At 71.8% G+C, this 55,646-nt stretch carries 48 protein-coding genes, 1 tRNA gene and 3 pseudogenes (1 of these 52 only partly in view); 19 read left to right on the forward strand and 33 right to left on the reverse strand.

All coding sequences use genetic code 11. From position 1 onward, the window contains the following. A pseudogene (locus tag ABZ635_RS13755) lies at positions 1 to 349 on the reverse strand (ABC transporter family substrate-binding protein) (it extends 1,363 nt beyond the left edge of the window). A gap of 664 nt (positions 350 to 1,013) precedes the next feature. Between ABZ635_RS13755 and ABZ635_RS13760 the strand changes: the two are divergent. Both ABZ635_RS13760 and ABZ635_RS13765 read left to right on the forward strand, forming a co-directional pair. After that, positions 1,014 to 1,487: a hypothetical protein gene (locus ABZ635_RS13760; protein WP_357763869.1), complete on the forward strand. Its 474-nt coding sequence runs from the start codon at positions 1,014 to 1,016 to the stop codon at positions 1,485 to 1,487. A gap of 127 nt (positions 1,488 to 1,614) precedes the next feature. Then, positions 1,615 to 2,229 (forward strand): rhomboid family intramembrane serine protease, encoded by a 615-nt coding sequence (locus ABZ635_RS13765; RefSeq protein WP_357763871.1) that lies wholly within the window; start codon positions 1,615 to 1,617, stop codon positions 2,227 to 2,229. Positions 2,230 to 2,303: 74 nt separating this feature from the next. Here the strand turns inward: ABZ635_RS13765 and ABZ635_RS13770 are convergent, their stop codons facing one another. The 5 genes from ABZ635_RS13770 to dcd all read right to left on the reverse strand — a co-directional run bounded on the left by ABZ635_RS13770 (position 2,304) and on the right by dcd (position 7,656). Next, entirely contained in the window at positions 2,304 to 3,230 is a 927-nt protein-coding gene (locus ABZ635_RS13770; protein ID WP_357763874.1) for a glycine betaine ABC transporter substrate-binding protein, read from the reverse strand. Between the two features lie 194 nt (positions 3,231 to 3,424). Further along, positions 3,425 to 4,372, reverse strand: coding sequence for a glycine betaine ABC transporter substrate-binding protein (locus ABZ635_RS13775; protein ID WP_357763876.1), 948 nt, complete (start codon positions 4,370 to 4,372; stop codon positions 3,425 to 3,427). A gap of 40 nt (positions 4,373 to 4,412) precedes the next feature. Further along, positions 4,413 to 5,639 (reverse strand): ABC transporter permease subunit, encoded by a 1,227-nt coding sequence (locus ABZ635_RS13780; RefSeq protein ID WP_357763879.1) that lies wholly within the window; start codon positions 5,637 to 5,639, stop codon positions 4,413 to 4,415. After that, positions 5,636 to 6,661, reverse strand: a complete 1,026-nt coding sequence (locus ABZ635_RS13785; RefSeq protein ID WP_357763882.1) for a glycine betaine/L-proline ABC transporter ATP-binding protein — start codon at positions 6,659 to 6,661, stop codon at positions 5,636 to 5,638. The genes ABZ635_RS13780 and ABZ635_RS13785 overlap by 4 nt, the downstream gene beginning before the upstream one ends. A 410-nt stretch (positions 6,662 to 7,071) precedes the next feature. After that, positions 7,072 to 7,656 carry a dCTP deaminase gene (gene dcd, locus ABZ635_RS13790; protein ID WP_357763884.1) on the reverse strand — a complete coding sequence of 195 codons (585 nt, stop codon included), beginning with the start codon at positions 7,654 to 7,656 and terminating at the stop codon, positions 7,072 to 7,074. Positions 7,657 to 7,779: 123 nt separating this feature from the next. Between dcd and ABZ635_RS13795 the strand changes: the two genes are divergently transcribed. After that, positions 7,780 to 7,850 (forward strand) — tRNA-Gly (locus ABZ635_RS13795). Positions 7,851 to 8,644: 794 nt separating this feature from the next. Beyond that, the gene (locus tag ABZ635_RS13800) at positions 8,645 to 9,202 is read left to right on the forward strand and encodes a hypothetical protein (RefSeq protein WP_357763887.1); all 558 of its coding nucleotides are present in this window, start codon (positions 8,645 to 8,647) and stop codon (positions 9,200 to 9,202) included. A gap of 231 nt (positions 9,203 to 9,433) precedes the next feature. Here ABZ635_RS13800 and ABZ635_RS13805 read toward each other — a convergent pair. After that, positions 9,434 to 9,592, reverse strand: a pseudogene (locus ABZ635_RS13805) (NUDIX hydrolase); the annotation flags it as partial. Between the two features lie 176 nt (positions 9,593 to 9,768). Here ABZ635_RS13805 and ABZ635_RS13810 point away from each other — a divergent pair. After that, positions 9,769 to 10,338, forward strand: a complete 570-nt coding sequence (locus ABZ635_RS13810; protein ID WP_357763890.1) for a hypothetical protein — start codon at positions 9,769 to 9,771, stop codon at positions 10,336 to 10,338. Between the two features lie 76 nt (positions 10,339 to 10,414). On the opposite strand, the gene ABZ635_RS13815 is transcribed toward ABZ635_RS13810, so the two are convergent. Beyond that, on the reverse strand, positions 10,415 to 10,978 hold the full coding sequence (locus ABZ635_RS13815; RefSeq protein ID WP_357763892.1) for a hypothetical protein: 564 nt from the start codon (positions 10,976 to 10,978) through the stop codon (positions 10,415 to 10,417). Between the two features lie 154 nt (positions 10,979 to 11,132). After that, positions 11,133 to 12,239 carry a hypothetical protein gene (locus ABZ635_RS13820; RefSeq protein WP_357763895.1) on the reverse strand — a complete coding sequence of 369 codons (1,107 nt, stop codon included), beginning with the start codon at positions 12,237 to 12,239 and terminating at the stop codon, positions 11,133 to 11,135. 206 nt (positions 12,240 to 12,445) lie between these two features. Here ABZ635_RS13820 and ABZ635_RS13825 point away from each other — a divergent pair, with 206 nt between their 5' ends. From ABZ635_RS13825 to ABZ635_RS13870, 10 genes and pseudogenes are all read left to right on the forward strand, one after another. Next, positions 12,446 to 12,748 carry a hypothetical protein gene (locus ABZ635_RS13825; RefSeq protein ID WP_357763898.1) on the forward strand — a complete coding sequence of 101 codons (303 nt, stop codon included), beginning with the start codon at positions 12,446 to 12,448 and terminating at the stop codon, positions 12,746 to 12,748. Positions 12,749 to 12,984: 236 nt separating this feature from the next. Then, positions 12,985 to 13,779: a serine protease gene (locus tag ABZ635_RS13830; RefSeq protein WP_357763993.1), complete on the forward strand. Its 795-nt coding sequence runs from the start codon at positions 12,985 to 12,987 to the stop codon at positions 13,777 to 13,779. Positions 13,780 to 13,790: 11 nt separating this feature from the next. Then, a pseudogene (locus tag ABZ635_RS13835) lies at positions 13,791 to 13,922 on the forward strand (SAM-dependent methyltransferase); the annotation flags it as partial. A 389-nt stretch (positions 13,923 to 14,311) separates the two neighbouring features. Next, a complete protein-coding gene (locus tag ABZ635_RS13840) occupies positions 14,312 to 14,605 on the forward strand; it encodes a lactococcin 972 family bacteriocin (RefSeq protein WP_357763900.1) in 294 nt (97 codons plus the stop codon). An 11-nt stretch (positions 14,606 to 14,616) separates the two neighbouring features. Then, positions 14,617 to 14,919: a lactococcin 972 family bacteriocin gene (locus tag ABZ635_RS13845; RefSeq protein WP_357763903.1), complete on the forward strand. Its 303-nt coding sequence runs from the start codon at positions 14,617 to 14,619 to the stop codon at positions 14,917 to 14,919. 106 nt (positions 14,920 to 15,025) lie between these two features. Further along, a complete protein-coding gene (locus ABZ635_RS13850; protein ID WP_357763906.1) occupies positions 15,026 to 15,319 on the forward strand; it encodes a lactococcin 972 family bacteriocin in 294 nt (97 codons plus the stop codon). Between the two features lie 78 nt (positions 15,320 to 15,397). Then, positions 15,398 to 17,503 (forward strand): hypothetical protein, encoded by a 2,106-nt coding sequence (locus ABZ635_RS13855; RefSeq protein ID WP_357763909.1) that lies wholly within the window; start codon positions 15,398 to 15,400, stop codon positions 17,501 to 17,503. A gap of 88 nt (positions 17,504 to 17,591) precedes the next feature. Continuing rightward, positions 17,592 to 18,758, forward strand: coding sequence for an amidase (locus ABZ635_RS13860; protein WP_357763912.1), 1,167 nt, complete (start codon positions 17,592 to 17,594; stop codon positions 18,756 to 18,758). A 148-nt stretch (positions 18,759 to 18,906) separates the two neighbouring features. Next, entirely contained in the window at positions 18,907 to 19,377 is a 471-nt protein-coding gene (locus ABZ635_RS13865; RefSeq protein ID WP_357763915.1) for a hypothetical protein, read from the forward strand. A 158-nt stretch (positions 19,378 to 19,535) separates the two neighbouring features. Then, positions 19,536 to 20,282, forward strand: coding sequence for a hypothetical protein (locus ABZ635_RS13870; protein WP_357763917.1), 747 nt, complete (start codon positions 19,536 to 19,538; stop codon positions 20,280 to 20,282). A gap of 14 nt (positions 20,283 to 20,296) precedes the next feature. Here ABZ635_RS13870 and ABZ635_RS13875 read toward each other — a convergent pair whose 3' ends face one another. From ABZ635_RS13875 to ABZ635_RS13890, 4 genes are all read right to left on the reverse strand, one after another. Continuing rightward, positions 20,297 to 21,430, reverse strand: a complete 1,134-nt coding sequence (locus tag ABZ635_RS13875) for a PQQ-dependent sugar dehydrogenase (protein ID WP_357763920.1) — start codon at positions 21,428 to 21,430, stop codon at positions 20,297 to 20,299. A 96-nt stretch (positions 21,431 to 21,526) separates the two neighbouring features. Then, positions 21,527 to 22,666, reverse strand: coding sequence for an aromatic acid exporter family protein (locus ABZ635_RS13880; protein ID WP_357763923.1), 1,140 nt, complete (start codon positions 22,664 to 22,666; stop codon positions 21,527 to 21,529). A gap of 316 nt (positions 22,667 to 22,982) precedes the next feature. After that, entirely contained in the window at positions 22,983 to 23,690 is a 708-nt protein-coding gene (locus ABZ635_RS13885; protein WP_357763926.1) for a Crp/Fnr family transcriptional regulator, read from the reverse strand. A 201-nt stretch (positions 23,691 to 23,891) separates the two neighbouring features. Next, the gene (locus ABZ635_RS13890) at positions 23,892 to 25,244 is read right to left on the reverse strand and encodes an MFS transporter (protein ID WP_357763996.1); all 1,353 of its coding nucleotides are present in this window, start codon (positions 25,242 to 25,244) and stop codon (positions 23,892 to 23,894) included. A 320-nt stretch (positions 25,245 to 25,564) separates the two neighbouring features. Here ABZ635_RS13890 and ABZ635_RS13895 point away from each other — a divergent pair, with 320 nt between their 5' ends. Then, positions 25,565 to 25,999 (forward strand): VOC family protein, encoded by a 435-nt coding sequence (locus ABZ635_RS13895; RefSeq protein ID WP_357763929.1) that lies wholly within the window; start codon positions 25,565 to 25,567, stop codon positions 25,997 to 25,999. A 46-nt stretch (positions 26,000 to 26,045) separates the two neighbouring features. Here ABZ635_RS13895 and ABZ635_RS13900 read toward each other — a convergent pair whose 3' ends face one another. The 5 genes from ABZ635_RS13900 to ABZ635_RS13920 are packed head-to-tail and all read right to left on the reverse strand — an operon-like array spanning position 26,046 to position 33,566. After that, positions 26,046 to 27,209: a VWA domain-containing protein gene (locus ABZ635_RS13900; RefSeq protein WP_357763932.1), complete on the reverse strand. Its 1,164-nt coding sequence runs from the start codon at positions 27,207 to 27,209 to the stop codon at positions 26,046 to 26,048. Next, positions 27,206 to 29,596: a DUF5682 family protein gene (locus tag ABZ635_RS13905; RefSeq protein WP_357763935.1), complete on the reverse strand. Its 2,391-nt coding sequence runs from the start codon at positions 29,594 to 29,596 to the stop codon at positions 27,206 to 27,208. The genes ABZ635_RS13900 and ABZ635_RS13905 overlap by 4 nt, the downstream gene beginning before the upstream one ends. Beyond that, the gene (locus tag ABZ635_RS13910; RefSeq protein ID WP_357763938.1) at positions 29,596 to 30,717 is read right to left on the reverse strand and encodes an AAA family ATPase; all 1,122 of its coding nucleotides are present in this window, start codon (positions 30,715 to 30,717) and stop codon (positions 29,596 to 29,598) included. Before ABZ635_RS13910 ends, ABZ635_RS13905 begins: the two co-directional genes overlap by 1 nt. Continuing rightward, entirely contained in the window at positions 30,718 to 32,322 is a 1,605-nt protein-coding gene (locus tag ABZ635_RS13915) for a DUF5691 domain-containing protein (protein ID WP_357763941.1), read from the reverse strand. It abuts the gene before it with no gap. Further along, complete coding sequence (locus ABZ635_RS13920) at positions 32,319 to 33,566, reverse strand: SWIM zinc finger family protein (protein ID WP_357763998.1); 1,248 nt, start codon at positions 33,564 to 33,566, stop codon at positions 32,319 to 32,321. Before ABZ635_RS13920 ends, ABZ635_RS13915 begins: the two co-directional genes overlap by 4 nt. A gap of 383 nt (positions 33,567 to 33,949) precedes the next feature. On the opposite strand from ABZ635_RS13920, the gene ABZ635_RS13925 reads away from it, so the two are divergent. Further along, a complete protein-coding gene (locus tag ABZ635_RS13925; protein WP_357763944.1) occupies positions 33,950 to 35,374 on the forward strand; it encodes a cytochrome P450 in 1,425 nt (474 codons plus the stop codon). 316 nt (positions 35,375 to 35,690) lie between these two features. Further along, the gene (locus ABZ635_RS13930; protein WP_357764001.1) at positions 35,691 to 36,557 is read left to right on the forward strand and encodes an alpha/beta hydrolase; all 867 of its coding nucleotides are present in this window, start codon (positions 35,691 to 35,693) and stop codon (positions 36,555 to 36,557) included. A 130-nt stretch (positions 36,558 to 36,687) separates the two neighbouring features. Here ABZ635_RS13930 and ABZ635_RS13935 read toward each other — a convergent pair whose 3' ends face one another. The 6 genes from ABZ635_RS13935 to ABZ635_RS13960 all read right to left on the reverse strand — a co-directional run bounded on the left by ABZ635_RS13935 (position 36,688) and on the right by ABZ635_RS13960 (position 44,353). Next, a complete protein-coding gene (locus ABZ635_RS13935; RefSeq protein WP_357763947.1) occupies positions 36,688 to 38,010 on the reverse strand; it encodes an ABC transporter substrate-binding protein in 1,323 nt (440 codons plus the stop codon). A gap of 25 nt (positions 38,011 to 38,035) precedes the next feature. Further along, positions 38,036 to 39,037 carry a branched-chain amino acid ABC transporter permease gene (locus tag ABZ635_RS13940; RefSeq protein WP_357763949.1) on the reverse strand — a complete coding sequence of 334 codons (1,002 nt, stop codon included), beginning with the start codon at positions 39,035 to 39,037 and terminating at the stop codon, positions 38,036 to 38,038. Positions 39,038 to 39,043: 6 nt separating this feature from the next. Continuing rightward, positions 39,044 to 39,895, reverse strand: coding sequence for a branched-chain amino acid ABC transporter permease (locus ABZ635_RS13945; RefSeq protein ID WP_357763951.1), 852 nt, complete (start codon positions 39,893 to 39,895; stop codon positions 39,044 to 39,046). 11 nt (positions 39,896 to 39,906) lie between these two features. Further along, positions 39,907 to 40,626 carry an ABC transporter ATP-binding protein gene (locus ABZ635_RS13950; protein WP_357763954.1) on the reverse strand — a complete coding sequence of 240 codons (720 nt, stop codon included), beginning with the start codon at positions 40,624 to 40,626 and terminating at the stop codon, positions 39,907 to 39,909. Further along, positions 40,623 to 41,441, reverse strand: coding sequence for an ABC transporter ATP-binding protein (locus ABZ635_RS13955; protein WP_357763956.1), 819 nt, complete (start codon positions 41,439 to 41,441; stop codon positions 40,623 to 40,625). Before ABZ635_RS13955 ends, ABZ635_RS13950 begins: the two co-directional genes overlap by 4 nt. 104 nt (positions 41,442 to 41,545) lie before the next feature. Beyond that, a complete protein-coding gene (locus ABZ635_RS13960) occupies positions 41,546 to 44,353 on the reverse strand; it encodes a LuxR C-terminal-related transcriptional regulator (protein WP_357763958.1) in 2,808 nt (935 codons plus the stop codon). A 409-nt stretch (positions 44,354 to 44,762) separates the two neighbouring features. On the opposite strand from ABZ635_RS13960, the gene ABZ635_RS13965 reads away from it, so the two are divergent. After that, entirely contained in the window at positions 44,763 to 45,947 is a 1,185-nt protein-coding gene (locus ABZ635_RS13965; protein WP_357763961.1) for a glutamate--cysteine ligase, read from the forward strand. Between the two features lie 104 nt (positions 45,948 to 46,051). Here the strand turns inward: ABZ635_RS13965 and ABZ635_RS13970 are convergent, their stop codons facing one another. The 9 genes from ABZ635_RS13970 to ABZ635_RS14010 all read right to left on the reverse strand — a co-directional run. Further along, a complete protein-coding gene (locus ABZ635_RS13970) occupies positions 46,052 to 47,074 on the reverse strand; it encodes a carbohydrate kinase (protein WP_357763964.1) in 1,023 nt (340 codons plus the stop codon). Then, complete coding sequence (locus ABZ635_RS13975) at positions 47,071 to 48,336, reverse strand: AGE family epimerase/isomerase (RefSeq protein WP_357763966.1); 1,266 nt, start codon at positions 48,334 to 48,336, stop codon at positions 47,071 to 47,073. The genes ABZ635_RS13970 and ABZ635_RS13975 overlap by 4 nt, the downstream gene beginning before the upstream one ends. A gap of 37 nt (positions 48,337 to 48,373) precedes the next feature. Then, on the reverse strand, positions 48,374 to 49,210 hold the full coding sequence (locus tag ABZ635_RS13980; protein ID WP_357763969.1) for an alpha/beta hydrolase: 837 nt from the start codon (positions 49,208 to 49,210) through the stop codon (positions 48,374 to 48,376). A gap of 9 nt (positions 49,211 to 49,219) precedes the next feature. After that, the gene (locus ABZ635_RS13985) at positions 49,220 to 50,620 is read right to left on the reverse strand and encodes an acyltransferase (RefSeq protein ID WP_357763972.1); all 1,401 of its coding nucleotides are present in this window, start codon (positions 50,618 to 50,620) and stop codon (positions 49,220 to 49,222) included. Between the two features lie 363 nt (positions 50,621 to 50,983). After that, positions 50,984 to 51,814, reverse strand: a complete 831-nt coding sequence (gene nadE / locus ABZ635_RS13990; RefSeq protein ID WP_357763975.1) for an ammonia-dependent NAD(+) synthetase — start codon at positions 51,812 to 51,814, stop codon at positions 50,984 to 50,986. A 75-nt stretch (positions 51,815 to 51,889) separates the two neighbouring features. Further along, a complete protein-coding gene (locus tag ABZ635_RS13995; RefSeq protein ID WP_357763978.1) occupies positions 51,890 to 52,468 on the reverse strand; it encodes a putative glycolipid-binding domain-containing protein in 579 nt (192 codons plus the stop codon). A gap of 139 nt (positions 52,469 to 52,607) precedes the next feature. Then, positions 52,608 to 54,257, reverse strand: coding sequence for a sodium/proline symporter PutP (gene putP / locus ABZ635_RS14000; RefSeq protein WP_357763981.1), 1,650 nt, complete (start codon positions 54,255 to 54,257; stop codon positions 52,608 to 52,610). Between the two features lie 294 nt (positions 54,258 to 54,551). Next, positions 54,552 to 55,280 (reverse strand): FCD domain-containing protein, encoded by a 729-nt coding sequence (locus tag ABZ635_RS14005; RefSeq protein ID WP_357763984.1) that lies wholly within the window; start codon positions 55,278 to 55,280, stop codon positions 54,552 to 54,554. A gap of 21 nt (positions 55,281 to 55,301) precedes the next feature. Continuing rightward, positions 55,302 to 55,646: transposase (locus ABZ635_RS14010; RefSeq protein WP_357763987.1), on the reverse strand; the 345-nt coding region annotated here is incomplete at its 5' end.

Raw genomic sequence — 55,646 nt, forward strand, 5'->3', positions numbered from 1 at the left:
TCCAGACGGCGTCGTCGGCGAGCGTGATGGTCCACTCGAACGGCCCCTCGTCGGGGTCGTCGTTGATGAGCTGGGGCTCCTCGGCGAGGACGTCCATGTTGTACTCGTACGTCGCGTCCGGCTGCCACTGGCCGGTGTAGGGGAGCACACCGGAGAGCATCTGGATGACGTACACGCTGCCACCGGCGACGCTGGTGGCCTGCCAGGCGCCGGGGAGGCTGTTGATCACCCAGGTGACCTCCTTGGTGCCACCGCCGCCGTCACCCCCTCCGCCACCGCAACCACTGGCCACCATGACCGCTGACGTCGCCGCGGCGGCGAGCGCCAGCGTCTTTCGGCGCTTGAACATAGTCACACCCTTGATCATTCATGCGTACAGGCCATGGGTCGGCGCCCCGCGGGACACAACCCACCAAAACTAGGCGATTAGTCGATTAGAAGACCATTAAGCGAAATGTCTGTATAGCCCCAATGCCGGTTTCGTGACCCATCCGCAACCAGTTCGCACCCGCGCCCACCCACCTTGGGACACGCACTCCGAATACCCGGGCAACAACCAGGACATCTCCACATCATGCCAGGTCAAGCAGACACCAAGGACGCGACCTCGGGGCAGCGGGATTCGGACAGACCCGAAAAGCACAGCGGGCCAATCACGACCGGAGGCGACAAAAAGACAAACGTAAACGTCGTTTAACTACGACTCCGGTGCGAACAACTACCGAGAGAGAACAGGACAAACGACCCAAAGTTCGCACAAGGCACGAAACAAGCACCGGAGGGCCACATCCTCCGCCCGCGAACCCACCGAACACACCAGCGCGAAATTCATGGGATAACCCGATCACCACTCGATCAAAAGCGACACGAAGGAGGAAACCCCCTTGCCCCTGTCCGGAACCCCACGCACGAGCTGACCGAAACAGCGATGGCCGCACCCACGAAGCGGATAGGGTTCCCAGTGACGGCCTCCGTCATCCTCAGCGCCCCGCCCAGCGAGAGAGGCATCCGCCGTGTCCGAACCGGTCCGCCTGGTCTGCCCCGTAGGCCGCAAGTACGTGGAGCTGTGGGGTGGTTACGCCCTGGTCGCCCTGGGCGCCGTGGTCGTGGCCGTCGACCCCGCCCACTGGGCCAACATCGTGCTCGGCGTCCTCCTCGCCCTCCTCGGCGGAGCCGCGGCCTTCGACGGACACCGGATCAAGGCACCGGTCCTGGAGGTCTCCGAGGACGAGTTCCGCTACGAGAGAGGCGACTACGTCGTCCGGGTGCCCTTCGTCGACATCGGCTCGTACTACGTGCTGCCCGGCCGTATCCGCTCCCTGGGCCTGTGCGACCACACCGGTCGGCCCAAGCGCTTCCCCTCGCTCAAGAGCCGCCGCACCTCTCGCACCTACCTGCCGCTCACCGGGATGACCAACCCGGCCAAGGTGGAGGCGTTCATGGCCGTGTCCGGAATCCCGCCGCGCAAGCGCTCCCTGACCTCCTGACAGCCCGGTACGGCCACCCCGGGGACGGGCGCGACACAGCAGTCATCTGTGAACACAACAGATCATTTCGCCCACACGCGCCCCGGGAACATACCGACCCAAGGCAGCTTCATCTAGTCTCGATGGGGTGAAGCAGTCCAGAATCACCGCCATCCTGACCGTCGCGGGGATGCTCGCGGCCATGTGGGTCCTCGAGATCCTCGACACCCCGCTCGGGGGACACCTCGACCGGCAGTTCGGCATCCAGGCCCGCAACACCGACGCGCCCTGGACCGTCCTGACCGCGCCCTTCATGCACGGCAACTTCGCCCACCTGATCGGCAACTCGCTGCCGTTCCTGGTGCTGGGAGCCCTCGTCGCCTTCAGCGGCCTGGGCCGGTTCCTGCTCACCACACTCATCGTCGCCGTCGTCAGCGGCGTCGGCGTGTGGCTGTTCACCCCCGCGCACGTCGTGACGGTGGGTGCCAGCGGGCTGGTCTTCGGCTACTTCGGCTACACGGTGCTACGCGGCATCATCGAACGCAGGACCGTCGACATCGTCATCATGATCTGCGTGGTCATCTTCTACGGAACGATGATCTGGGGGGTCCTGCCCCAACACCCCGGCGTCTCCTGGCAGGCGCACCTGTTCGGCTTCCTGGGCGGACTCCTGGCCGCCTACGCGCTGCCCAGGCGCGAGAGGCCGGGCGCGGCCAACCAACGCAGCGTCGGCGGAGCCCAGGGCGGCTACTACGCCCCCTGACCCCGGCCCCAACGGAAGGGTCCGCCTCCCCGAGGGGAGGCGGACCCTTCCGCCGTCTCCGGTGGACCGGCCGGTCAGAACTCCAGCCCCTCGGCCGCGTCCATCAGCGTGCGCTCCAGGAACAGCGGGTTCTGGGAGAGCCACTCGCGCGCCCCGGCCGCGGGGTCGTCGACCCCGGGGCCGACCGTGAGCGCCTCCAGGGACGCCAGCTCGTCGTCGTCCATCGTCCAGTCGCGCAGCCACCCGGCCAGCTCGGGGTAGTCCTCGCCGAACCCCGCGCGCCCGATCGAGTGCAGCCCCTCGGTGCCGCCCATACCGCCCTGCGGGTCCTCCAGGTCACGCAGGTCGTACTGCGCGTACGCGGGGTGCGGGCGCCACAGCGTCACGACGACGGGCCGCTCCTCGGCGATCGCGCCGTCCAGCCGCTCCATCATCCCCGCGCCCGACGACGTCTCCAACTCGAAGCCCTCGTCCAACCCGTACAGGGGCATGGCCTGGTCACGGGTGACCTGGGTCAGACCGGCGTCCGGTTCGATGCCCACGATCGAGCCGCCCAGCGCGTCCGCGTGCGCGGGGAGGTCGTCGATCGACCGCACGTCCTCCACGTACTCCGGTACCGCGAGGGTGAGGACGGCGTTGTCGTACCAGGAGCCCAGGCTCTCGATACTGTCCCGGTGCCGCTCCATGTACTCGTGGTGCGTGACCGGAAGCCACATGTCCAGGTACAGGTCGAGTTCGCCGTCGGCCACCCCCTGGAAGGCCGGGGCCACGTCGACCTCGGTGACCGTCACGTCGTAGCCCTTCTCCTCCAGGATGGCCTCCCACATGTGGGTGACCGCCACGGCCTCCTCCCAGGCGATCAACGCGATGTTGACCTCCCGCAGGTCCTCGCCCGCCTCGGAGCCGCCTCCGGCCGGGCCCCCCGAACAGGCGGAGAGCAGGAGCGCACCGCCCAGCCCTGCAGACGCCAGCGCCGTCCCTCGTCCACGACCGACCCTCATGTCCTCGTTCCCCCCGTACGCACACACGCGGAACCGGCCGACGTGAGGGGCACCCCATGGGGCCGTCGGCGCTGTTCCGGAACCTCGCCCAGACGAAGGCCGCCCCCACACGCGGTGAAGGCGGCCGTCATCGTATGTCTACCCGACAGAACGGGCATTCGGTACACCCCGTGACAGGGGACACACCGTGAGTCCTAGAACTCGAGGCCCTGGGCGTCGTCGCCGAGGGTGCGCTCCAGGAACTCGGGGTTCTCGGAGAGCCACTCGCGCGCCCCGGCCTCGGGGTCGTCAGCGTCTTCGCCGACGGTCAGCGCCTCCAGGGAGGCGAGCTCGTCGTCGCTCATGCTCCAGTCCTCCAGCCAGGCGGAGAGCTGCGGGTAGTCCGAACCGAAACCGTCACGGCCGACCGCGTGGATCGTCTCGGCACCACCCATGAGGCCCTCGGGGTCCTCGAGGTCCTTGAGGTCGTGCTTGACATAGACCGGGTGCGGACGCCACAGGGTGACGACGATGGGCTCCTCGTCGGCGATCGCCGAGTCCAGCTCCGCGAGCATCGCCGCGCCGGAGGAGGTCACCAGCTCGAAGTCGTCGTCCAGCCCGTAGCCCGGCATGGCCGAGTCTTGGGTGGTGATGGTGAGACCAGCGCCGGAGTCGATACCGACGATGCGGTTGTCCAGCTCGTCCGCGTGGTCGAGCAGGTCCGGGATCGAGTTGACGTCCTCCATGTAGGCGGGGACGGTCAGCGTCAGGACGGCGTTGTCGTACCAGGAGCCCAGGTCCTCCAGCTGGTCCCCGTAGGTGTCCCACTGGGTCTCGTGGGTGGTCGGGAGCCAGGTGTCGAGGAACAGGTCGATAGCACCGTTGGCGGCGCCCTGGTACATCGGCGCCACGTCGACGTCGGTGACGTCCACGTTGTAGCCCTTCTCCTCCAGGATGACCTCCCACATGTGGGTGACCGCGATCGCCTCCTCCCAGGCGATCAGCGCGATGTTGATGTCCTTGAGGTCGTCGCCGGTGCCCGCACCGCCGCTCTCGCCGGAGCCGCCGGTCAGGTCCTCGCCGCCACCGCCACAGGCGGTCAGCAGGAGCACACCGCTCATACCTGCCGCGGCCAGGGCCATCATGCGCTTACGGCTGTTCATCTGGATTCCTTCCATCAGGACTACGGGGAAAAGACCGGTGTCAGGACGCACTGCCGACCCTGGCCTGGGGACTCTTGCGGGTGACGGCGGCGGTCAGGCGGTCCAGGAAGATCGCCAGGATCACCACGGCGATACCGGCCTCGAAGCCCAGCGCACCGTCGTTGCGGGTGATGCCCTGGTACACCTGGCTGCCGAGACCGCCGGCGCCGACCATGCCCGCGATGACGACCATGGACAGGCCCAGCATGATCACCTGGTTCACACCGGCCATGATCGTCGGCAGGGCCAGCGGCAGCTGGATACCGGTGAGGATCTTGTGCCTGGGGGCGCCGAAGGCCTCGCCCGCCTCGACCAGCTCCTTGTCGATCTGGCGGATGCCCAGCTCGGTCAGGCGCACACCGGGCGGCATCGCGAACACGATGGTCGCGACCACACCGGGCACCGCACCGATGGAGAAGAAGAAGATCGCCGGGATCAGGTAGACGAACGCCGGGAGCGTCTGCATCAGGTCCAGAACGGGCTTGGTGACCTTGCTGACGACGTCGTTGTAGGCGGCCAGGATGCCGATGGGGATCGCGATGACCACCGCGATCAGGCTGGCCACCAGCACCAGGCCGAGGGTGTCCATGGCGTTGGGCCACTGGCCCACGGACGCCACCACGGTCAGCGCGACCAGCGCGAAGACGCCCAGACGCCATCCGGCCACCGAGAGCGCGAGCAGGCTCAGCAGCAGGATCATCAACACGGCCGTGGGGTCGGTCACGAGCGCGGGCAGGACCAGCCAGCCCAGCAGCGCCAGAACCAGCCATCCGCCCGCGACGATCCCCGTGCGCACGCGGTTGGCCTGGTCCACCACGCCCAGCACCGCCGTCGCGATCAGGAAGACCAGCGAGACGACGAAGGTGGGCTCGATGTTCGTGTCGAACACGCCCATCGCCCAGCGGAAGAGCCCCGGCACGCTGTTGACGAAGCCCGTCACCAGAGCGAACTGGGCTTCGGCGATGTACAGGAGCGAGACCACCACGACGATGGCGAGCAGCGGGACGCGACGGGCGCGCACCAACGGGACCGCGATGATCACGGCCGCGAGGAAGGCGAGCTGACCGGCCGCGGGGTCCACGAAGAACCCGGACAGGACGGAGACCGCCCAGCGGATGAAGTCGCCGGTGAGGTCGAAGAACAGGCCGAAGTTGCTCTTCAGCCAGGAGTTGACGGCCTCGAAGCCGTCACCGATGGGCAGCGACGGAGGGAAGTCGACCGGGGTCACTGGGCCACCTCCGCGGTCTCACCCTGCACCAGCGCGGCGAGCACGGACTCGCGGGTGACCATGCCCAGCACCTCTCCGTCGCCCGAGACGACGCGGAGGCGGTTCTCGGTGGCGACGCTGGTGAACAGGTCGGCGACCAGGGTGTCAGCGGCGACCTCGGGGGCGTCGGCGTCGACGGCGACAGCCGCCAGGGCCCCGGCCGCCGTGAGCACGCGGCTGCGGTCGACGTCCTCGACGAAGCGCTCGACGTACTCGTTCGCGGGAGAGTTCAGGATCTCCGAGGCCTCACCGATCTGGGCCACCCGGCCGTCGCGGAGCACGCAGATCCGGTCACCGAGACGCATGGCCTCGTTGAGGTCGTGCGTGATGAAGATGATGGTCTTGCCCAGCGTCGCCTGGAGCTCCAGGAGCTGCGTCTGCATGTCGCGACGGATCAGCGGGTCCAGGGCGCTGAAGGCCTCGTCCATCAGGATGATGTCGGTGTCGGCCGCCAGGGCGCGGGCCAGGCCCACGCGCTGCTGCATACCGCCCGAAAGCTGCTGCGGGAGCTTGTCCTCCCACCCCTCCAGCCCCACGAGGGCGAGGGTCTCCTTGGCCTTGGCGAAACGCTCGGCGCGCGGGAGGCCGCGCAGCTCCAGCCCGTAGGCGGCGTTCTCCAGAACCGTGCGGTGCGGCAGCAGGGCGAAGTGCTGGAAGACCATGCTGATCTTCTCGCCGCGCAGCTTCAGCAGGTTCTTGTGGCTCAGGGTGGTGATGTCGACGCCGTCGATCTCGACCGATCCGGACGTGGCGTCGAGAAGTCCGTTGAGCATGCGGATCAGGGTGGACTTCCCTGATCCCGACAGGCCCATGACGACGAAGATCTCGCCGGGTTGGACCTCGAAGGACACGTCGATGACGGCAGCGGTCACGTCGAGGTCGGCGATGGTGTCGCGGTGGCTGCCGTCGGCAAGCCGTTCGACGGCCGCCTTCGACTGCCTACCGAACACCTTGTACAGGTGGTCTGCGCGTACTACTGGCACGGTCTCCTCAAGGGGGCTGTCCCTGGCGCGAGGCCGAGCGGGATGTGATCACCCCACGCACGGCCCGCGGCTACTTCAGGTAGCCGGTCCGCGCAGAGCCCCCTCCGTGCGCACCCGAATCGGGCGAAACCACTACCTGGTTCACGTCGGGGCGCAACCTTACCGAGATATGAACACACAGTTCAGGCGGCATGTCACTACCAGATAACAGGTTTAGGCGCCATAAAACCCGTCCGCCGACCTGTGACACGGGATGCCGACGTCGGAAAACGTCCATATGTGATCTATGCCACTAGCCACACGAGGGTGAGCTGCATCACACTCACGAGACAGAGGGTAAATGCGACAGAACGTGTCAGTACATGACCGTACCGTAAGCGCCCTCCGGTGATCCAGAGGGCCCCGCCCGGCTACCCCTCGACGATCCGGGTCCGCACGAAGTTCTGGTGCGACCGCGACGGAGTGGGCCCGCGCTGGCCCTGGTACCGGGACCCGTACGCCGCCGAACCATAGGGGCGCTCCGCGGGCGAGGTCAGCCGGAACATGCACAGCTGGCCGATCTTCATCCCCGGGTAGAGCTTGATCGGGAGCGTGGCCACGTTGGACAGCTCCAGGGTGACGTGCCCGGAGAAACCGGGGTCGATGAACCCGGCCGTGGAGTGCGTCAGCAACCCCAGCCGCCCCAGGGAGCTCTTGCCCTCCAACCGGCTCGCGATGTCGTCCGGCAGCGTCACCACCTCGTAGGTGGAGGCCAGCACGAACTCGCCGGGGTGAAGGATGAACGCCTCCTCCCCGTCGGTCTCGACCAGCCGGGTCAGGTCCGGCTGCTCCACAGAGGGGTCGATGTGGGGGTACTTGTGGTTCTCGAAGACCCGGAAGAACCGGTCGAGGCGGACGTCGATGCTCGACGGCTGGACGAGGGAGGGTTCGAAGGGATCGATCCGGACCCGCCCGGAGTCGATTTCTGACCTGATATCGCGATCGGAGAGCAGCACGCTCCGAACTTACCGCCTGCGAGAACACGCCGTCCGCAGCACCGCTCACCCCGCCGACTTGCCTTCCGGGCCCGGAGTTGGGCTAGGATAGCCAGCGTTGGACAGCCCCTCGGGCGTCCCGACGCGGATGTAGTTCAATGGTAGAACTTCAGCTTCCCAAGCTGATAACGCGGGTTCGATTCCCGTCATCCGCTCCGTAAGCAAGACGGCCCCTGAGCAGCGAACACGGTTCGCGCGCCAGGGGCCTTCTTCGTGTCCACAGCCTCAACGTGAACCCGCGGACGGCCATCCGGTCCGGTGGCGCGTCCAGTGACAAGAGCCGACCATCGATCTTCGTCAGACGCCCGTCGCCGTCGGGGCCGTACCGCTCTGTCAGCTCCTTGAGCCGAACGGCGTTCTGGAGCACGAACGCGGGTTCGCCGCCCAGAATCGTGACACGGGCGTTCGGGTTCTCCTGGAGGATGGCTTCAACTACTGAAACGCCCGTGCCTCCCATACCGACCACCAGCCAGTGGTCGGTGGCATGGGCCTCGAAGTGCCCTTCGCCAACCTCGTCGCCCAGCAGAACCCGATCTCGGTCCAGATATCCAGTTGATCGGAGGGCAGAATGACATGGTTAGTCGAGGACGTGTTCCCGTAAACGCGGGCGAGCTCGTTGTCCGGAAGTGGTCCCGCGTCAACACGGATCGTGAAGGGGGTGTTGTTCGAGTCGCCGAGAGCGAAGAATTCGCGCCGACCCTCACGTTTCATTTCGATCTGCCGCCGAAAGGCTTCGCCGAACTCTTCCCTCACGATCCGGGGGAGCCGATCCTTAGCCGCGGGCCGTATCGCCACAGGGTCTCGTTCGGGCACGACGCCCCCTTCGAGTGAACACTGCGTCGCCACCTCCGCGCCGCGCGTCGAGGTTCGCGCGGCCACCGATTCCCTGTCACCGTTATGACCGGACACCAGTCGTCGACAGGGACGATCCCCGATTAGTATCGCGACCATGCTGTACGCGCGATCCATCCGAGAGGCCCGCCTCTATCTACAGCTTCACCTGTGCTCATGCGATTACCCCATCCTGGATCAGGTAGATCACTGGCTGGAGAAGCGTGACGGAGTGTTCGTCGCTGTCTACGAGGGGCAGTGCGGACGCTGTTCCGGGTCAGGTCGGTATGAGTTCGAACTCGAGACCAGAGAACGAGCAGGTTACCCGGCGATCGGTGGAAGTACGCCATCAAGCATCATCGATCCGGGAGAGTTCCTGTGGCTCGGTGACAGAGGAGCGTCGGAAGTCCCGGTGGATGTCACGGGTCTCTCGAAGGAGGAACTCCGTGTGGCCCGTTCCCTCATGCAGCGTGCGGTCGTCATGCTTGAAGAGGTCCTGAAGTTCATTCCGGAAAGGGCTGACGAGGTTCCGGAAAGTGCGTTCTTCTCTGACCTGGGAAGATCCGTCAGAGAGGAATCGCCTGAGCGCTTCCACCGTGAAGAGATCAACACGCGCCTTGATCACTACCGCAGTGGTATGGCAGAGCTTGAGTCAGCATTGAACCGTTCTCGGTAACGTCTCGTGACGGTTGGTGATCTATGTTCAGGCGGTGCGGCCGTGTTCGAGCCGGAGCAGTGTGTTGGCGCGCTCGGCGACGGCGTGAACACTTCGGATCACCGTGGTGAACGCCTGTGCCCAGGGCCAGGTGCGCTCCAGGCGCAGGAACCGTCAGCGGGCGTGGCGGGCCGGGCGTGACGCGCTTTCCGTAGAGGTCGGGCCTTGGGGGCAATGTGGTCATCGCCCGGCCTGGTCGTTGACCACCAGCGTCATCGCCGCCGGGGGCATGGCCACGACGTACTGCGTGAAGGACACCCCGTCCGGGAGGGTGACGTCGACCGTGGACAGTCGGATGTGCCGGTTCTCGTCCACCAGCTTCTCGCCGTGGATCGTCCATCGCGTAGTCACACCGGCACAGTAGGGCAGGACGCTCTGCGTGTCCGGACTCCGCGGTCCACCCGGCCCTTCAGCCGAACGTCCCGTGCCGCTAGCGTGGCAGTCGACCAGTCACACTCCCTGACCCGTGTGTGGGGCGGCCCCACCCGAGGGTCCGCACGGCCCCGACCACGGAAGGGACTCCACCCGTGTTCCTGCCCGCACTCATCGCCCACGCCTACGGAGACCTCACCACCGACCAGGTGCGGTGGCTCCACGAGACGCTCGGGCTCGACGAGGACACGCCCCGCACCGAGGGGTACGGCGCGGCGACGAGCATCGCGCACCGCTACTTCACCGACGACGCCCGGCGCCTCCTCCTGGAGCTCGGGCGCAGCGGCGACGACGGATGGCTGCTCTCCGTCTACTTCCACAAGGGAGAACGTCCCTCGACCGAGACCGTCGAAAGACACCGGGCGCTGTTCCGCGACCTCTTCGAACGGCTCGACCTCACCCTCCTGCAGATCGAACCGGCCGCGACCGCCGACGAGGTCGCCGTCTTCTCACCGCCGCCCGGCCACGTGGAGGAGGGCGTCGGTGTGTCCTGGGACCTGCCCTTCGACCAGCTGGACCAGGCCTGGTTCCACCTTCGTCTGAGCAAGGACGCCCCGCGGGAGGTGAAGGCGGTCAAGCTGCGCGAGCTGATGAGCTTCCCCGTCTGGTCCGCCGCCCCCGAACCGCTGCGCAGCCAGGCGGAGGAGTTCCTCCGCGGCACCTGACCCGGGGAGCGCGGGTGGAGCCCCCGAGTACTCGCCGACCACTGGGCGGACACTGGGAACGCGGACTCCCGGTCGATCACTCGGGGTGGGCACCTCTCGGTTCCTGGACTCCATAGGCATCCCACAGTCGGCACAGATTCAGCAGTTCTGCCTCCACGTGGCCCGCTCGGAAACGATCGGGGTTGTTCCCGTAGAGAGAACGCCCCCGGTCGGACGTGATGTCGTCCAAAGGCACGCGGTCAGCATCCCCCGGCACGAACTTGAGGACCTCTTCCAGCGCGTTGACCGACCGTTTCAGGAGTTCGGCGACCGCGGCCCGCTCCTGGGGCGTGGCCGCGTCCCTCCGGTCGAAGGCGAGGTCGGCGTAGTGATCACTGGCCCACAGGAATTCTCCGGCGTCCACGATCTGTGAGCTGTCCGCGCCCCCGTACCCCGACGCGGTCTCCACTTCCGTCGGGAGGAGGAATTCGAACCGCTCCTGGCGACCGCAGGAGAAACACGCGACCGTGTCGACGGCGACCGGTCGACCACCGATGAGGTTCAGCCTGTGCAGAGGCGCCGTCCAAGAGCCGCCGCAGTCCCCACAAGAACGCAGTTCGATGTACAGGCGGGCCTCGGAGATCGAGCGCGCTGAGAGCATGCCGGGCACCTTAACACCGCTGAGCGGACGTGAGAAGTGAACGTTGGCTCTTGGAAGGGGACCGGGGAATTCCGAGCGTCGGAAGTCCGGGCCCGCCCGGCCGCCCGACACCCGGTACGGCGATGACAGGGAACGACTCCTCCGACCCTTCGGCTCACAGCCCGAACAGGCGGTCGGTGATCCTGCCGCACAGGTGCGAGAAGACCTGGGCGTCGTAGCCGACCATGGCCGTGGAACGGCCGGGTTCGAGGCGGGCCGCGGCCTCGTCGAGGATCTCCGCGACGACGTCCACGGTCCCCGGGACCAGCGCCTTCCAGAGGGGTTCGCCAGGCCGGTACGGCTCGGCGTACTCCCGTTCGACCGGCACCCTCGGAAGCGGGGACTCCCCGAACAGCTCTCGTCGGAACTTCTCGTCCATACTGCGGAAGGAGGGGTCACGACTTCCCGCCATCAGGGCGTGCCCGGGGTCCATCGTGCCGCGGTCGCGCCAGGGCTGGTCCTCCTCTCCCGCGAGGACCCGCCGCAGGGTCTGTGCCGCCAGGGCCGTCTTCCTACCGACGCTGCGGTCTTTCGCGGCGATGAGGCGTTCCCGAGAAGGGATCTGGTCGGCCGCGCGCCGAGCCACCTCTCGCAGGAGCTCCCGGCGTGAGGTGTCGGCCCGAGTGGCGAACGGTTCCGGGGTCGAGGCGACCCAGGAAGCCCGGCCGGGGCGGGGAGTGGGTCCCCGGCCGGTGATCGCACCGCGCAGGTGATCGGCGATCTCGTGCAGGGTCACGGAGAGAGTGCCAGCCTCAGGTGCGATCTCACATGCGGGTAGTCCCGGGGCAAGGCGCCGTTCGAGGTCGGCTGTCACCCGCGCCACGGCGGACACCCATCGGTCGGTGACGATCACACACGAACCGGGCTCGAAGGCGACGTCCCCGTAGATCTCGGGGTGGTCCAGCAGCACGTAACCGGGGTGTCGGAACTGGCCCGCCCCCTCCAGCCGGGCCCACCAGTCCCGGGCAGCACCGGCCAGGGGCACGGGCTGGTCTCCGGGACCCCGACGGGTCAGCAGGTGCCGTGTCGGATCGGAGGGGTCCCCGGGCCCGGAGGTGTCCCGCGCGTCGGAGGCCAATACTCGCGCCAGGTCACACCAGGCCGTCATTCGTTCCTGCGACCAGCCCCGCTTCCGGCTCCACGGGTGTTCCAACGCCAGCATCCATGCGGCGGCGGAGTAGAGACGTTCGTACTCGGCCCGGGCTTTTCCTTCACTCGGCATGGGACCCGTTTCTGTACAGCCGCACGGGGGGCGCGGAGTGGCCCCACTCGGCGGGTTCCGTCATCCGTTGGTGTCGGACGCATCATGGAGCACGCGGTGCCGAGGGGCAAGGGGTCGCGCGAACACGCCGGAGACGCGGCGCCCCGGCTGCCGGAGGGGGTTCTGCGAGTGTGGAGGGGTCCGGACCACCGTCTCTGGGGACCCGTATGAGCGCAGCCACCACCGCCCACGCCGGGTACAGCCACCTGTTTCCCGGAGCCCGGGTGTTCGTGGCGACCACGGCGAGGACCCCCGGAGGCCTTTCCGGGGAGTTCCCCCTGGTGTTCTCGGACGGGTCCCGTTCGACCGCCCGACTCCTGGGGGAGGACGAGCGTTCCCGGGTCCTGGCGGTGGACGGGTACACCACCGCCAAGGGCACCCGGATCGACGAACGGGTGTGGGCGGTCAGGGCGGTCGAGTCCTCTGCCGAGGGGATGGGGCTGTCCCTCGGCTCCCGTCTCCCCGCCTGACGGGGCCCGGTGTCCGTGTACCTCCGTATCCTCCGGGCGTGTCTTCCGTAGTCCCTTCGCCGCGTGGTGGAGCACTTTCGTCGGTGGCCCGGCTGGTCCTCGTGGCCGATGCCCCGGGGGCTCGCGCTTCCTAGTTTGGGGTGTGGCGGCGAGCCGCCGCACGATCACATCCCAGGACGGAAGGGTCCGGCATGACTGACAGCCGCAGGAGTCGATTCGGGGCCGGGCGCGCCCCGATGGTCGCCGGAGGTCTGGCCGTGGGGGCGTTCCTCGGGGCGACGGCACTGGCCACGCCCGCCTTCGGGATCATCGGAGGTGTCGACGCCACCGAGGAGTACGGGTTCATGGCGGCCCTGTACGACGACAACGGTGAGCACCTGTGCGGGGGTGCGCTGGTCGATGAGCGGTGGGTCCTCACCGCGGGCCACTGCACCGCCCCCGAGCGGCTCACGGTACGGGTGGGCAGCACCGACCTGAACGCGGGCGGCAGCGAGCGCGCGGTGGTCGAGGTCGTCTTCCACCCGGAGTACGGGGTGGAGGACGTCAGCGACGACCCCGACTACCCGCTCTCCCAGTACCTGCTGCGCAACGACCTCGCGCTCCTGCGCCTGGACGCCCCGGTCGACCAGCGGCCCGTGAGCGTCGGGGAGGGGTCGGCCGTTCCGGGGGAGACGGTGCGCGGTCTGGGCTGGGGGATGCTCGACGAGTTCGGCGAGGAGGGCAAGCCCGACACCCTCCAGCAGCTGGACACCGGGGTGGTCTCCCCCGACCGCTGCGCGGAGATGGACCCGGAGGGGGACCTGTGCTCGGAGCACCCCACCGACGAGGCCCAGATGTGCGTCTCCGACTCCGGGGGTCCCCTCGTTCGCGGCGGGGAGGGGGACTGGGAACTCGTCGGCGTCGTCAGCCGTGACGGTGACTTCGACGCGAACCCGCTGTGTGTGGGTCCGATGGTGCTCACGAACCCGGTGGCGCACGCGGACTGGATCACCGGTGTCGTGACCGAGGGGTCGCCTCGCGAGAACGCCTGACCCCGGGCACCGTCTGGCCTTCCGAGATGGACCTCATGGCGCGCCTGGCCGGGTTGCGCCTGGCCCGCCGGTGGGGCGGCTGGAACGGGGAGCCCTGCACCGCCTCGAGCCCGTTCCACGTGAGCGTCTACGAGCGGGGGTGACGACAGCGGCCTTGCCGGGGTCCTGGGTGTACCGCTCCGGCCAGGCCCCTCCGCCCGGCCCCTGCCCCGCGTGATCGCTGCACCCGCCGAAGGTCCGCCGCGCGCGCGTGAACCGGGAAGGGCACCGCACCACACATCGACAAAGGGAACAAAGCACCCGAAGACCGATACGTTGCCCCCGTTACCCCAGTTCAGGGCGGGTGTTTGGATCGTGTCCGCATCCGGCCACACAAAAGGAAACGGCGACGCCCCCGCTGTAGTACTGGAATCGGGAAGGGAGCGTCAGTTCTCACTCGTCCTTCCGCGAATTCTCGATGATGCCATCGTTCCCCGACGTTTCTCCTCTCGGAGCGACCACGCGGGGAAGACGACCGGACCGGGGTCAACGCATGCGAACAACCGTCAGTCAGGCGATCGTCGCCGTTCTCGTCACCGCGGGGATCACCGCCGGGGCCGCGGGGGCGGCCCTGGCCGGAACCCGGGTCGGTGGCGGTACCTGGTACCACGGGGTCACCGACTCCACGGTGTACTCGAACTACCACCACACCCACAACTGCCACGGGTCCACCGCCGTGGGCACCTACACCGACCGCTCCCGCAACACCGCCCCGGGCAGCACCTCCTACGCCAGCGCCCCCAGGGCCTGGACCAACAACCAGTCGTACTTCCGCAACGGCTGCTAGAGGGAGGCACCGTGAACACACTCCAGCGCGCGGGCGCCGTCCTCCTCACCGCCGCCGTCCTCTCCCTCGGCGGTGGCGCGGCCGCCCTGGCCTCGCACTCCTTCGTGGGCGGAGGGGAATGGTTCCGGGGTGTCACCGGAGCCCCCGGAGCGGGCGAGGTCTACTCCCACTACCTCCACGGCTCCTCCTGCCACGGGGCCACCGCCGTCGGTACCCGCACCGTCCGCGTGAACCAGAACGCGGGACAGTGGGCCCGCGCCTCCGCTCCGAGGGCCAACGGGAACAACCAGAGCTACTGGCGCAACGACTGCTAAGGCGCGTTCCCGTGGCCGGACCAGCGGGCGGCACCACCGCCGCACCCGCACCCGCACCCGGGACCACACACGCGACCACGCCGCCCACCGCCTGCTGGGAGCCTCAGTGAAGACACTCGTCCGTCTGACCGCCGTCGCGGTCACCGCCCTCGCCCTCGCCACCGGAACCGCTCTCGCCCAGACCTCCCACGTCGGTGGCGGCGTGTGGGAGCGCAGTCTCACCGGGGTGCCCGGCCAGGGGTTCGTCCGGTCGTACTACCACCACCCCCGGAACTGTCACGGAGCCACCGCCGTGGGCACCCACACCGAGCGCGTGAACGCCTCCGCCGGTGTGTGGGCCAGAGCCGAGGCCTCACGGGCCATGGCCAACAACCAGCAGTACTGGCGCAACGGCTGCTGACCCCCGCCCCGCCCCCGCACGTCCCGGGAACCCGTCGGGCCCCAGCCCTCGGGTTCCCCTCGCCGACAGGACCGCAAGGTGCCCCACCGGACCCTCGCCTTCGCCTACACGGCGTGTGTCGCCTTCGCCGCGCTGCTCGCCTTCCTCCTGGCCGCCACCGCCGAACAGACCCTCCACGTGCTCGACGATCCGGAGCTGGTCTGGATCACCGAGGGCGACGGCACCCACGGCACCGACGAGGTGGCGCGCGCCGTACGGGAGGTCGCCGACTCCCACGGCACCGCCATCGGCTACTCCGTGCTGGACGTGCGCACCCCCTCCTCCCTGGTCCACCTGTACCTGGCCGTCCCCGACCCGGACTCCCGGTACGCACGCTGGCTGGAGGAGGGATACCCCGCCTTCGGCCGATCCCTGACCGTCCGTACCCACCCGCTCTCCGCCTTCGGCGACGTGGGTCCGCACGGCTACTACCTGGTCTTCGGCGGCCCGGAGGCCGCAGCCGACCTCCGCGCGACGCTGGCCGCGCACGGGCTGCGGGAGGCACCCGGCCTCCAGCGGACCCGGCTGTGGCACTTCCTCGCCGGAGGCCACCTGGGCCACCTCGCGGCGGTCGCCGTGCTCACCACGATCACCGCCACCGGAGCGGGGGTGCTGCTCTCCGCACGCGACCACGCGGTGCGGCGGCTCCAGGGGCACTCCTACGGCCGGTTGCTCGCGGGTGAGCTGGGGGCCGTCCTGCGGTTGTGGGCGATCGTCGTGCCCGCGTCGGCCGTGCTGGTGGCAGGGCTCCTCCACCTGTACAACGGCGGTAACCAGCTGGGCTTCTACTCTCTCCTGGCACTGGCGCTGCTGACGCCGCTCACCCTGGCCGCGCTCCTCACGCACGCTGCGGTGTTGGCCCTGGTGGCCTCCACCGGCGTGCTGCCCGCGCTCCGGGGGCGGCTACCCGTGCGCGGCGCCACCGCCGCCGTCTACCTGGTACGGGTCCCGGCGCTGGCACTGACCCTGGTACTGCTCGGCTCCGTGGCCACCGCCGCGCGCGAGGCCCGGGAGCAGCGGTTCGGACTGGAGGTGCACGAACGGTACGGGCAGACGTCGCGGCCGGCGCTGAGCGCGCACTACGGGTGGGCGGACGAACGGGCGGTGGACGACACGCTCGGCCCCTGGCTGCGCAGGGCCGACGCGGCGGGAGACCTGGTTCTGGCGGTCCAGATGCACCCCGCCGAACTGCTCCCGGGCGTTCCCGCGGACCCCGGCGGAGCGGTGCGCCCCGAGAGCCCCCCTGCTGCCGCCGCGCGACCGGCTCCGGCCCTGAGCAATCCCGTGCTCCTGGTCAACGACACCTACCTGGCCGAGGAGGAGGTGCTCGCTCCCGACGGCAGACCCTACGGACCGGCCGCGACCGTGCGCCTCCTCCTGCCGGGCACGGCCGCGGAACACTCCGGGGCCCTGGTGGCGGGGGTGCGGGGCTGGCTCGGGGTCAACGGCGCCCCGCACACGGCGCCCGACGTGCGGGTGCTGCCTGCGGCCCCCGGCCAGACCCTGTTCACGTACGGAGCGGAGGAACGCCTCGGCGGCACCCTGCCGCTGCTGCGCGAACCGGTGGTCGTCGTCCTGCCCAACGGTGCCGTGCTCTCCGACAACTCCTACGTGAACCACCTGTCCGCCCGGCAGACCGTCTTCCCCGACCCACGGGTGGTCGAGGCGTTCCGCGCGCAGAGCCCGGAGGCGGCCCGCTACGTCGCCATGGTCGAGACCCTCGGCACGAGCGCCCGCAGAGCGCACGCCCTCACCGTACACACGCTGCGCACCGAGCTGCTCAACCTGGCCGGGGCCGGGGCCGTGCTCGTGCTGACGGCCCTGGCGGCGTGCGTGGTCCACGTGCGCGCCCGAACCCAGGAGATCTTCGTCCGGCACATCAGCGGGTGGACGTTCCCGGCGACGCACAGACGGCTGCTGTCGGTGGAGGCGCTCCTCGCCCTGGGCTTCGTGGGCTGGGCCACGGTGGGCGCGGCCGGCCGGGCACCCACGACACAGGACCCCGGCCGGGTCGTGAACGCCGCCGCTTCCGGAGCCGTACCGGTCCACGCGGCGGTCATCGCCCTCGCCTCGCTCACCGTCACCCTCGGAGTGCTCTTCCTGCTCCACCGCCGCGTCGTCCGGGAGGGCTCCACCCGTGCCTGATCCGAGCCCCGGGCAGGCGAGGGAACTCCACGCGCGAAGGAGCGGGGCGCGCGACGGCACCGGGCGGGCCCTCGCTAGCCTCGGGCGGGTGGACGACCAGCGACCGCGATCGGCGGGTGAGACGGCCGACCGGGTGAACCGGGGCGAGGTGAGCGCGGTCGAGACCGCGCACCGGGCCCTGGACGGCATCGACCGGATCAGGCACCTGCGCGCCTTCGTGGAGGTGTGGGGGCAAGCCGCGCTGGAGCGCGCGGCGGAGGTGGACGGCGCGGTGGCCGACGGCGCCCGTTTGCCTCTCGCCGGTGTCCCGCTGGCCGTGAAGGCCTCGGAGGGAACCGGCTCCCACCAGGCCCGCCGGTTGGTCGCCGCCGGGGCGGTGCCGGTCGGTTCCACCTCCGTCCCGGGCCCCGGCACACCGTGGAAGACGTGGGGGGAGACGGCCGAAGGCCCCACCCTCAACCCCTGGTGCGCGGACCGGGTCCCGGGCGGCTCCTCGGCGGGGTCCGCCGTCGCGGTGGCCACGGGGGCGGTGCCGCTGGCGACCGCGAGCGACGGGGCGGGCTCCACCCGTATCCCGGCGGCCTGGTGCGGGGTCGTCGGCTACAAGCCGACCACGGGGCTGCTCCCGGCCCGGGACCGGGCCGGTCTGACCGTCGGCGGGCCGATCGCGCGCACCGTCGCCGACGTCGAGCTGTACCGGGGGGCGGTGTTCGGGGACGCCCCTCTCGCCTCGCCCGCCCGTCCGCGCGTCGCGTGGTCCCCGACCCTGGGTTTCACCCAGCCGGACCCCGAGGTCGCCGACGTCGCGGAAAGGGCGCTGCGGCGCTGGGCCCGGGGCTGCGGGATCGCGGTGGCGGACGCGGAGATCACGCTCACCGACCCCGCGCGGACCTGGCTCGCGAGGCGGGGCCCCGGATCACCCGCCGACGCTCCCCCCGTCGCGCCCGCCGACCTGTCCGCGCTGGCGGAGCTCCTCTCCGCCGTGGACCTGCTCGCCACCCCCGCGACACCGAACCGCCCCCACCCCCACTCGGGACCGGGTGACGTGATGAGCGTGGGGTTCACCTGGCTGTTCAACCTCACCGGGCACCCGGCCCTGAGCCTGCCTGCCGGGTTCACCGGCGACGGTCTGCCCGTGGGGCTGCACCTGGTCGCGAGGCACCGCGAGGACGCCGCCCTCCTGGCGGCGGCCCGAACGGCCGAGCGGGTGCTCGCACCCTGGTCGCGGCCACGTGTGGACGCGTCGCCGCGGTGACCGGCGGCCCGGTCTCCCGGGCGGGGCCGTCCGGTGGAACCGGGCCACCGGCATCGGGACGGGCGCGGGAGCGGTTCCGGTACGTTGACGTCGTCAGCCGGACCCCGCCGGACGACACCGCTCACGCCCCCGTCGTCCGGAGTCACCGTTGATCGCGAGCAGAACGCTGAAGACCACCACCCCGACCGGCGAGCTCACCGCGTTCGTCCTGGCCTTTCCCACACCCCATGGCGACGGTCGCTGTCTCGTGAACGTCTTCGACGGTCCACCCGGCGGAGTGGTGGTCCTGTCGGAGATCAAGAGCAACCCGACCACCCGGGTCATGGACGCGTGGGTCCCCGCGATCGCCGCGACCCTCGGGGACGACCTCGGCATCGCCGAGCCCGAACGGCTGACCGGGTCCGAGTGGTACACGCACCACGGCGCGTTCTCCTACCACTACATGGAGTTGGGCCCTCCCACCTTCACCGCGATCCGCCTCGGGTGGGACGGGACCGCCTACACCGACCCGCTGGAAGAGCGCCGGCTGCTCTCCGCGAAGGACGCGGAGTCGCTGGCCGGTCGCCTCGGCATGTCACCGGTACCGGAACAGCTGGAGCGGCTGGGCGAGGAGGTCTGATCCCGTGCCCCGGCCACGGCGTGGACCACTTCCTCGGGGGTCGGGGCCACACACCGGAGATGTAGCATCTGAGGCGGATTCTCCCCCTCGTCCGCGTGTTCCCCGGCCCCCGGAGAAGACCGTGTGACAGGGCTGCCCCAGACACGGAAACGGACGGCATGGACACGGAAGAGACCCAGGTCATGGCCAGGACGGGCCAGTTCACCACCACTCTGGGCTGGGAGACCGCCGTCAGGGGTCGGGTGGCCGCCGCGGTCGACCGGTTCGCCGGGCCGCTGGCCGACCTCGCGGAGCGCGACGCCAACGACGGCGACACCCGTCTGCTGGTCGCCGACTTCTTCAGCGTCGGTCTGAACTTCAGCAAGTTCCAGGACCTGACCACCGAGTACCGCACCAGCGGCGACTCGATCGACTACGCGATCGTCCTGGACGGCGAGCTCTTCGCGCCGGTCGAGGTCCGACGGATCGGCCAGGACCTGGACCTGCGCAACATCCAGATGGCGCGCCGCCTCGCGGTGGACGAGGGCGTGGACTGGGTGTTCCTCACCAACGGCCGGGTCTGGCGCGTCTACCACCTGCGGCCCGACCCCGCCGGTGGCGCTCCCCAACCGGTCACCGTCGTCGACGTGGACCTGCTGGACGAGGACGCCCACGACCGCAACGTCGACGGCCTGTTCCTGCTCACGCGGGAGTCCGTCGAGCACGGCCGGTTGGACGCGATGCGCCGTTGGCGCGAGGCAGCCGAGGCGGCTCCGCTGTCGGGGACTCTGGTCAGCGACGAGGTGGTGGCCGCGGTGCGAGAGCGGCTGCGGGAGAACGCCGAGCACCCCGGCCACGTGGGTGAGGACGACGAGATCCGCCGGGTGCTGGCCGAGGAGGTCGTCGCCCGGGGTCTGCTCACCTGACGTCCGGGCCGGGGTCACTCCAGGGGCACGGTCATGATCCGGTCGTCGTCATCGGCGGGTGAGCCCCAGGCGTCGAGGTTGCTGGTGCTCAGCCACAGCGTGTCGCCGTCGGGGTGGGCGACCACCGTGCGCAGGCGGCCGAACTCGTCGGCGAAGTGCGGTCGCGGCTCGCCCACCGTGCCGTCCCCGTTGAGGGGGACCTCCCACAGACGGGCCCCGCGCAGCGCCGCCACGTACAGCGAGTCGCCCACGATGGCCGCGCCACTCGGCGATGCCTCGGCGGGCTCCCAGGTGACGAGGGGATCGGTGTAGGCGTCGTCGCCACCGGGCCCCTCCACGTCCGGCCAGCCGTAGTTGCCGCCGGGTTCGATCAGGTTGACCTCGTCGAGGGTGTCCTGGCCGAACTCGGTCGCGTAGAGGCGCCCCTGCCCGTCCCAGGCCAGCCCCTGCACGTTGCGGTGTCCGTAGCTGTACACGTGGTTGTCGAAGGGGTTGTCCGGCGCGGGTTCGCCGTCGTCGGTGATCCTCAGGATCTTCCCCGCCAGGGAGTCGGTGTCCTGTGCGCTGCCCTCCTCCTGGGCGTCGCCGGTGGCCACGTACAGGTGGCCGTCGGGCCCGAAGGCGATCCGGCCTCCGTTGTGCGTGGTGGCGGCGGGGATGCCGTCCAGGAGCACCTCGGCGTCTCCCAGGGAGTCCTCGTACTCCATCCGACTGACCCTGTTGTCGGTGTCCGACGTGTGGTGGACGTACACGTAGGGCCGTTCGGGGAAGTCCGGGTCGACGGCCAGGCCGAGGAGGCCGCCCTCGCCCCCGTGCCGGACCCCCTCGACGGTTCCCGCCTCCGTGACGTCGCCGTCCGGGGTCACGTGCGCGACGACGGCGGAGTCCCGCTGGGCGACCAGCGCGGAACCGTCCGGGAGGAAGTCGATGCCCCAGGGGACGTCGAGGTCGGTGGCCAGGTCCTCGGGCGTCCCGAGCGCGGTGGTGGCGGGGTCGGTCCGCTCGCCGCCGGACCGGCCGTCCGGGGAGGAGCCACCGGACCCGGTGGCGGAACAGCCTCCCAGGAGGAGGGTGGTTCCGAGGAGGGCGAAAGCTCGGGCGGCCCGGCGGGTCCGTAGGGCCGCCGGGCGGGCGGTGGTCCGTTCCATGCCTGGAACCTGCCCGTTCGCCGCGCGTGTACGCCCCCGCGCCGGGTTCGCCCGTCCGCCCGGCGTTGCGTGTCCACCGTCCGGCCGGGGTTCGGTTCACCCGTCGGCGCGGCGTTCGGTGTTCTCCTGTCCCTGGTGGATCTCCTCGAAGATCCGCTCGACGTCGGTGATCAGGGCGCTGTAGACGGGCCAGTTCCGGTCGGCCCACCGTTCCCGCAGCGCGCCGCGTTCCTCGTCCACCTGGCGCAGGGCGTCCTCGACCATCGAACGCAGGGTGGCGGAGGCGGTGGTGTGCCCGGTCTCCTCGGAGTCGCGCACGGTCGCGAAGACCTCCGAGGCCCGTTCGACCAGCGGCGCGAACTCCCGGAGGAAGGCGTCGTCCGGTTCGGGGAAGCGTGTTCCGTGCCGTGTGGTGGTGCGCAGGGTCCGGACGAGCGACTGCACGTGTCTGCTGGTTCGGCCGAGAGCGGCGATCCACTCCCCGTAGGCGTCCAGGGCACCGGGGTCGGGCCGGGCCCCGGGGGCCAGCCGCCGGGGGTTGAGCCTCCTCCGGTCGTCCTGGCGCCGCACCGCCTCCAGGGCGTTGTCGACCGATCCGTCGAGCCCGTCCGCGGCACGGGCCCAGTGGTCCGTGTCCGTCCCCGCCCGGCCGTCGCCCAGGCCGCGCGCCATCTCCCCGGTGAGCGAGCGGAGGCCGTCCGCGAGGTCCAGGACGGCGTTCTCGGCGTCCCGGAACCGGATCGCCGGGGCCAGCACCGCGTTCGTGACCAGGGCCGAGGCGGCGCCGACGCAGACCATCAGCAGGAGGTACCCGAGGTCCGACGCGCTCTCGGCGGTGCCTCCCGCGAGAGCGAAGGCGGCGACCACCGGAAGCTGTACGCCCTGTCCGCCGAAGAACCCCGCCTGCCCGGCGACCAGGGCGACCAGGAGCAGCAGGACGAACGACCACGGTTGGGCCCCGACGGTGAGCCCCACCAGTCCGGCCAGCAGGGCTCCGGCGAAGACGGCCGCCATGTAGCGGGCGGACTGGAGCACCGAGCCGTACACGCTGGGCCGCACGACGAGGAGCGCGGTGAAGGGGGCGAAGCCGACCTGGGAGGAGGCCCCGAGCAGGGTGCCGACGATCCACGCGAGGGTGGCGGCGACGGTGCACTTGAGGATGATGACGGCGGTCTCGCGCTCGAACCCGCGCCGTTGGCGGGCGCGTCTGACGCCGGCACGCAGTTTCTCGAACATCCCTTGCCTCCGTTCCCTCACGTCACACAACGTCCTCATGATGCGTGATCGGGTGGCCGGGGGGCGGGAGAACGAAGATCCCCGGTGGCAGGGGGACGGCCACCGGGGCGGTGTGGAGACGGGGGGTAGCTGCCGGAATGGTGCCGTCCTCACCACTCCGGCAGCCCTACCACTCTGACTCCGCACAGGGGGAGGGCACCGGAGGAGAGGGCGCGAACAGTGCGGAGCGAGAGGTTGGGCGAGATGCCCAGGTGAATTGTGTCGTCCTCCGTCACCACAGGACCACCGATCAATCGGTAATTCAGGTCAAAAAGGGTCACAAAGCGGCGTCGAAGACCCCGTTCAGGCGCTCCATGTCGACGATGACCACCCGCCGGTAGCTGGTGATGAGGATGCCCTCGGAACGGAAGCGCCGGATCGCGTTGCCGACCGCGTCGGTGCGGGCCCCGACCAGCTTGCCCAGGTCGGTGTGGGAGAGGCGCACCCCGAGGTGGACGCCCTCGTCCGTGGGGACACCGTGGCGCTGCGCCATGTCCACGAGGATGCGGGCCACCCGGGCCTCCACCTCGTAGCCCGCGAACTCGGCGCGCTGCCGGTCCGCGCGCTCCTGCCGTTCCCCCATCACCGCGAGCATCGCCCGCCAGGCGTCGGGGTGCTCCTCGAGGAAGCCCTCGAAAACCTGGTGCGGGTAGATCCGGATCGTGTGCGGGGCGCACGCGGTGACCGTGGCGCTGGGCCGGGTGTCCCGGAACATGCCCAACTCACCGACGAGGTCCCCCCAGCGCCGGATGCCGAACATCGCCTCGGTGCCGTTGCGCAGCACCGACGTGACCTTGACGCACGCGGGGTCCGCCGGCGTGCCGTCCTCCGGAGGGCACAACAGCATCACCTGTTCCTCGGCGTCTCCCTGGGCGATCAGCACCCGGTTGGCGGGGACGTGCCGTGGCGGTGAGAGCGTGAGCAGCCGGTTCGCGCTCCGGGGACCAAGCATGGACATGAAGCTGCCCGCCGGCCAGTCGGTCATGCGTCCTCCGATCATCCCCACAACGATGCCCAGGTGGTACCCAGTTCCGCAGGAGAAGCACGAAACAGGCGAGCCTGATGTGCCCGAACCGCGCGCGACCCCCGTGACCTCGGCGGGCGGGCGGGCGGGCGGGCGGCGGGCGGGCACCCGGGCCCTTCCCGGCGCGGCCCCCGGCGGGACCGCGCCGGGACGCCCCGGTTCCTACCCTGCGACGGGGGCGCGGACGCGCGGGGGCCGGGTCAGGGCCAGGACCACGACGACCACCAGCAGCACGAACCCGCCGAGGGCCAGCGCGACCCCGTGCAGCGCCCCGGTGAACGCGGGCCCCAGGAGCCGTCCTCCGGTGAGCACCGCGAGGGCCGCGCCGACCACCGCGATGGAGACGGTCTCGAGACTGAGCCGCGTCGCGTTGAAGACCCCGGCCGCGGTACCCACCCTTTCGGGAGGGACCGCGCCCAGACCCAGTCCGTCGATCATCCCGCCGGTGAGTCCCGCGCCGGAGCCGACCAGCAGGAACGGGAGCAGGACGGTCCAGGGCGTGGAGTCGGGGCCCACCGTGGTGAAGCCGAGGACGCCCGCGCCCAACAGCAGCAGGGCTCCGACGACCACCGCCGTGGGCGGGAACCGGTTCGCCAGCTCGGCGCCCACGGTGGGCAGCACCAGGGTCGGAACGGTCAGGATCAGCAACCAGAGCCCCGCCGTCCCGGCGCCGAGGCCCACCACGTCGATCAGGTACGACGGCAGGTACACCAGCAGCGGCACCAGCACCGACATGAACGTCGCGGCGGCCAGCGCGTAGGCGACGAACCGGCGGTTGGCCAGCAGGCCGAGGTCGACCAACGGCTCGCTGCGGCGGCGTTCCACCGCCGCGAACAGCGCGAACAGGGCCGCCGACGCGGCCAGGAACCCGGCCAGGACGGGGAGTCCGCGCCCCGGGCCCTCGACCAGCCCGCCGATCAGGGTCAGAAGGGCGGCGGTGAACAGGCCGCCGCCGAGCCAGTCCACGGGGCGTCCGTCGCCGGGCGCCCCGGGGACCCGCGTCACCAGCGCCAGGACAGCCGCCGCCACCAGCGCGGGCCCGGCGAAGGCGAACCGCCACCCGAGGGTCTCGACCAGCAGTCCGGCCACGGCCGGGCCGAAGGCGGTACCGGCGCCGAGCACGGTGCCGAGCAGGCCGAAGGCCCGCGCGCGGGCCGGGCCCTCGAAGGCCAGGGCCAGCATCGCCCCCCCGCCGGCCACGGCGGCCGCGGCCCCGACCCCTCCCAGGGCGCGCAGGGCGACCAGCGCCCCGATGTCCTGGGCGAGCAGGCTCAGGAGGCCGCTCAGGCAGAAGAGGACGACGCCGAAGGCGTAGACGCGTCTGCGGCCGACCGCGTCGGCGATCGACCCGGCGCTGACCAGGAAGGCGGCGAAGCAGGCGTTGTAGGAGTTGACCACCCACTGCGCGGAGGTGAGCCCGACGTCCAGGTCGCGTTGGATGGCGGGCAGGGCGACCGAGGCCCCGGTCAGGGCCAGGGGCAACAGGAGGGTGGAGAGCAGGACGGTGACGAGCACGATGGTGCCGCCTCCCCTGCCCGTGGTGGAAGAAGTGTTCACGGGAACGTCCGGTGTGTGGAGATGGACACCGGGCAGCCCGAAGGACCGCACCGGCATGGAGGCTGATGCGGCGGTCGGGACAGTGAGTGGTCGGCCGCCGCCAGGCCGTGTTCTGTGGATGCTGCGCCGGTGGCGGCGGAGCCGAATGATCCAAAAACACGGCCTTAGAGGGCGGCCAGCTCTTTCGCGAGCGGCATGGTCGCAGGCTAGCCCCGCCGTGCCGCCGGGGCCAGGGAATTTCGCTGGGCGTGCGGGGAGGCGCGGGCTAGGGTGGGCGCATGACCACGATCAGGGAGATTCAAGTCACCTTCGACTGCGCCGCACCGGAGCGGGTGGCCCGGTTCTGGTGCGAGGTGCTGGGGTACGTCGTGCCGCCGCCCCCGCCCGGGTTCGCCGACTGGGACGCGTTCAACCGCTCCCTGCCGCCCGAGCAGCAGGACTCGGCGTTCGCCTGCGTCGATCCCTCGGGGAAGGGGCCCCGGCTGTTCTTCCAGCGCGTCCCCGAGGGCAAGACGGTCAAGAACCGCGTCCACCTGGACGTGCGGGCCGGTGCCGGCCTCGTCGGGGACGAGCGCCTGGCCACGCTCCAGGCCGAGCGCGAACGGCTGGAGGCGATCGGTGCCGAGTGCGTGCGCGTCATGCGCGCCGACGGCGTCAACGAGTCGTGCATCGTGATGCGTGACGTCGAGGGCAACGAGTTCTGCCTGGACTGACCGCCGGGCGGGGCCCCAGGGGGTCCGGCCCCGCCCGGCGGGCCGGTCACCCCTCGTCGAGGTGCTGATCCACCCAGGCGTCCAGGGGCTGCCCCTGGATCGCCGCGGCCATGAGCTCGGGGAAGGCGTCCGGGGTGCAGGCGAACGCCGGGACGCCGAGCTCGGCGAGCGCCGCCGCGTTCTGGCGGTCGTAGAAGGGCGCCCCCTCGTCGGACAGGGCCAGCAGGACCACCACCTGTACGCCCGCCGACTTCATCGCGGCCACCCGTCGCAGCATCTCCGCTCGGACACCGCCCTCGTACAAGTCGCTGATCAGGACGAAGATGGAGTCCTGCGGGCGGTCGATGAGGGTCTGGCTGTAGGCGATGGCCCGGTTGATGTTGGTACCGCCGCCCAGCTGGGTGCCGAACAGCACCTCCACGGGGTCGGTGAGCTGCTCGGTGAGGTCGACGACGGCGGTGTCGAAGACCACCAGGGACGTCTTGAGCGTGCTCATGGAGGCCAGCACCGCGCCGAAGACGCTGGCGTAGACCACCGACGAGGCCATCGATCCGCTCTGGTCGATGGCCAGCACGACGTCCTTCTGCACCCCCTGGCTGCGGCGGCCGTACCCGACGAGGGTCTGCGGGATCACGGTGCGGTGTTCGGGGAGGTAGTGCGCCAGGTTGCGGCGGATCGTGGCGTTCCAGTCGACGTCGGCGACCCTGCGGGGGCGGTGCGTGCGCGCGGACCGGTCGATCGCCCCCCGCACCACCGAACGGGTCTTCTGAGCGACCCTGCGCTCCAGGTCGTCGACGACACGGCGCACGATGGCCCGGGCGCTCTCCCGAGCCTCGGCGGGCATGACCTGGTTGAGTGAGAGGAGCGTCCCGACCAGGTGAACGTCGGGTTCGACCGCCTCCATCATCTCCGGTTCCAGGAGGAGCTGGTGCAGGCCCATGCGGTCCATGGCGTCGGACTGCATCACCTGCACAACCGTGGAGGGGAAGTACTCGCGGATGTCGCCCAGCCAGCGGGCGACACGCGGCGCCGAACCGCTCAGGTCCGCGCTCCGGTCGCCGCCCGCGTCCGAGGAGCCCTCGCCCCGGTTGTAGAGGGCGGCCAGTGCCGCGTCCATCGTCTGGTCGGAGCCGGTCAGGGTCGCGCACCGGGACCGCTCTCCCAGGACCAGACGCCAGCGGCGGGCGCGTTCGGTGGTCTCCGTGCTCACGCGCGGCTCCTTTCGAGTAGTGCGGCCACGGCGGCCACGGCCGGGGCCGCGCGGCGGGTGTCGACGGGGCGCCGTACCCGCACGGTGGTGGTGCGGCCGCCGTCCATCCTGGTGACGGCGGTGCCGATCTCCTCGCGTTCGGCCGCGCCGAAGGCTCCGAAGGTGCGCCGCAGCAGCGGAAGGACGGCGGTGAAACGTTCCTCGGACAGGCTCAGCAGCCAGGTGTCGATGAGGGCGAGCAGCCGCTCGTCGTGGACGAGGATCAGCCCGCTGCCCTGGAGGAACCCCTCCAGCCAGGCGACGGCGCGGGCGGGTTCGGTGCCGGGTGACATCGTCAGCCCGAGCCTGCGGTGCAGTTCCTCGGTGGTGATCCGGCCCGCGTCCGCGAGGATGCGGTTGACCCTGCCCGCCACGCGTCCGGGTACCTGGTCGTCCCTGCGGGCGAGGGCCTCCAGCGCCTCCGTCCAGACGTGCCCGCCCTCGTCGAGGAGGGCGGCCGCGCCGTGTGTCCGGTCGATGGCACCGACGAACCGGGCCGCCGCGTCGTCGTCCAGCCCGCGCACGGCCGTGGGCAGGCCCACGCAAACCCGGGCCAGGATCTGCTGGGCGACGGCGCGCAGGTGCGCGCCGTCGGTCCCCCGCACGTTGCCGTACCGGGCCGAGCGGGCCAGCGGGGGGAGGGCGGACATCAGGTGGGTGATGTCGCCGTCGGTGGCCGCGCGGTCGGTGAGCAGGGCGAGCACGTCCGGCAGGGCGTCGCCCAGTTCCGCGAACAGGCACTGTTCGGTGAGCGCGGTCAGGGTGGGCAGTTCGGCGTCGGCGGCGACCTCCACCACACGGGCGGCGGCCGCCGAGGCGACGGTGGTACCCCAGGGGGCGGCCTCGATCAGCGCCACGTCCATGTCGGGGTCCCAGCGCAGCCGCCAGGACTCGCGGAAGGTTCCCCGGGAGTGCTGGTCGGAGGCGCGGGGCACGCCCCACTCGACTCCGAGCACGCGGAGCCGGTGCAGCAGGACGCTGCGTTCGCGCTGGCTGTCCTTGCGCAGGTCGAGGTCGAGGTCCCGGTCGAACGCCTCGGGCTTGAGCCGGAGCCGTTTCCGCGCGGCCATGAGGTCGCGTTGCAGCGGGACCATGGGGGTGTCGGCGGGCACCGAGCCGAGGCGTTCGCCGATCATCATGCGCCCGTGGACGAGGGAGGCCCGGCTCTGTTCGCCCTCGCAGAGGACGGCGGTGACCGCCTCGGAGACCTCGTCGATCCCGGCCAGCGGCCGCCCGCGCAGCACGGCCAGGCTCTCGGCGAGCCGGACGCCCTCGATCACGTGCGAGGACGAGACCGGCTGGCCCTCTTCCCGCAGCAGGCGGGCGGCGTCGGTGAGCCACCGGTGGATCGGCAGGTCGGGGGCGCTGAACAGGTGGTGGTACCAGCCCGGTGAGGTCACGCCCGCGCCGTACCCGCTGGCGGTGGCGAGCCGCCCGTGGGTCCACGGCACCCAGGTGGCGGTGGTCTTCACCTTCGGCAGTCCCTTGAGCAGGGCCGCGTCGTCCTTGACGGGGTACTCGTAGAGGTCTCGGAGGGCGGGCGCGTGCCAGGCGCCGCACACCACGGCCACCCGTTCGTACCCCTCCTTGAGCACGGCGCGCAGGGTCTGGCGCATGTACGCCTCGCGGCGCGCGTCACGTCCGGTCTCGGGACCGCTCTCGGCGCGTACGGCGGCCATGGCGTCGGCGATGGCCGGGAACGGCGAGGGTTCGCCGTCTCCGCGCTGTTCGACGACGTCGTCCCACCAGCGTTCGGCGTCGTCGTATCCGGCCGCCTCGGCGAGGACCCCGAGCGGGTCGGTGCGCACGCGGGCGGGCGCGTCGGCGCAACCTCCCCGGTCGTCGGCGGCCCGGTCGCCGGTCTCACGACCGCCGGTCGTCTCCCCGGCGTCCCCCTCCGCGCCCTTCCCGGACGCCGTGTCGGCGCCCTTCCCGGTGCTCTCGCCCGCCTCGGCCTCCTTCTCGGCGGCCTCCGCCCGCTCGATCCGTTCGGCGAGGGAGTGGGCGGCGGGCAGGTCGCAAAAGCGCACCGGGACGTCCCGCCCGTGGGCGTGCGCCAAAGCGGCCCACTCCGGGGAGAACGACGCGAACGGCCAGAAGCCCCAGCCCTCACGGGAGCGCGCCGTCCCCGCCTTAGGGGTGTCGGCCAGGTGGACCAGCAGCGCCACCGGTGGTTCCAGTCCGCCCACGAGGGAGGTGATCGCGTCGGCCTCGGGCGGCCCCTCGATCAGTACGATGTCGGGCTTGATCTCGTCCAGGGCGGCCGCCACGGCCCGGGCCGAACCCGGACCGTGGTGGCGGACACCGAGGACACTGACCTTGTCGGTGCCCTGTCGGGGTCGTCCCATCAGGCGCCCACCTCACGGCAGGCCCGGTAGAAGTCGCCCCAGCCGTCGCGCTCGCGGGCGACGGTCTCCAGGTACTCGCGCCAGACCACGCCGTCGGAGACGCGGTCCTGGACGACGGCGCCCTGGATACCGGCCGCGACGTCGGCGGGGCGCAGGCTCCCGTCGCCGAAGTGGGCGGCGAGCGCGATGCCGTTGGTGATCACCGAGATGGCCTCGGCGGTGCTCAGGGTGCCGCTGGGCGACTTGACCCTGGTGGTGTTGTCCTCGGTGACGCCGGAGCGCAGCTCGCGGAAGACGGTGACCACGCGCTGGATCTCGGTGAGGCTGGTGGGCACCTCGGGCAGCTCCAGCGAACGGCCCAGTTGCTCGACCCTCTGCGTGACGATGCGGACCTCGTCCTCGGCGCTGTCCGGGACGGGCAGGACCACCGTGTTGAAGCGGCGGCGCAGCGCGCTGGAGAGGTCGTTGACCCCCCGGTCGCGGTCGTTGGCGGTGGCGATGACGTTGAAGCCGCGCTGGGCCTGCACCTCGATGCCGAGCTCGGCGACGGGCAGGGCCTTCTCCGACAGCACGGTGATGAGGCCGTCCTGGACGTCGGAGGGCATGCGGGTGAGTTCCTCGATGCGGCCGATGGAGCCGCGCGCCATGGCGGTCATCACCGGGCTGGGCACGAGCGCGGCCTCCGAGGGGCCCTCGGCCAGCAGGCGCGCGTAGTTCCAGCCGTAGCGGACCGCCTCCTCGGAGGTCCCGGCGGTGCCCTGGACCAGCAGGGTGGAGTCGCCGGAGACCGCCGCCGCGAGGTGCTCGGACAGCCAGGTCTTGGCGGTGCCGGGGACGCCGATGAGCAGCAGGGCGCGGTCGGTGGCCAGGGTGGCCACGGCCACCTCGACCACGCGGCGGGAGCCGATGTACTTGGGGGTGATCTCGGTGCCGTCGTCCAGGGTGGTGCCCAGCAGGTACTGGGTGACCGCCCAGGGGGAGAGCCGCCAGCCGGGGGGCCGCTGGCGGTCGTCGGCCTTGACCAGGGCCTCCAACTCGGCGGCGTAGGTCTGCTCGGCGTGGGGGCGCAGCGCGCTGGCCGCGTCGGTGTTGAGGCCGGGGCCGGTGGTGGAGGTGGACAACTAGAGCTCCCTGTGCATCTCAAGGCGGAATCGGAGGGTGTCGCGGAGGCGGAGGTAGGCGGGGCCCTCCGACTCGAAGGGGGGTTCCTTCGGGAGGAGGTCGAGGTGTTCGGGCGGCATGTGCTCGGCGGCGACCTCGCAGAGGAACCGGTAGCCGCGCGCGACGCGGTCGTCGGCCGGGCCGGTGAGGCGGCGCACCACCTCGTCGGAGATCGGGCGGGACCACGGGGCGTCCACGGCGAGCAGGACCTGCCCGAGGGCACCGATGTCCGCGAGGGACTGACCGGAGCCGTCGGGCGCGGTCGAGCCGCTGGCCGCCCCGGGGGCGTCGATCGCGGCGGCGACGACGTCGCACCGCTCCTCGGCGGGCAGCACGCCCAGGACCTCCCGGGTACGCGCAGAGCGCCACCTCAGGTTGCCGACGAAGCGCAGTCGGCCCAGCCCGCCCGCGGGGTCGGCGAGCAGGGCCCGCGCCCAGGCCCGGTTCCGCTGGAGGCAGACCGCGTCGGCGAGCACCTCGCGCAGTTCCGGCTGGGGTTCGGCCAGGTCGAGGACTCCGGCGGGGTCGGTGCCCAGGTGGTCGGTCCAGGTGTCCAGCGGTGCGTGGGTGAGGAGGACGCGGCCGAGCTCCCAACGCTTCTCCCGGGTGTCCGGCCGCTTCTTCGGCGGCACCAGGGCGAGGTCACGCAGCTGGTCGGCGGTGAGCACGTCCATGTCGACCATGTCCAGGGCGCGCGGCGGGCCCTGGTCGCGCCCCAGGTGGGCACGCAGGTGGGCGCGGAGCCGGTGGGCGTGGGCACTGTCCGGGAGCCGGACGAGCAGGGCCAGGGCGAGGCCGCGCACGTTGGCGCCCCGGTCGTCCAGGGCCTGGTCGAGCAGCGCCTCGTCGTCCGGCCCGAGGTTGACCGCCAGCGCCTCCAGGAGACCGCGGCGCTCCTCCACCCGGCTCTCCTCGGGCAGGGCTTCGGCGAGGAGGGCGCGGGCGGCCACGGGGTCCGTGGCGCGCAGGGCGAACAGTGCCCGGCGGCGCTGGGCCGGGGTGCCCTCGTTCCAGGCCGTGTCGGTGTGGACGTCGGTGGCGAGGGGCTCGCGGCTGATGAACGACCACGAGGTGTTGTGGGTGGCCAGCCAGGTGCCCCGGTCGCCGACGACGGCGGCGACCAGGGGGCGCAGCGAGCTGTCCCGGGCGGCGCGCTCCAGCAGGTCGGGGATGCGGGTGTGGTTCACCCTCCGACCGCCCTGGGCGGCGTGGGCCAACCACTCGGGCAACAGCTCGGGGCGGTCCGCGAGGATGACGTCGAGCCGGTGGTCCGCGGCGGCACCGACCCCGGGCCGGGGGTCGGCGGCGTCAGGGGTGACGGGTTCGGCCGTGTGCGCGGTGTACCCGGCTCGGGTGCGCACGGAGTCCAGGGCCGCGAGGTCCAGGAGCCCGGCGGCTCCCTCGCGGTGGCCGAGGGGCAGGTCGGGCAGGTGCGGCGCGGGGCGACGGGAGGTCCCCACCAGTGCGGTGGAGACCAGCTGTTCCCAGGCCGTGGGGGCCGCGGAGTCGGGCCGGGTCGCGGGGGCGTCGGGGCCCGGGCGGCCGGTAGGCGGGGTCGGGTTCACAGGGCGACTGCCTTTCCGTCGGCGTCCCACAGGGTCATGGGGCTCAGTCCGGTGCCCGGCGACCACTCGGCGGCGATGGTGCAGGGGCGTCCGCCGGTGGCGGCGAGGAGCCGCCACAGCTCCCCTTGGACGAGCGGGAGGGAGGCCCCGGAGGGGTCGGCCAGGTGCCATCCCTCCGCCCGGGCGGGGACCGCGTCCTCCAGCACCACGGGCCACCCCTCCAGCCACGGGTCCTCGGCCAGGGCGGCGGCGTAGGAGTCCAGGGCCTGGTCGACGGTGCCGCCGGGCGGCGGCGAGGAGGGGGCCTCGGCTCCCTGACCCGCCCGCACGGCGCGGCGGCCGTCCGGGTGGAAGGCGAGTTCCCCCTCGAACTCGGTGCCGGGGCGGAAGAGGGAGTCCGGGGAGTGGGTGGGGCGGGCGTAGGTGAGGGAGAGTGCGAGGCGTCCGGTGTCGGCGCCGCGCAGCCACTGGCGGCGCACGCGCATGCGGTCCGGGGTGAGGGCGTCGCGGTGTCCGAGCACGCGCCAGGTGTCCCGGACCCGCTCCCCCGCGGACAGGACCTCCTCCGCCCGGGTGGCGATCCCCACCCGGGCGCGCAGTACCGCGCGCGTGCGGGGGTCGCCGCCCTCGTCCGCGAGGTAGCCGTCCACCATCAGATGCAGCATGCCAAGGCGTTCCAGGAGGCGGTCCGGCCAGCGGTCGGCTCCGCCGTTCTGGGGAAGCTGGGTGACCAGGGCGGCCGCGCCGCCCGCCTTGGCGTCCACCAGGCGTTTAGCCATGCGGTCCCAGTGCTCGTAGCCGAGTTTGGGGACCTCGGCCAGACCGCCGTCGACCTGGTCGTGCAGCCACATGCGGAGCTCCTCCAGCCCCGTGGTGACGGCGGCCTCCCGGGCGCGCAGGGTGGCGGCGGCCTTCTCGGGGTCCGCCGGGGCGGTGGCGGCGTCGGCCGCGCGTTCCTGACGGGCGAGGCGGCCGGAGAGCCAGGTGCCCACCCACTCGGGCCGGTCCTCGCGCTCGGCCACCGTGCCCTGGCTCCACAGGGCGAGCAGGGCCAGGACGTGCTTACAGGGGATCTTGCGGCTGGGACAGCTGCACTTGTAGGCGGGTCCCTTGTCCCCGTCCAGGTGCGCCGCAGCCAGGTAGGGCTTGCTCCCGCTCCCCTTGCACTCGCCCCAGACGGCCGAGGTCCCGCCGCCCTCGGCGGCCACCACTCCGCTCTGGGGCCAGGAACCCGCCTTGGCCACCTTGAGAGCGGCCTTGTGCGAAGGGGGGTCCGGAGCCAGAGCCCAGACTTCGTCGGTACTCCATCGATCGCTCACACAGGCAACTCTAGGGATCACCAGTGACAATCCGGGCCCCTCGGGGCAGCCCCTCATCACCGGACAAAGGAGAAAAAGAAACCATCGCGGCGCCAAAAAGGACGACGCGAATCATCCAAGCGTGTTGAAAATCCGGGGCCGACAATCCTAGAATGCCACGACCAGGTTGGCTCGATCCCCGGCCACCGCCCCGAAAGCCCCTTTTTCGGGATCTCCCGCTTCCCCCTTCCCGTCACCATGCCAGTGCCACGTCTCCTCGAAGGGAGGGAAGCGGACCCGCGGACCTTTTCCGGGTGTCCGCACCCGAAATGACCACGACTCAGCATGGTGAATCCCAGGGCACCGGGCCCGGAGCGGAACAGGGCGTACCGGACCCCGGTACCCCCACCGCCCCGGGGTGCCCCGTCGACCACGTCCGGCTCTACGACCCCACCCCGCCCGAGGGGCGCACGGAACTCTGGCAGGTCCTACGGGAACGCCAGGGGCCGATCATCCCGGTCCAGTTGGAGCCCGGGGTGCGCGCGTGGCTTCTGCTCGGTTACCAGGAGAGCCTGGCCGTCCTCCAGCAGCCGCACCTGTTCTCACGTGACACCCGCCAGTGGCGGGAGGCCGCGGAGGGACGCGTCGACCTCGACAACACCGTCGCGATGATGACCTGGCTGCCCAACGCCTTCTACGCGGACGGAGCCGAGCACGCACGGCTGCGCGCGCCGATCATGGACGGTCTGGCCAGGATCGACATGACCGCGATGGCCCGCACCGTGCACCGGATCGCCGACGGCCTGGTCGACCGGTTCGTCATGGACGGCGGAACCGACCTCGTCGGCGACTACGCCCAGATGCTCCCGGCACTGGTCGCGAACCGGCTCTTCGGTCTGCCCGACAGCTACGGCCACATGCTGAACGACTTCACCGCCGTCATCTTCAGCGAGGACTCCCAGCGCACGGAGGAGTCCATCACCGGCCTCCAGCAGTACTTCGCCGGGCTGGTCGCCCGCAAGGCCGCCCAGCCCGGGCACGACCTGACCAGCTGGATGCTCGAACGGTCCGCCGACCTCACCATGGAGGAGGTCGCGTACGCGGCGTCCCTGGTGGTCAGCGCGAGCCACATGATGACCGCCCACCTCATCGGCAACACCATGCGCACGTTGCTCACCGACGACCGCATCCGCTCCGCCCACACGGACGCCCGTCTGTCCACGCACGACCTCCTCGACCACGTCATGTGGAACGAGAGCCCCCTCCAGCTCCTGGCCGGGCGGATCGCGCTCCAGGACGTACGGATCGGCAACGCGCGGGTGCGCAGGGGCGACGCCCTGTACCTGGGGGTCGACGCGGCCCACCGCGACCCGGCCGTGCAGCGGGGCCGTTCGGACCCGGACACGGGCCTGTCCAGCGGCAGCCGCGCCCACCTGACCTTCGGCGCCGGTCCGCACAGCTGCCCGGCGCGCGCGCTGGGCCGCCTCGTGGCCTCGACCGGGGTGACCGTGCTCCAGGAACGCCTGGGCGGCCTGAGGCTCGCGGTCCCGCCCGAGGAACTCCGCCTGCTGCCCTCGCCGTTCCTACACGGAGTGCGGGAGCTGCCGGTCACCTTCACCCCCGGGCGTCCGAGCGAACCTCCGGCCGTCCAGACCCAGCAGATGGAGCAGGTCCCGGCGGTGGCCGAGGAGGAGCAGCCTCCCGAGGACATCCTCGGGAGGCTGCTGAGTTGGTGGCGCGGTCTGGGCCGGTGAATCGGGGAGCTTCCTTTTCGAACGTGTGAACCAGGCCCCCGGAGCACTGGTGGTTCAACGGATGCGGGTTCACACCTTCGACTTCATAGTGAACGCACGCCCACGGAAAACGGATGCGAATCCGGCGAGTTCCTCCCGCGAATAGCGGGAGAGGAACGGACCACAGCGTTCGCGGTGCCGTGGATTCCCGCTGCGAGAAAAGGAAGACGACGTGCGAACCGACCACCCCCGGTCCCCCCAATCCCCCACACCGCCGCCCCGCGACACGCGCTCCCGCCGCGACACCCGGGTGCCACGCACCCGCTCCTGGGCGGCGGTGATCGCCGCGAAGTCCGCCCTGGTGGTGGGTCTGGCCCTGTTCGGCGCCGGCGCCGCCGTCGCACCGGCCCAGGCCGCCAACCCCCACGAACGGGGCCCGGACCCGACGGAGGAGAGCGTCACCGCGCCCCGAGGCCACTTCGACACCGCGACCACCTCGGTGTCCTCGCTCGTGCGCGGCTTCGGCGGCGGCACCATCTACTACCCGACCGACACCTCCCAGGGCACCTTCGGCGGCGTGGTGGTCGCCCCGGGGTACACCGCCAGTGAGACGTCCATGTCCTGGTACGGGCACCGCTTCGCCTCGCAGGGCTTCGTGGTGTTCACCATCGACACCAACACCCGGTACGACCAGCCGAACAGCAGGGGCCGCCAGCTGGAGGCCGCCCTGGACTACCTGGCCGACCGCAGCGCGGTGAGCGACCGCGTGGACGGTGACCGCATGGCCGTCATGGGGCACTCGATGGGCGGTGGCGGCACACTGGCCGCCGTCGACTCGCGGCCCGAGCTGCGCGCCGCGATCCCGCTGACCCCCTGGCACACGCAGAAGAACTGGTCGAGCGTACAGACGCCCACGCTGGTCGTCGGAGCCCAGAACGACGTCACCGCGTCGGTCCGTTCGCACGCCATCCCGATGTACGAGAGCCTGCCCGGTTCCCTGGACCGCGCCTACCTGGAGCTGCGCGGCGCGAGCCACTTCGCGCCGAACGTCTCCAACACCACCATCGCGAAGTACGGCATCTCGTGGCTGAAGCGGTTCGTGGACGAGGACGAGCGCTACGAGCAGTTCCTGTGCCCGCCGCCCCGGACGGGGATCGGCACCGACTTCTCCGACTACCGGGATTCCTGCCCGCACGGCGGCTGACCGGGGAGACCGGTCGGATGTCCGGGGCGGCGTTCGGGCCCCCGGGTCCGGACGCACCGCCCCGGCGGTGGCCCGCCCCAGGGGAGCCGGAGCGCGCGGACCGCGCGCTCCGGCTCCCGGCGTTGGGCCGTCAGTCGTGGAAGGGCAGGTCCTGCGGGGAGAGCCGCTCGAAGTCGACCTCCTCCACGGGACCGCCCTCACGGTCGGTCACCCTGGCCTCCTGGACCATCTCGATGGCGCCGCCCGCCTCGTACCGCACGACGTACACGCCCTGGTGGCCTCCGTGGTCACCGCCGCTGGAGGAGAAGGGCGTGTGCCCGGGGCCCTGCCACTCCTGGGTCTCCAGGGCGTCGACCAGGGACTGGCGCGTGAGGTCGCGCCCGGCCGACTTCAGGACCTGGGCGAACATGACGGCCTGCGTCATGCCGAACATGTGCGTGTTGGTGGGCGGCCCGCCGTCTCCGTACTCCTCGTACACGCTCACGAAGAAGCGGCTCCACTCGTCGTCCTCGTCCTCCACGCGCGGCATGTAGCTCGTCACGACCGCCCCTTCGAGGAAGGCGTCGGCGGGCACACCCTCCGCGTCGGTGTCCTCGGTGAACTCGGTGAGCAGCGCCTGGAGCGTGGCGGTGTCTCCGCCGATGCTGGAGATCACCCATTGGGGCTCGTAGCCGATCCGGGCCGATTCGAGCATGCCGAGCGCGACGAAGGCCGGGATACAGGAGCAGACGACCACCTCCGCTCCGGAGTTCTCCAGCTCGGCGATCTGCGAGCCCAGGTCGGGGATGTCGGACTCGTAGTGCTCGCGGGCCACGACCTCGTCGGACAGGTACTGGTCGAGCCCGGCCTGGGAGTCCTCGCCGACGTCGTCGTTCTGGAACAGGTACCCGACGGGCTGTCCGGGGAAGTTCTCGGTGATGTACTCGCCCTGGATCTTGGCTTCCTTCGTGTAGTCGGTCTGCCAGCCGTAGGTGAGCGGGTGCTCCTCGGTGTTGTTCCAGGCCAGGGCTCCCGAGGAGGGGAAGACATCGGGCACCCCCTCGTCGTTGAGGTAGTCGAGGACACCGCCGTGGGTGGGTGTGCCGAGGCCGCCAACCATCGCGAAGATCTCGTCCTGGATGACCAGTTGGCGGGTGACGTCGATGGTCCGGGCGGGGTCGTAGCCGTCGTCCTCGACCCGGTAGTCGATCTGCCTCCCGTTGATCCCGCCCTGGGCGTTGACGTGGTCGAACACGGCCCCCGCTCCCTGGGAGACCGCCAGGTACCCGGGGGCGGCCGGTCCGGTGAGGGGTTGGTGGGTCCCGATGACGACGCTGTCGTCGGTCACGCCGGGGGCCACGTCGAGGTCGACGTCGGCGCCCTGGGCGACCTCGCCCGCGCCCGAGCAGGCCGCGGCCAGCATGACCAGGGCCAGGGCCGGGGCCAGGAGGAGCCGGATTCGGTGTTCTCGCATGGAAGTCTCCTTCACTGTGGGGGGTTCACGAGGAGCGGTGGGTGCGGGCCCGGAGTCGGGCTCCGAGGTCGCGGAGGGCGCCGTGGACGCCGAGGGGCCAGAACCGCAGGACGAGGATGAGGACGACGCCGAAGAACACGACCGGCAGGTTGTTCTCGACATCGCGTCCCAGGTCCGCGGCCCGTGCGAGGTCGGTGGCCCACACGTCCAGGTAGACGATGGCGATCGAGGCCCACAGGGCGCCCCACAGGCTGCCGATTCCGCCGAGCACCAGGGCGGCGAGCAGGGTCAGTGAGAGCACCAGGGTGAAACTGCCGGGGGTGACGGTGCCGAGCACGTAGGCCTGGAGGCCTCCGGCCAGACCGCCCGCGGTGGAGGCGATCACGAACGCGACGACCTTGGTGGCACCCACGGGGACCCCCGCCATGGCGGCGGCGGTCTCGTCGTCCCGGATCGCGCGCATACGGCGGCCGAGGCGTCCCGCGGAGATCGTGGCGAGCACGGCCAGGCCGAGGACGACCGTGGTCCACACGACCAGGGCCCGCCACTCGCTGGTGGTCACGAGCCCGTCGAGGATCGGCGGGGCTCCGGCGGTGCGGATGTTGAGGCCGTTGCTGCCGCCGAGGAAGGCGTGGAACCGGTGGGCCAGACCGGGCAGGCCGACGGCGAGGATGAGGGTGGCCCCGGCCAGGTAGGGGCCGTGCAGCCGCGCGGTGGCGGCGCCGACCGCGACGCCCGCCACGACGGACACCGCGACGATGACGCCGAGGTTGGCGGCCAGGGGCAGGGCCGGTTGGTGCAGGACCAGCAGTGCCATGGAATAGGCGCCGATCATCATGAACGCGCCGTGGCCCAGGGAGACCTGTCCGGAGCCGCCGACCAGCAGTTGGAGCCCGGCGACGGCGAGCATGGTGTACCCCACGGCGGCGATCCGCAGGGCGGTGAGGTCGCCGGTCACGGACAGCAGCCCGGCGACGGCGGCCAGGCCGAGGGCGGCCAGGAGCAGATGGCGGACGGGCAGGGGCATGACGGGCTAGACCTTTCGGGCGGTCGGTCGGGAGAGGATGCCGTCGGGGCGCACGCTCAGGACGGCCACGACGATGACGAGGGCGGCGAGGGTCGCGAGTTCGGGGCCGAGGAACCCGGACACGTACGACATGCCGAGGCCGATGAGCAGGCCGCCGACGACGGCGCCGAACGGGTTGTCGAGTCCGCCCACCACCGCCGCCGTGATCCCGAAGACGAACACGACGTCGAAGACGTTCGGCGAGATGAACGGCGGCCCGGCGAGCATGGCCGCCAGCGCGCCGATGAGGGAGGCGATGCCCCAGCCCGCCGTGAGCATGAGTCCGACCCGCACTCCGCTGAGCCTGGCCGCCTCCGGGTGGAAGGCGGCGGCGCGCATCCGCAGGCCGAGGGGCGTGAACCGGTACAGGACGAACAGCAGGACGGCGGCCGTCGCCACGGAGGCCAGGGCGAACGCGTCCGAGGGGGCGAAGCGCCCCACGTAGCTGAACGCGTAGCGGAAGCCGTGCTGTTCGTTGCCCCAGATCATGCCGACCCCGCCCTGGACGACCAGGAGGAGCCCGAGGGTGACGATGATGGCGTTGAGCTGGGAGGTGCGGGCGATGGGTCGGACGATGAACCGCTCCACGAAGGCGCCGACCAGCAGCCCGGCGGTCAGGGCCGCGGCGAACCCGAGCCAGTAGGAGCCGGTGAGCTGGGTGACCGTGTAGGCGGTGTAGACGGACAGCAGCGCGAGGGCGGGCTGGGCGAAGTTCACCAGCCGGGTGGCCTGGTAGATGATCACCAGGGACAGCGCCAGTGCCGCGTAGGCCGCGCCGGAGGCCAGCCCGTTGAGGGTCAGGGTGACGAAGTAGTTCATGGGGGTCTCCCTCAGAAGCCGAGGTAGGCGTGGCGCGTGCGGTCGTCGGCCAGGAGTTCGGCGGAGGGCCCCTCCGCGACGACGCGCCCCTGGTTGAGGACGTAACCGTGGTCGGTCACCGACAGGGCCCCGGCGGCGTTCTGTTCCACGAGGACGACCGTGAGGCCGGTGCGGTCGCGCAGGTCGCGGAGCAGGCCGAGGATGCGCCGCGTGATCAGGGGCGCGAGGCCCAGCGAGGGTTCGTCGAGGAGCAGCACCCGGGGCCGGGCCATGAGCGCGCGCCCGATGGCGAGCATCTGCCGCTCTCCTCCGGAGAGGGTGGCGGCGGCCCTGGTCCGGCGCTCCGCCAGAGGTGGGAACAGGTCCATGACCTGGTCGAGGGTGGTGCGGTCGCGCCGGTCTGCGCGCCACAGCGAGCCCAGGCGCAGGTTCTCCTCCACGGTGAGTTCGACCACCACCCCGCCTCCTTCGGGCACGTGGGCCAGGCCCCGGGTGACGACCTGTTCCGTGGGCAGCCGTGTGATGTCCTCGTCCGCGAGCAGGACGCGGCCCGAACCCGCGCGGTGCAGGCCGGTGAGGGTCCGCAGAAGGGTGGTCTTGCCCGCGCCGTTGGCGCCGAGGACGGCGCAGAGCCCGCGTTCGGGGACGGTGAGGCTGACGCTGTCGAGAGCGCGGACGGCGCCGTAGGAGGCGCTGAGGTCCTCGATGGTGAGCAGGGGCGTGCGGGTCATCGGCGGGCCCCGTTCGCGTCGTCGGGACCCGTGGCCGGGGTGTCGGAGGTGCCCAGGTAGGCGCGGGTGACGGCGGGGTCCGCCTGCACCTCCTCGGGGGTGCCGCTGGAGATGATCCTGCCGAAGTCGAGGACCAGGACGCGGTCGCAGACGGCCATGACCAGGTCCATGTGGTGCTCGACGAGGACCACCGCCATGTCCTGGCCGAACCCGCGAATCCGCTCGCCCAGTTCGGCGGTCTGCCGACCGGAGAGTCCGCTGGCGGGCTCGTCCAGGAGGAGGAGCTCGGGTTCGCCCACACAGGCCCGGGCGAGGGCGACCTGCTTCTGCACCCCGTAGGGCAGGGTGGGCGGCAGGCGGTGGGCGTGCTCCGCGACGCCGAAGCGCTCCAGCGCGGCCATGGCCCGGTCCCTGAGATCCCTCTCGTCACTGTGGTGTCGTCCCAGGCCGCTGACGAGGGAGAACGCTCCGCCCCTGGCGAGGCGGTCGGCGCCCACCATCACGTTCTCGATGACGGTCGTCATCGGGAAGAGGTTGAGGCCCTGGAAGGTCCGGGCGATCCCGGCCCTGGCCAGGTGGTGGGTGCGTCTGCCGGGCGGCGGCGCCCCCTTCCACGAGACGGTTCCCCTGGTAGGGCGCAGCACCCCGGACAGGACGTTGAACAGGGTGGTCTTCCCGGCTCCGTTGGGTCCGATGAGACCGACGACGGAGCCCGGGTCGATCCGGAGTCCGATGTCGTCGAGCGCGGTGAGTCCTCCGAAGCGCACGGTCACCCCGTCGGCTGTCAGAAGGTGTTCCGGTGCGGTCGTTGCCATGGCTGCCTCTCTCCGGCGACGTGCCGGGGTCTCATACCGACCAGTTGGTATCAACCGGTCGACGCGACGGGCTCCCGGACGCCCGTCGTGTCCGGCCCGTGTGGTCAGTTCAGGAGTCGGGCCAGGTCCACCCGGGACCTGATGTTGAGCTTGCGGAAGATGCCGCGCAGGTGGTGTTCCACGGTGCGCGGGCTGATGAACATGTGCGCGGCCACCTCGCGGTTGGTCGCCCCCTCCGCCACCAGCTGGGCGATCTGCTGCTGTTGGGCGGTCAGGTCACTCGTCGCCGGGGTCTGCGGGCCGCGTTCGGCGGTACCGATGGCGCGCAGCTCCGCGCGGGTCTGCCTGACCCACAGCCGGGCGCCGAAGCGCTCGAAGGTCTCCAGCGCGTTGTACAGGTGCTCCCGGGCACGCCCGGGCAGGCGCGACCTCCGTAGGGAGGCGCCGAAGAGCAGCTGGGTGCGCGCGTGTTCGACGTCGTCGTCCCCGCAGGCCCGGTGCAGGTCGAGCGCGGCCTCGAAGTGGTCGACCGCCTCCTCTCCGGTGGTGAGCAGGCCGTCCCCCCGCGCGGCCAGGGCCAGGGCGCTCCGGCTCCCCACGGCCTCGGCCCAGCCCCGGTACCCGGCCTGGGAGGCGCGGGCCCACCCGGTCTTGCCCGTGCGGACCGCCGCCTCCACGAAGTGCGGCGCGGTGACCAGGCGCATGGTGGGGTGCCCGTGTCCGGGACCGGCGTGGACCAGGGAACGCAGACGGAAGAAGGCGTCGGCGGCGTTGCCCCGTGAGAGTTCGAGGACGGCCTGGGCCCAGGAGGCCAGGGCGGAGGGCAGGCCGAGGCTCTTCTCTCCCGCCTGGGCGGCCACCGCCCGCGCCCGGATACGGCAGGTGTCGACGTCGCCCTGAATGGCGGCGACCATCGCCAGGGCGGCTAGGTTCTGGGCCTCCCAGATGGACTGGCCGGACTCGCGGGAGGCGCGCAGGCCCGCCAGCGCCGTCCCGGCGGCGGACGGGAAGCGCCCGCTCCAGAACTCGGAGAAGACGAGGAAGGCCAACGCGGAGGGGACGAACACGAGTTCCCCTCGGGAGCGGGCCGACTCCGCCGCCCGGGAGGTGGCGGTGCGGACGAAGGGGGCGTCCCCGAGGCGGAGGCCGCAGATCCCGGCCCACACCAGCTCCGAGGGGGCCGTCATCCCGTCTGAGAGCCGGATCGCCTCACGCAGCAGCGGCGTGGAGTTCACGTAGTCGCCCCGGAACGAGACCGTGCACCCCTCCAGGAAGGCGGCGATCAACCGCATCGAGGGCGGATCGTCCGGGCGGACCAGGGGGACGGCGAGCTCCGCGGCCCGGGCGTGGCGGACCGGGTCCCCCGCGTAGGAGGCGCTGTCGGCGGAGCGGACCAGGGCGCGCAGGGCGAGCCAGCGGTCGTGCGGGATCAGGTCGCGTCCGGCGGCGTACAACCGTTCGGCGGAGTCGATGGCGTTGGAGTCGCACGTCTGGAACTCGGCCTCGATGAGGTCGACCACGGCCCGGCGGCGGTCGGACACCACGAGAGGTCGGGCCCGCGCCAGCAACCGCGCGGCGCGCTCGGGTTCGCCCGCGAGGTGGGACTCGTGGGAGGCAGTGGCCAGACGGCAGGCGCGTTCGTCGGGGTCGGGGCTGAGCGCGGCGGCGCGCTCGTGGGTGCGGGAGGCGGCGAGGGGGCCGGACAGGTGTTTGGCCCGCCGGGCCGCGGCCGAGATCCGGTCGGCGAGCTCCGCGTCGGGCGCCTCGGCACCACAGGCGGCGTGCCGGGCGAACTCGACGGGGGCGTGCTCGCGGTCGGTCACCCCGGCCAGGGCGCGGTGGGCCCCGCGCAGACGGCCCGCCGGGGCGCCCTGGACCACGGCCTCTCGGAGAAGCGGGTCGAGGAAAACCAGGGTGTCGCCGTCCACCCGCACCAGGTCGCGTTCCTCGGCCGGTTCGAGGGTGGACACCGAGGGGGCCGGTCCGGTCCGGGAGGGCGCGTGCGGTTCGGGGTCGCGGTCGGCGTCCAGGAGCTGGTGGACCGGGGGTGCGTCGGCCAACGCGCCGAGCAACAGCAGCCTTCGGGCTCCCTCTGGGAGTTCCTCGTACGGGGCGAGCAGAGCCGAACGCAGCCGTGCCGCCAACGGAAGGGGTTCCGGCAGGGGTTCCCGGTCCCGGACCTGCTCCGGGCTCAGGGTCGAGAGGAAGCCGAGGGCGGCGGCGGGGTTGCCGTGCGCCGCGCGGACCAGTTCCTCCCGGACCCGGGGCGACAGCTGGGCGGGGGCGCGGTCGGTGAGCAGGTCGTGGACCGCGCGGTCCTCCAGCGGGGCGAGGACGAGCTCGGTCACCCCGGGGACCGGACCGGGCTCGGTGGGCGCGGTGTGCCCGTCCCGGGCGGTGAACGCCGCGGCGATCCGGGTCCCCGTGAGTCGCCGGGCGGCGAACGCCAGGGCGTCGAGGGAGGCGGGGTCGAGGAGTTCGGCGTCGTCCACGCACAGGAGGAGGGGTCGCTCCGCGCTCGCCTCGGAGAGGAGTTCGAGCACAGCGGTGTAGAGCGGGTAGCGGTCGGCGGCGGTGAGGACGCCTCGGGTGAGGGCCTCGCGCAGAAGGTCGCGCTGGGAGGCCGGGAGGCGGTCGAGCCCGGACAGGACGGGGCGCAGGAGGCGTTGGAGACCCGAGCAGGGGAGGTCGGTCTCGGTGCGGACTCCGGCCACGCGGAGGACGGTGAAGTCCCCTGCGGTGTCGTGCGCGTGGTCGAGCAGGAGGCTCCGTCCCCGGCCCGGCCCGCCCGTGAGGAGGAGGGCCGTGCCCCGGCCCGACCTCGCGTCGCCCAGGGCATCGGCCAGGGCCCCGCGCTCCGTGTCCCGTCCCCGGAGGCGTACGCTCTGGGGCTCCCTGTCCCGTTCCGTCACGCTGATCACATTCGCACAGCGCCGCCCCGATCCGGCAGGTGTGGAGGTACACACTGGTCGTTTCACTGATACCCGCCCCGAGCCGCGCGTGGCGGTCGGGCACGGGGGTACTGGTGGTTCTCAGGTGCCTTCCGGGAGAGGGGGGTCGCATGAGGAGACGGTGGCCCTTTGAGGACCTCCGCTCCGAAAGAGTGACTCCAGTCACCCTTCCGGCGTGATATCGGAACCCCCACCGCGTCCGTCCAGGTAGTCAGGACGCAACGCACGGTCGGCGCCCTCCCGCGATCCAGACCATCGACACAAACGGCTCTTTAGATACCTTTTTGTCCACTGCGGGACACTGTCGCGGCCGTCCCGGCCCGGGATATCCAGTGCGGGACGCACTGGATCGGACAGCCGGAGGACCCGTATGGAGAACCGCTCCCTGACAGCGGACGACCGACGCATACCCGTCGGCGGCGCGAACCGACCCCTGACGTTCGGTGTGGAGGAGGAGTTCTTCGTCGTCGACCCGCGCACCCGCCGCATCCTCTCCCGGGCCCCCGACGTCCTGTCCCGTGTCCGGACCTTCGGCCCGCACCTGTGCGGTGAGTTCACCCGCACCCAGGTGGAGGCCAACAGCCCCGTGTGCACCACCTCGGAGGAGGCGTACGCGTTCCTGGTGACCGCCAGGGAGGAACTCCACCGGGCCGCCGACGACGCGGGCCTGGCCGTGGCCGCCACCGGTACACCCGTCCTGGGAGACCCCTCGTCGGCGGACGTCAGCGAGGGCCACCGCTACTCGGCCATCGCCTCGCACTTCGGAGCGCTGCGCGACTCCCACGTGGTCTGCGGCTGCCACGTGCACGTCGGCGTCCCCGACCCGGCCACCGCCGTGGCCGTCAGCGACCACCTGCGCCGCTGGCTGCCCTTCCTGGTCGCGCTGGCCGCCAACTCGCCCTTCCAGTCCGGACGCGACACCGGCCACGCCAGCTGGCGCACGGTCACCTGGAACCGGCTCCCCTCGGCCGGTCCGCCGCCCCTGATGCGCACGGTCAAGGAGCACGAGAGCGCCGTCCAGGGGCTGACCTCGACCGGGGCGATCCTGGACCGCCACATGGTCTACTGGGACATCCGCCTCTCCGACCACCTGCCCACCCTGGAGATCCGGGTGGGCGACGTGGCCGCCACCGCCGAGGAGGCCCTGCTGTTCGCCGCTCTCACCCGGGGGTTGGCGGCGCGGGTGCTGGTGGACGTGCGCAGCGGCGTCCCCGCGCCCGCCGTCAGCACCCACACCCTGCGGGCCGCCGTGTGGCGGGCGGCGAAGGAGGGGCTGGAGGGGGTGGTCCCCGACCCGCTGACCGGCGAGGCCCTCACGGCGAGCGCCGCCATGGAACGGGTCCGCCGGGCCGCCCTGCCCGGACTGGCCGTCTCCGGGGACACCGACCTGGTGTCCTCACTGCTCGACCGCGTCCTGACCCTGGGCTCGGGCGCGCACCGCCAGCGCGTCGCCTACGCGCGGCGGGAGCGGATGACCGACGTGGTGGACCACGTGGTGGCCCAGACCCGCGAGGGCCTGGGAACCGTCTCCCCGGTCGGACACCCGCCGCTCTGACACCGCGTCGAGGGCCCGGGCGAACCGGGCCCGGGGCGTCCGATCCGCAACCGGTCGCCGAACGGTCGCGGTGGGGAGGGCGGGCCCCTCCCCGGCACGACCGGCTACCCGCCCAGGAGCGCCCGGAGCTCCTCGGCGGTCGGCGGGTCGGCGCCCTCCCGGGTGACCGTGTGGGCGGCCGCGGTGACGGCGTGCGTCAGCAGCCCCACCAGGTCGTCCTCGGTCAGCCCCGCCAGACGGCTCCCGGGCCGTTCGCCCAACCTCCCGTCCAGGTCGAGACGGTGCAGCAGGGCCCCCATGAAGGAGTCGCCCGCGCCGACGGTGTCCGCGACCTCCACGCTCGGCGCCGGAACGGCCGCCTCCACACCGTGCGAGAGGGCGAACGCGCCGTCCCCGCCGAGGGTGACCACGACCAGGGCCGGACCGAGCGCTGCCAGGGCGTGCGCCGCCCGTTCCGGGGCGAGGCCCGGATACAGGTAGGCCAGGTCCTCGTCGCTGGCCTTGACCACGTGGGCGTGGGCGGCGTGCCGCAGCGCGCGGGCCCGGGCCCGCTCCGGGTCCCCGACCGCGTCCGGACGGATGTTGGGGTCCAGGGAGACCGTCACCCGGCCGCGGCCGTGCTCACGGCGCAGCAGCTCCTCGATCCGCGTGGCCCCCGGATCCCGGAACAGGGCGATCGACGCGGCGTGCAGGGCCCGGATACCGGGTTCCAGGGTGTCGGGGAGCTCGCCGGGCGCCCACCGCCAGTCGGCCGCGTCGTCCATCCGGAAGTCGTACCGTGCCGATCCGTCCGCGCCGAGCGTGGCCAGCGCGAGGGCGGTCGGCTCCTCGGCCCGGACCAGACCGGCGGGGTCCAGGCCCCCGGCCAGGAGGCGAGCGCGGACGAGCTCGCCGAAGCCGTCGGCGCCGATCCGGGCCAGCAGACGCGTGGGTGTTCCCAGACGGGCGGCGGCCAGCGCCGTGTTGGCCGGGCCACCGCCCGGCGCGGCCCTCAGCACGTCGGGGCCGTGCCGGGTGGGCAGCAGGTCCATGACGTTCTCCCCGACCACCACCAGCCGGGGCGTTCGGGTGCCGCCCCGGTCCGGCGACACGTCCTCGGGGCCGGTGCGCCGTGCCTCCTCGCTCATCGCCGTCCTCCGTCACCGGTCAGGGCCGCCGCCACGGAGGTCGAGAACCCGACCTGCGGCATCAGGGTGGCCTGGTAGGCGTGGTAGACGTCCGGTTTGCCCGCCCAGACCGAACCCGAGGGGCGGTTGCCGGGGTCGAGTTCGTGCCGCCAGCTGCCGTGTTCGCGGTCCACGTGGCAGCGGTCGGCGTAGTCCCACCAGCGCTCGTACCACTCGGTGTAGGAGTCCTCCCCGGTGCGCAGGGCCAGGGCCCACGCGGCCATGGTGGCCTCGGCGGTCACCCAGTGCATGCGCTGGCGCACCACCGGACGGTCCTCCCAGTCCAGGGTGTAGGCGAAACCCTCCGCTCCGTCCACGTTCCAGCCCCGCCGGACGGCGTTGGAGAAGAGGTGCTCGGCGTCGGCGCGCAGCCAGGCCGGGGCGTCCTCCCCCGCGCGCTCCAGGGCGAGTTCGAGGTGGAGGAGGAGGCGGGCCCACTCCAGGAGGTGGCCCGTGGTGCTGCCGTAGGGGCGGAAGGGGTGGTCGGGGTGGTCCCGGTTGTAGTCGGGCAGCGGCCGCCAGTCCGGGGTGAAGTGCTCGGGCAGGCGCCAGTCGTGCTCCGCGGCCACGCCGCGGACGAGGCGTTCGGCCACGGCCAGGGCGCGACGGGTCCACCCGGTGTCGCCGGTGGCGTCGGCGGCGGCCAGGAGCGCCTCCACCCAGTGCATGGCGCTGTTGGCGCCCCGGTAGGGCTCGGTGACGGTCCAGCCCGCGTCCCAGCTCTCCCGGACGCAGTCCGCCTCCGGCTCCCAGAAGTGCGTGTCGAACACCCTCAGGGCCTCGTGCAACAGGTCCCGGGCACCGGGGCGCCGGGCGAGGGTCGCCGACGAGGCCGCCAGGACCACGAAGGAGTGCGGGTAGGCGGACTTGTCCGGACGCTTCTGGGAGCGCTCCCGGTCGCTGGCGGTGGCCGTTTCCTCCGGTACCGCGTCGAACCAGCCCCCCAGGTCGGCGTCGCGCAGAGGGCCGTCGAGCGCGGCCAGCCCGTGGTCGGCGAGCTCCGCCGCGCGGGCGTCGCCCCGCAGGTGCGCCAGCGAGAACACGTGCGTCATGCGCGCGGTGATCCAGGTCTCCGTGGGACGGTCGGGCTCGGTGGCGCCCCGGGCGTCCAGCCAGCCGAACCCGTCCGGGACAGCCGCGCCGAGGGCGAAGTCGACCAGACGGTGCTCCTCGGCCCCCAACCACGCGGGGGAACCCGGGGACGGGCGTGTCGAAGTGGTCAAACCAGTGCCTCCTCAGGGGGTCGTTGCGGGCGTAACGCTATCCCGCGCCGCGCGTCCCGGGAAAGGCTCCGCCCGGGGAGCGGTCGGCGGCGGTGCACGTCCACCGGATCTGGTCGGCCACGCTGAGGGGGTCGTCGGCCATCGGGATGTGCCCGACCCCCAGCAGCGAGACCATGCGCGCGTTGGGCACCCGCCGGTGGGCGTTGTCCGCGCTCGACGGCAGCAGGGTCCGGTCGCGGTCCCCCCACGCGATGGTCACCGGGCAGTGGATCGGACGCGGGGTGAAGTCGTAGTCGGCGATCCTCGGCACCATGCGCACGTAGGGCGCCCCGGGGGTGAGCCCCTGGATACCGAACCGGGTCGCCTTGGCCTCCGGCGAGGAGGGGTCGCCGCGCAGGGCGATCCGGGCGGCGGCCCGCGCGGGAGCGGTGTCGGCGAGCCGCTCCTTCAGCGGCATGGGGAGGTGCGTGGCGAGGTTGGCCACCGCGCCCACGGTGCGCATGCCCCAGCGGGCGAACCGGTCGGAGAACCCGGCCGGGGAGAACACCGTCACCGACCCGGCCACCCCCTGGACCCCCAGTTCCAGGGCGATGGAACCGCCCAGGGAGTTGCCGGCCAGGTGCGGGCGCTCCAGGCCGTGGAGCTCGCAGAACTCCCGCACCACCCGCACCAGGCTGTGCACGTCGTAGGGTTGGCGCAGTTCCGGCGCCGGGGAGTCGCCGAACCCCGGGAGGTCCAGGCTGACCACCTCGAAGCGGTCGGTCAGCCTGGGCGACACCGACTTCCAACTCTGTCTGCGGTCGCCGAGGCCGTGCAGCAGGAGGACCGGGCGACCGCTGCCGCGCCGCTCGAACGCGATGTGCCTGGGGTTCATCCCACCGGTCTACCCGAGGTAACCGTCCCGGCCACCGGGTCGGACCAGGAAACTGGGCAAAAGCTGTGCCCCCGTTGACCCGGCGACCGGGCGCGAACGCGGGGCGGCGGTCAGCAGCAGACCCGACACGACGGCGACCAGGCCCAGCACCGGGGCGAGGCCGAAGCCCAGACCGGCCACGGTCAGGGCCAGCAGCCCGCCGCCGATCAGCGCCGCCGCGACCAGGACGCGGACCAGGCCCGGGTCGCCCCGCAGGACCTTGGGTGGCTCCTCGAAACGCACCGCCCAGTGGGCCAACGGCAGCAGGAGCGGCAGCAGGACCGCCACCCCGAGCACGCCCCACAGCAGCCACAGGCCGGTCATCGGTTCGGGGGTGTCGATCCCCAGCCCGTACACGACCGCCCCCGCGACCACCGAGATCGGCAGCATGTGCCACAGGTACACCGTCATCAACTGGGGCGACACGCGGTCCAGCATCCGCGCCGGGCCGGTCCGGTCCGACCACGCGGAGATCCGGTCCCGCAGGAGCATCGCCACACCGACCTGCACGGCGCCCAGCGCGGCCAGCACCAGGGTCGGCGGGGCCACGTTCGAGGTCTCGGCGGCGAACACACCCGTCATGTTCAGCGAGTAGGGGCCCACGTACACCAGGACCACGGCGGTGACGGCGCCGACCCCGGTCATCCACACCGCGTGCGGGCGGCGGATCGATGCCGTCGCGTATCGGAACCCGAGCTGGTGCACGGCCAGCCAGACGAAGGCCACGTTCAGGAAGCCGAAGGCCTCGACCCCGAAACCGAACCGGCTCAGGTCCACGACCACGGCACCGAGGAGCAGGGCCGCCGGGACCCACCAGCCGAACCGCTCCTGGGCGGCGACCAGGACGGGGGTCGCCACCACCACCAGCACGTACACGGCCAGGAACCACAGCACCATGCCCGCGGCGCCCGCGCCGACCAGGACCGGCTGTTGGGGGGCTCCGCCCAGCACCGCCAGGTGCGAGGCGAGAATCCACACCACCGCGAGGGGCACCACCGGCCAGGCCAGTCGCCGCAGCCGCTTGGCCCACCAGACCGGGGCCGACTCCCCCCTTCCCCGGGCCGAACGCCAGCTGATCAGGTTGGCCGCGCCGCCCACGAAGAAGATCAGCGGCATGACCTGGGAGACCCAGGTGAGCGCGAACCCTCCCGGCGTGCTCAGGACGCTGGTCGCCGCGAGGTCCCCCTCGGACTGCACGGTCAGCACCGGCAGCCACCAGTGCTGGACGACCACCAGGACCATCACGAACAGGCGCAGGGCGTCGAGGAAGCGGTCACGTCCTCTGGGACGGGGCATGCCCGCCGCCGGAGCCGCGGAGGGGGCCGGGGTCCGGTCCCCGCCCGCGTTCGCGGGATCGGCGATCAGGGTCATGGATTGTCGCTCCTTGGTCTTTCCCGGAGTCCGGGGGCCGTGCACGCCTTCCGTGCCCGCGCGCGCCATCCGGTCCGCGCGGCCCCGACGGGACCGGCTCGGGCCGACGCGCGCCCTCACCACGGGTGCCCGCAGCCGAGCGCGCGGTCGGGCACGTGGTGGCGCATCGCTGGTATCGACCCTAGGTTCGGGGCGCGGGGGGCCGCGAGGGCGCTGGGCACCCTCTCCCCCGGCGGCCAGCCCACCCCTCTGGGGTGGTGCCAGCACTACCGTGTCCTCTGGTTCCCTTGGGGCGCGGGGGTGTTCGCGTCACCGGAGGGGATGACCGGCCCGAATCCGGTGGGAGCGGTGGGCCGCGAGGGGTCAGGGAGCGGTGGGCACAGCCCGCTTGTGGGCGGTCACACCGTAGCGTTCCACGAGCGCGCGGACCACATCGTCCGCGACCGGCAGGCCCTCGAGGAAGTCGTCGATCTGATCGTAGGTCAGCCCGAGCGCCTCCTCGTCGGGCTTTTGCGGGGTGAGCGTCTCCAGGTCCGCGGTGGGCACCTTCTCGACCAGGTCCTTCGGGGCACCCAGCCTGGCGGCCACGGCGCGTACCCGGCGCTTGGTCAGACCGGCGAGGGGGACCAGGTCGACCCCGCCGTCACCGTACTTGGTGAAGAAGCCGGTGACCGCCTCGGCGGCGTGGTCGGTGCCGACCACCAGGCCGCGCGCGGCCCCCGCGATCGCGTACTGGGCGATCATCCGCTGTCGCGCCTTGACGTTGCCGACGACGAAGTCCTCGGCGAAGGCGTGTTCGTGGGTCACCCCGGCCCGGGTGAGGGAGGCCGCCATGGCGTCCGTGGCCGGACGCACGTCCACGGTCAGGCAGCGGTCCGGCGCTCCGAACTCCACGGCCCGGGTCGCGTCCTCCTCGTCGGCCTGGGTCCCGTAGGGCAGGCGGACGGCCACGTACTCGGCCTCGTGCCCGCTCTCGCGGGCCCGGTCGACGGCCAGGCGGCACAGGCGCCCGGCGGTGAGCGAGTCCACGCCCCCGCTGATCCCGAGGACCAGGGCCCGGGAACCGTTCGTGGTGAGCCGCTCCGCGAGGAAGGCCACGCGGCGCTCGATCTCTGCGTCGACGTCGAGGTGCTCGGGGACCCCCAGGTCGCGGATGATCTCACGGCGCTGTTCGTCCAGCTCGGTCTCGGTCACGGGAGCTCCCTGCCTCTGGTGCGTGGTCCACCGATTATCACCCGTGGCACGGAGCGCTTCACCACGTGGTCAGGCCTACGCGCGCAGGCGCTCGGCGAACCGCTCGTAGTCGACCACGACCCCGTCGCCGTCCACGGACAGCCGGTACTCCCCGTGGAGGGGGTCGCGGTAGGTGTACCGCTCCAGCCCGTCCTCCGCCGGGTGGCGGGTGTAGCGCTGACGGACACGGCGGACCCGCAGGGAGGGGACGTCGATCCACGCGACCGTGATGTCGCGGTGCTCCCCCGGCCGCAGGCCCAGGCGCCGGATGGGCAGCGTGTTCGTGAGCGGGGTGGCGGCGACGTCGGCGTCCAGGCAGCCCACGAGCTCGGGGAGGGGTCGGCCGTCCCCGTCGCTCCAGCGGCCTTCCCTGGCCCGGAGCGTGACCGCCCGGGGGCCGGAGGCGGAGAGCACCTCGGCGCGGACCTCGCGCGTCGTCCACGCCAGGTCCGTGCGAACGGTGAAGCGCACGAAGAAGCGCTCCTCCCCCTCCACCACGGTCTCCCCGGCCTCCAGCCGGTGACCGTCGGGGTCGGGCAGCACGGCTCCCACCCCCAGCCCCCGGGGGACGTCGGTGCGGGTCCAGGCGGCCGGGTGTTCCGTCAGTGACGACATGTGACCGTTCTACCGTTCTGGGCGGTGCCGCGCCAGAGCGCGAGCGTGCCCGTGCCGAACGTGACACGGGCACGGAAGCCTTTCGTTACGGGACCCGCGGCCCGTTCCGGGGAACGCCGCGGGTCCCGTGGGAGGGGTGTCAGGAGACGGTCTGCGGCTCCTCGTCCCGGCCGCCGGCCCTGACCTCGTCACGCATGCGGTCGAAGTCCTCCTCCATGTGCTTGCTGACCCTGCCCAGACCGTTGAAGGCCAGGATGCACAGCACGCTCAGGAGGACGGCGGGGACCATCGCGTAGATGCCGACGAAACCCACCACGAAGTCGCCGAACGCGTTCATGAGCACCGCGTCCGAGGGGGCGGCCATGACGGCGTACACCGCGGTGCCGGAGAACCACTCGCCCAGGGACTCCCAGACGATGGCGACCGTGGCACCGACGACCATGCCCGCCAGAGCGCCCGCCCAGGTCATCCGGCGCCAGAACAGGGCGAAGAGCAGCACCGGACCGAAGCCCGCCCCGAAGCCCGCCCAGGCGTAGCCGACCAGGCCCATGACGGACTGGTCTCCATAGAGGGCGACCAGCGCCGCGACCACGGCCACCACCACGACGGCCAGGCGGCTGAGCCACATGAGCAGCTTGGGGCTGGCGTCCTTGTTGAAGTAGGCGCGGTAGACGTCCTCGGTGATGGCGGAGGAGGCCACCAACAGCTGGGAGTCGGCGGTGCTCATGACCGCCGCCAGGATCGCGGCCAGCAGGAAGCCCGCGACCCACGGGTTCATCAGGGCGTCGATGAGGCGGGGGAAGACCTGTTCGGGGTCGTCCAGCGGCGTGTCGAAGTAGGCGATGCCGACGAATCCGACGATCAGCGCGAGCGCCATGGCGGTGACCGCCCAGGAAACGCTGATGGTCGCGGCCTTCGGAATGTCCCGGAGGGAGCGGATGCCCATGTAGCGGGAGAGGATGTGCGGCTGGCCGAAGTAGCCGAAGCCCCAGGCCAGACCGGAGGCGATGACGACCCAGCCGAGCGTCTCCGCGGAGACCCAGGCGCCGTCGGCCAGGGACGAGCCGCCGAAGGCCGACATCAGGTTCTCGCCCTTGGCGTTGACGCCGTCGACGACCCCGCCGAGGCCGCCCACGACGCTGATGGCGACGACGGGAACGATGAGCAGGGCCAGCCACATCATCATCGCCTGCACCACGTCCGTCACGGAGACCGCGAGATAGCCGCCGATGACCGTGTAGGCGACCACGATGCCGAGGCCGATGAGCACGGCCAGCTCCGGATTGAGCCCGAAGACCTGGTCGAACAGCGACATCATCGCGGTCATGCCGGAGGCGACGTAGAAGAAGTAGAAGACGATGATGACGATCGCCGAGACCGCGCGCAGGAGGCGCGTGCGGTCGTTGAACCGGTTCTCCAGGAAGGAGGAGAGGGTGAGCGAGTCCGACTCGCCCCCGTGCCGGGAGTCGGTGACGCGTTCGGTGTACACCCGCAGGCGCGGTGCGATGAGAATCCAGCTGCCGAGGAAGCCGGAGGCGAGTCCGACGGCGATCCAGGCCTCCCCGAGACCGGACATGTAGATGGCACCGGGCAGGCCCATCAGGAGCCAGCCGCTGAAGTCACTGGCGTTGGCGCTGAGGGCGGTGACCAGACTGCCGAGTTTGCGGCCGCCCAGGACGAAGTCGGACTGCGACTGCGTGCGGCTGTAGAAGTACACAGCCATCGCGACCATGAGGCCGAGATAGATCACGAAGGTCACGATCGGTCCGACCAAGGAGTCGGGATTCAACCGTCTCCTCCTTTCCCTGAAGAACGGCGACGTTCGGCCGCTAAGCGCTGATGACGAAGAACAGGGCGATCATCACGGTTGGTAGCCCGGACCACAATGCCCTGTGTGCGAAACAACACCCGGTCGAGACCTGGTCGAGTTCTTGACCAGGCAGAATTGTCCACTCGGCCATCGACGCCGAGGGCTGTTTGTCTGATCGGACATACGGAGCCTCCTCGCGGCGCGCGATCGTCCCGCATGGTGAGACAGTGATCGCACCCGGTCACACCGGCGCCCCGCGCGGGCCCCGCGCGCTCAGGTGAACAGCTCCCGTAGCCGCCGTTCCACCCGGGCCAGGTGCCCGCCCAGGGCCAGCCGCGCCGCCTCGGGGTCGCGCGCCCGCACCGCACCGACGATCCGCCGGTGCTCGCCGTCACTGGCCGCCAGTCCGCCCTCGGACGGCGGTGCCGCGTCCATGAGCTGGTTGATGCGCATCCGCGCGTCCGTGAGGGCGGCGGCCGCCCACTCCGAGCCGGTCAGCTGGGCCAGGGTGATGTGGAAGACGGTGTCGCAGCGCCGGTAGTCGGCGGGCCCGGCGCCGGCGGCCACCCCCACCCGCCGGTCCAGGAGGTCGTGCTGGTCCACACTGAGCCCGGTCTCGGCCAGCCGGACCACGGCACCCGTCTCCAGCGTGCGGCGGAAAGCGAGCAGGTCCTCCAGGGCGGTGCCGTGCGCGCCGAGCCCGCGCCGAGCCTCGTCGGGCGTGGGTCTCGGGGGGAGGGCCGCGACGAAGGTGCCGCCACCGCGCCCGCGCCGGGACCGCACGTGGCCGCGCTCGCGCAGGACGCGGATCGCCTCGCGCAGGGTGACGCGGCTGACGCCGAGCCGGGAGGAGAGGTCGCGCTCGGCCGGGAAGCGGCCGCCCGGCGGGACGACACCGAGCCTGATGGCGCACATCAGCCGCTCGACGGTGACCTCCAGGGCGTTGTCGGCGCGGACGCGGCGAAAGACCGCGTCGGCCGCGGGATCACGGAAAGGGATCACCCGGCCAGCTTAGAGCTCATCTCAAAAGCCATCGGCATGCTTGGCCAGGTGCTTGTAGCAGATGAGGATGCAGGCGATGCCGAGCATGGCCAGGAAGGTGGAGGCCTTGCGCTCCCAGCGCACGTTCAGCCTGCGGTAGGAGCCCAGCCAGGCGATGGAGCGTTCGACCTTGTACCGGTGGCGTCCCAGACGTTGGGAGGACTCGATGCCGGGACGGGCCAGGCGCACGCCGATGCCGCGTTCGCGCAGCCAGCGGCGCTGGTCCCGGGAGTGGTAGGCCTTGTCGCCGTGGAGTTTGGCTGGACGCCGCCGCCGGGGACCTCGCCGCGATCGCACCGCCGGAACGCCCCGGACCAGGGGCTTGAG

The sequence above is a fragment of the Nocardiopsis sp. NPDC007018 genome (genome assembly GCF_040635075.1).
Taxonomy (GTDB): domain Bacteria; phylum Actinomycetota; class Actinomycetes; order Streptosporangiales; family Streptosporangiaceae; genus Nocardiopsis.

Coding starts and splice junctions, on each gene's coding strand:
- ABZ635_RS13770 (WP_357763874.1), bottom strand. CDS start 3,230: ATGAGGGTCGGTCGTGGACGAGGGACGGCGCTGGCGTCTGCAGGGCTG.
- ABZ635_RS13775 (WP_357763876.1), bottom strand. CDS start 4,372: ATGAACAGCCGTAAGCGCATGATGGCCCTGGCCGCGGCAGGTATGAGC.
- ABZ635_RS13800 (WP_357763887.1), top strand. CDS start 8,645: ATGCTGTACGCGCGATCCATCCGAGAGGCCCGCCTCTATCTACAGCTT.
- ABZ635_RS13815 (WP_357763892.1), bottom strand. CDS start 10,978: ATGCTCTCAGCGCGCTCGATCTCCGAGGCCCGCCTGTACATCGAACTG.
- ABZ635_RS13820 (WP_357763895.1), bottom strand. CDS start 12,239: ATGCCGAGTGAAGGAAAAGCCCGGGCCGAGTACGAACGTCTCTACTCC.
- ABZ635_RS13825 (WP_357763898.1), top strand. CDS start 12,446: ATGAGCGCAGCCACCACCGCCCACGCCGGGTACAGCCACCTGTTTCCC.
- ABZ635_RS13830 (WP_357763993.1), top strand. CDS start 12,985: ATGGTCGCCGGAGGTCTGGCCGTGGGGGCGTTCCTCGGGGCGACGGCA.
- ABZ635_RS13840 (WP_357763900.1), top strand. CDS start 14,312: ATGCGAACAACCGTCAGTCAGGCGATCGTCGCCGTTCTCGTCACCGCG.
- ABZ635_RS13870 (WP_357763917.1), top strand. CDS start 19,536: ATGGACACGGAAGAGACCCAGGTCATGGCCAGGACGGGCCAGTTCACC.
- ABZ635_RS13875 (WP_357763920.1), bottom strand. CDS start 21,430: ATGGAACGGACCACCGCCCGCCCGGCGGCCCTACGGACCCGCCGGGCC.
- ABZ635_RS13880 (WP_357763923.1), bottom strand. CDS start 22,666: ATGTTCGAGAAACTGCGTGCCGGCGTCAGACGCGCCCGCCAACGGCGC.
- ABZ635_RS13885 (WP_357763926.1), bottom strand. CDS start 23,690: ATGACCGACTGGCCGGCGGGCAGCTTCATGTCCATGCTTGGTCCCCGG.
- ABZ635_RS13895 (WP_357763929.1), top strand. CDS start 25,565: ATGACCACGATCAGGGAGATTCAAGTCACCTTCGACTGCGCCGCACCG.
- ABZ635_RS13905 (WP_357763935.1), bottom strand. CDS start 29,596: ATGGGACGACCCCGACAGGGCACCGACAAGGTCAGTGTCCTCGGTGTC.
- ABZ635_RS13925 (WP_357763944.1), top strand. CDS start 33,950: ATGACCACGACTCAGCATGGTGAATCCCAGGGCACCGGGCCCGGAGCG.
- ABZ635_RS13935 (WP_357763947.1), bottom strand. CDS start 38,010: ATGCGAGAACACCGAATCCGGCTCCTCCTGGCCCCGGCCCTGGCCCTG.
- ABZ635_RS13940 (WP_357763949.1), bottom strand. CDS start 39,037: ATGCCCCTGCCCGTCCGCCATCTGCTCCTGGCCGCCCTCGGCCTGGCC.
- ABZ635_RS13945 (WP_357763951.1), bottom strand. CDS start 39,895: ATGAACTACTTCGTCACCCTGACCCTCAACGGGCTGGCCTCCGGCGCG.
- ABZ635_RS13950 (WP_357763954.1), bottom strand. CDS start 40,626: ATGACCCGCACGCCCCTGCTCACCATCGAGGACCTCAGCGCCTCCTAC.
- ABZ635_RS13955 (WP_357763956.1), bottom strand. CDS start 41,441: ATGGCAACGACCGCACCGGAACACCTTCTGACAGCCGACGGGGTGACC.
- ABZ635_RS13965 (WP_357763961.1), top strand. CDS start 44,763: ATGGAGAACCGCTCCCTGACAGCGGACGACCGACGCATACCCGTCGGC.
- ABZ635_RS13970 (WP_357763964.1), bottom strand. CDS start 47,074: ATGAGCGAGGAGGCACGGCGCACCGGCCCCGAGGACGTGTCGCCGGAC.
- ABZ635_RS13980 (WP_357763969.1), bottom strand. CDS start 49,210: ATGAACCCCAGGCACATCGCGTTCGAGCGGCGCGGCAGCGGTCGCCCG.
- ABZ635_RS13985 (WP_357763972.1), bottom strand. CDS start 50,620: ATGACCCTGATCGCCGATCCCGCGAACGCGGGCGGGGACCGGACCCCG.
- ABZ635_RS13995 (WP_357763978.1), bottom strand. CDS start 52,468: ATGTCGTCACTGACGGAACACCCGGCCGCCTGGACCCGCACCGACGTC.